We start from the raw sequence: 54,294 nt of genomic DNA on the forward strand, positions 1-54,294 counted from the left end.
CCTCGGCCTTGGCCCGCGCGTCGAAGTGGATCGACACGAAATCCCCCGTGGCCGTCAGCCGCTCGGCCTGACGAATGATCGACGGGGCGTCCTTGTGGCAAAGCAAAATGAAGGCGATTTTTGCCATTTCGGAAACGGTTAGCCTCAAACTTTCCTTATTGTTGTGCCATTACTAGCCGACGAAGATTGATAAAACACGACTTCTTTGCTTTTTTCAGGCACGCATCCCTGGCGGGATAACGACCCCGCCCAAAAGCGACAAGACACGAGGCACACAGAATGGGTTTTCCGGGCACCTGGATGACAACGAGCGAGAGCGTCGTCTATCGCGTCGTTCCCAAATGCGCCTGCTCGACCATCGGGCAAATCATGTATTTCACGGACAACGGCGCATTCTTCGACGGGGACATCCACGATGCCACCGAGGGGATGCACAAATGGGCCTTCGACGACAGCCAGCCGATCATCACACGGAACGTGAAGGCGCATGAGTCCTTTGCCTTCACCTGCGTGCGCAATCCCTACACGCGCATCCTGTCGTCCTTTTTCGACAAGATCTGCGGCATCCAGCGCAATGGCCGCCGCTACCGTGGCAACCTCGTGCCGCTCCTGATCCAGAAATACGGGATCGAGGTGGGCGGCGACGACGGCAAGGGCGAGTTCGACCAGATCGCAAGCTTCCGCCGCTTCCTTCTGTTCGCCCGCGACACGATCCGCTGGCGCAAGCCGATGGACCCGGACATCCACTGGTCGGCCATGTCGGGGCATGTGGGCACCTTCGTGGCCAATGGCGGCAGGTACGACCACATTTTCTGGACGGAGAAGTTCAACGACGGCATGCAGACCGTGCTCGACAATATCGAGATGGCGCATCCGGTGGATCTCAAGGACGTGCCGCGCTTCAACGAAAGCGAAGGCCACGGGCCGAAACGCGCCCACCCGGTCGAGGAGTATTTCGACGATCTGTCGATGCACCTCGTCTACGAGATCTACAAACGCGATTTCGAGCTTTTCAAATACGACTTCGAGAATCCCGCGAACAAGATGCCCGTGGCCGAGATCGACCTCGACGAGGTGCACGCCAAGCTCGGCGATTGAGCCGCGCGCCCGCGCTGCCCCCTCTACCGTTGCGTCAATGCCGCATTGCCGCGCCAAGCTGCCCCGGCGGACCAGCCCGGCGTTGCAATGCGCAGCGGCGCGGGCCTAGCTTGCCGGAATTGATTTAATCTCGTTATTGGTAAGGGGCTCGGAATGTCCAATCCCACCAAGGCCGCCGCGCTCAGGGGAACTGTCGCCGCACTGGCCTGCGCCGCTGCCATCGCGCTGACGTCTGCACCGGCCACGGCCCAGACCACCAGCCTCGCCGCGCAACGCGACGCTGTCTTCGCACAAATGCTGGCCGATCCGGCGAACCGCGACCTGATGCGGGACTATGCGCGCCTTTCCGTCGAGATGCGCGAGTTCGAGGCCGCGGTCGCCACGCTGGAGCGCTTGGTCGATCTCGAACCAACCAACTCCGCGGCGCGCATGGAACTGGGCATCGCGTATTTCTCGCTCGGCAATTACGACCTTGCCGAATATCACCTTGCCGCGGCGCAGGCTGGCGGGGCGCTGACGCCCGCGCAAAGCGCGCAGGTCGCGCGCTACCGCGCGGAAAGCGTCGCCCGGGATGAGCCGAGCACATGGTCGGGCCATGTCGCGCTTGGCTACGCGTGGAACGACCAGGATTTCGGCGACAACGAAGGGTTCTTCGGCACCGCCAGCCTCGATTGGCGGCTGGACCTCGGCGGCCCCTTCGTGGCGCAATGGGTGACCGAGGCCGAGCTGGCGACCTACGAGCCCGAAGCCGACGATTTCTTCTTCTCCGCCCTGTCACGCCAGGAGTTGCGCATCCGCACCGGACCCGAGTTCCGCCTGACCGGCGACACCTACGGCCCGCGCCTGCAACCCTATTTCGAGCTTGGCGCGATCCGTTTCCCGGACGCATCGTTCCAGGATGAAGACCGCTTCATCGTCGGTGTCGCGTACCAGAACCCGCACAACGAGGTATGGACCACCTTTGCCGACCTGTCCTACGGCGAAGCGGAACTGATCGAGAGCGGCGACGAATACACGTTCCACGACCTCGAATTCGGCGTCGTCTACCGCCCGTCTCGCGACACGCGCGTTCGCATGACACTGTCAGCCGGTGGCGAGGACTGGGATTTCGTCGATATTTCGACGACCGGCGCCCGGCTGGAGGCGCAGCACGAGTTCGACGCGCCGTTCGATCTTTCCAGACGCTGGGTGGTCGGAAGTTTCCTGGACGCCGACTGGATCGACTCCGAGTTCAGCTTTGACGATGCCACCCGTATCATGACGGGTCTGATGGTGCGGACATTCTTCACCGATGCGCTCTACCTTGAAACCAGCGCCACGCATGGGATCACGGTCTTTGACACACCGTTCCGCGACGATGCCGAAGAAGCCGTGGTTTCGATGATGATCGGGTGGGAGTTCTGAGATGAGCATCTTCACACGCATCACCCGCCCCGCCCTGACCGCCGCAGTCCTCGCCGGTCTGGCGCTTCCCGCAGCGGCGCAACAGATCGGCACGGTTGCCTCCTCCGAACCGACGCTGCGCGGTACGCCGCCGGGCGCCGCGACCCGCACCCTGGCCCTCGGCAGCGGCCTTGTCGCCGACGAGACGGTCCAGAGTTCCGCCACCGGGCGTGGCCAGCTTCTGTTCGCGGATCAATCCACCCTGTCGCTGGCCCCCAACACGACCATCGTGCTGGACCGGTTCGTGTTCGACCCGAACCAGGGCGCGGGCGAGATGGGGCTGCAACTGACCGAAGGCGCGCTGCGTTTCATCGGCGGCGCGCTCAGCCGCGAGGAGCCCGCCACCATCGTCACGCCCTCGGCCACCATCGGCGTGCGCGGATCGTCGGTTCTCGTCTTCGCATCGGGGGGGGCGACCTATGCCGTGTTCATCGCCGGCGAGCGCCTGTGCCTTGCCACCGCCTCGGGCGGGACGAGTTGCACCAGCCGTCAAGGCGGCGTGCTCGGGACCGAGGGATATCTTGGCGAGGTCGCGCCCGAGTTCCTGGCCTTCCTCCTGCAACTGATCGACGGCGCGCCGCGTGGCGGCAGCGGATCCCCGTTGGGAAGCGGCGTGAACGATCCCAACCCGTCCGACCGTGGCCCCGTTTCCACGGGCGGCGAAGAGTTCGACTTCGAGATCTTCGACGATGATTTCGACATCGACGTGATCATGGAATTCTTCGAAGAGCTTTACAACGAATACTGAAGACCGTCGCAGCGTTGCGACCAAGATCATCGACGCCCGCCACCCGGCGGGCGTTCGTCGTTTCAGCGTTTCACCGTGGCCACCGCCTCGCCCGCCCAGCCGGGCGGCGGAGCTGCGCGGTAGAATCCCTCGATCCGGTCAAGGTAGAGCCGCGCCAGCAGGGTCGTGTCGCAGAACGCGACCTGCATTTCGGCCAGCGCGGCAAAGCTTTCCTCGGCCCGCGCCCAGTTCCGGGCAAGGTAATCGCCGCGCGCCTCCTGCAGCGTGCGGGCAAAGGCCTCCACCTCTGCCGACCCCTCAGGCAGGATGGTCGAGACCTCGACCGCATTGGCGAACCCCTTGACCGCGATCAGGTCGAGCGGGATGGCCACCAGCCCCGCGGCCGCCCCCTGCCCTGCCGCCGCCGCCGTATCCGGCCCGACGCAGGCGGCCACCCCGTATTGCCGGGTCAACCCCTCCAGCCGCGCGGCAAGGGTCACGCTGTCCCCGATGCAGGTATAGGAAAGCCGGTCGCGCGAGCCCATCAGCCCGACCGAGGCGGGACCGGTATTCACCCCGATCCCCACCGACACGGGCGGCAAGCCTTCGGATCGCAGGGCCGCGTTGGCCTTGGCGGCGGCCTCCTCCACGGCGAAGATCGCGCCAAGCGCCGCCTCGGCGTGATCCTCGCGCGCGATGGGGGCGTTCCAGAAGGCCATGACCGCGTCGCCCATGAACTTGTCGATGGTCGCGCCGCGATCGACCAGCGCCTCGGCCACGGCTGACAGGTAGGTGTTGACCAGCGTCACGACGCGGGCGGGGTCCATGCCCTCGGTCACGGTGGAAAAGCCGCGCATGTCCACGAACATCACCGACAGGTCGCGCTCGGCGCCTTCCGGGGTCAGGGCCGCCTCGGGGTTGGCCTCGATCCGGCCGATCAGTTCGGGCGGCAGGAAATAGGCAAAGCGGCTGCGGATCGTGCGCCGCGCCCGCTCCTTCGCCATGAAGCCCAGGGTCGTGCCCGGCACGTAGACCGCCGCCGCCGTCAGGACCGGCAAGACCGGGTTGAACAGGTAGCCCGCCGAGAAAGACCAAAGCCCCCCAAGGATCGCCGCCGCCGCCAGCCCCATCGCCGCGAACAGCCCCGCCACCGCGTGTTCGCGCAATTGCAGCAGCGTCAGCGCCGCGCCGATCAGCACGATCACCACGATCTCAAGGCCGAACATCCAGTCGGGCCGCGTGAGGAACCTGCCCGACACGATCTGTTCGATGATCTCGGCATGGAGCGTGACGCCCGCGATCTGCCCGTCCAGCGGCGTCGTACGGATGTCGAACAACCCCTGCGCCGAGGAGCCGACCAGCACGATCCGCCCAGCCAGCCGCGCCTGCAAATCCGGGTCCAGCCCCTCCGCCTCCAACAGCTCGGCGGCGGGGGTCACGCGTTCGGCCTGACGCCCGGCGAAATGGATGCGGAACCGGCCATCGGCCTCGACCGGGTAGATCAAGGCCCCGGTCCGCATCTCGGTCGCGGCCACCGTGCCACCGGACACCTCGCCCGAAGCCTCGGTCGTGCGCAGGATATGACCGCCCGCGCCCTGGGCGACGCGCAGGAGTTCCGCCGAAAGCGAGGGGATCAGCGCCTCGCCCACCCGCGTAACCATCGGCACGCTGCGGGTGATCCCGTCTTCGTTGCGCCCAAGGCTGACCATGCCGAGCCCGGTCGCGGCCTCGGTCAACGCGGGCAGGTTCTCGACCGCCGCCGGATAGCTGGCCAACCCCGGCGGCACCTCGCCCGTCACGGCGACCCCGGCCTTGGCGGCGGGCAGCCCCCCGTCCACCGCGCCCGCGATGGAGAGGACGACCGGGCGCCCCGCGATGGCCGCGGCAAAGCGGTCGTCATGCGGCGCAAGGCCGAGGTCGGGCAGGATCGGCGGGATGCCCTCGGCAAACCGGCCCCAGCTTTCGGCGATCCGCTCGGGCGAGGTGCGGTCCGGCTCGGGGAACAGCACGTCGAACCCGACCGCCGCCGCGCCATGCTCGAACAGCCGGTCGGTCAGCGCGGCCATGTAGCTGCGCGGCCAGGGCCATTGCCCGTAGAGGTCGAGGGCGGCCTCGTCGATATCCACGATATGAACCGGGGCCTGCGGATCATAGGCGCGCGGGCTGGCACGCTGGTAGCCGTCGAACACAGCATCACGCGCGCGGTCGAGGATCAGGGGCGATACGGCGGCCAGAAGCAGCATCAACGCCGTCAGGCCAAGCCCGAGAAGAAGGGTCGCGCGCCTCATGGCAGGGACGCGCCCATGGCAAGGACTTCCTCGGATCGCGGCACGCGCGGGCCCTCTCGACTACCTGTACTGGTCTGGATCGTCGTCGATTTTCGGAACGCGCGCAATTGCTGCGCGCCCCGCAGGCTTGCGCCGATCAACTCGTGCCGGGTTGGCTTTCGGGATCGATCGCCGGGATGGTGTCGTGCGTAGGGCCCTGTCCGACCACCGAGCGGGTCTGCGCCGCGCGATCCATCGGCACGCTGTCGGCGACCTTGCGCGCCAGTTCCTGCCCGAACAGCGCCACCATCGCGTTGTTGAGCGCGGGTTTGCGCGCCATCATCGCCGTCAGCGGCTCGATCGGCAGGCGAATGACGGTTCCGCCCTCGGGCAAACGCACATCGGCCGAGGACGGGTTGCCCGTCAGGAACGCGATCTCGCCCACGAAGGCCGGGCCGCCGATGGGAAAGCTCCGGCCCTGTTTGGAGATCTCGATCCGGTCGGAGAAGACCAGCATCAGGTTCTCGACCGGCTTGCCCTCCAGCGCCAGCGGCGTGTCACGCCCCACGGTCTCGCGCTCCATGATCCTGGCGATGCGGCGGAACTGCCCCGGTGTCAGCGTCGGGAAATGCCGCAACAGCGCGCGGTCTTCGGCGCTCATGCGCCAAGTCGTGCGCTCGATCAGGATCAGCAGGATGAGGATCACGTTGACGGTGACAAGCGACAGGTTGGCCAGCACCGATTGCAGGATCGGCTCGGGACGCAGCGCGTAGAACAGCGCGTCGCACGAGATGCCGACTGCAACGAGGACGCGCAGAACAAGCTCGTCGCGCACGGCGAAACCCGCGATCTTGAGCATGAGTCCGAGGCCGAGAATGGCGGAGAGGTAAAGCGGATCGGTCATGAAATGGCGAAAGGCGCTCGACAAAATGCAAAACGGGGTGGCGGCCCTGCGACCGCCTGCACCTTGTTAGCGAAGCGCGTCCCGTCCGGAAAGGGTTGGGTTGTGCGCCCCCGTTTGACCGAGGCCCATGAAGCTTTCGTGACAGGTCCTGCACCAGGCCCCGGACCGAGGCCAGACCACCCCGGCAATCCGGGGCGCGGCCCGCGGAAACCGGACCGCGGAGCGACGCTGCCTCAGATCAGGCCTTGCGCCGCGAACACCTCGCTCAGCGGGCGCTTGGGGCGCGGGCCGACATGGCGGATCACCTCGGAGGCGGCAGCGACGCCCATCCGGCCCGCCATCTCCAACTCCTGCCCTGTGGCCATGCCGTAAAGGAACCCGGCAGCGAACTGGTCGCCCGCGCCGGTGGCGTCGACCGGGGTGATCGTCTCGACCGGGATCTCGACGTGCGCCGCCCCGCGCAGGATCTTCACCGGTTCGCCGGAATGGGTGCAGACGATAATGTCACAGATCGTGGCGGCCTGCGCCAGCGCGGCGTCCAGATCGTCGGTTTCGTAGAGTGCCAGCCATTCCTCGTGATTGCCGATCACGTAATCCATCTGCCCCTCGATCAGGCGCAGGAAATCGGCGCGGTGGCGGTCGACGCAGAACGGATCGCTGAGCGTGATGCCGACCTTGCCCCCGCCCTTGCGGCAATGATCGGCGGCGGCGGTGAAGGCGGTTTTCCCCTCGGGCTTGTCGTAGAGATAGCCCTCCAGGAACAGCCAGCGGGCATTCGCGGCCACGCTTGCATCCACGTCCCCCTCGTCGAAATCCGCGCCCGCGCCGAGATAGGTGTTCATCGACCGCTCGCCATCAGGAGAGACGAAAATCATCGAGCGCGAGGTGGGCGCGTCGGCCTCGGGGGCCGGCGGGTTCGGGAACGCGGTGCCGCCCTCTTCCATCCCTGTCGCGTAGAAACGGCCAAGCGCGTCGTCCTTCACCTTGCCAAGAAAGGCGGTCTTCAGCCCCAGCGTGCCCGCGCCCGCGACGGTGTTGGCGACCGACCCGCCCGGGGCCTGCACCCGGTCATTCATCGACGCGTACAGCAGTTCCGCCCGCTCGCGGTCGACCAGCTGCATGATCCCCTTCTGGATGCCCATGTTCTCGAGGAAACTGTCATCGCCATGGGAAATCACGTCGACAATGGCGTTTCCGATGCCGACGAGGTCGTAGTCTTGGGTCATGTCAGGTCTTGTCCTTTTTTCGCACGCGGGCGTTTCGGGGCGGGTTCGACCGTCTTGTCCTCGAAGGGGCAGAGGTCGCGGATCAGGCAGGCGGGGCATTTCGGCTTGCGCGCGACGCAGGTGTAGCGCCCGTGCAGGATCAGCCAGTGATGGGCGTGAAGCTGGAACTCGGCCGGGACGTTATCCTCGATGGCGCGCTCGACGGCATCCACGTCCTTGCCCGGCGCGATGCCGGTGCGGTTGCCGACGCGGAAGATATGCGTATCGACGGCCTGCGCGGGGTAGTGCCACCACATGTTCAGCACCACGTTGGCGGTCTTGCGCCCCACCCCCGGCAGCGATTGCAGCGCCGCGCGGCTCGACGGCACCTCGCCGCCGTAGTCCTCGACCAGGATACGGCTCAGCTTGATGACGTTCTTGGCCTTGTTGCGGAACAGGCCGATCGTCTTGATATGCTCGATCAGCCCCTCTTCGCCCAATTCCAGCATCTTTTCCGGTGTGTCGGCGATCTGGAACAGCTTTGCGGTGGCCTTGTTCACGCCCGCATCCGTGGCCTGCGCGCTGAGTGCCACGGCCACGACCAGCGTGTAGGCGTTGACGTGGTTGAGCTCTCCCTTCGGTTCCGGCTCGGCGGCGTGGAACCGGGTGAAGATCTCGTGCATCGTGCGGTAGGGCAGTTGCTTGGCCATGCCCCCTAATGCCGCCTGCCGGGACGGGCTACAAGAGACGCTTTGGCGCAAGAAGCGGGTCGCGGGCGGGACGGGCCGCGCCTAGATTGGGACAAGACAGGAGAGACGCGATGACCGAGCTTGCCCCCGACGCCCCCGAACTGGCCTATCACTTTCACATCGTGCGCCGCGCGCTGGACGCCATCGACGCCGCCCCGCCCCCCGGCCCTTCGCTGGAGGATCTGGCGCGCGAGATCGGCCTCAGCCCCGCGCATCTGCAGCGGGTCTTCTCGCGCTTTGCCGGGGTCAGTCCCAAGCGTTACCAGCAATACCTGACGCTGGACCATGCCAAGCGCCTGCTGGCCGAGCGCCACACGGTGCTGGACACGGTCGCGGAAACGGGCCTTTCGGGCGGCGGGCGGCTGCATGACCTGTTCCTGACATGGGAGGCGATGAGCCCCGGCACCTATGCCGCCAAGGGCGCGGGCCTGACGATCCGCTGGGGCCTGTTCGACAGCCCCTTCGGCCCGGCCATCGTCATGGGCACCGAGCGCGGGATCTGCGGCATCGGCTTCACCGCCGAGACGGGCGAGACCGCCGCTTTGGCCGACCTGATGTCGCGCTGGCCCGAGGCGACCTATCTCGAGGACCCTGCCGTCCTCGCGCCCTGGGCCGAGGCCGCCTTCGGCGCCACGGGGGGCGACGTGAAGCTGGCCCTGATCGGCGCGCCCTTCCAGATCAAGGTGTGGGAGGCGCTGCTGTCGGTCCCCTCGGGCCATGTCACCACCTATTCCGAGATCGCCCGCGCCATCGGGCGGCCCAAGGCGGTGCGTGCCGTGGGCACAGCGGTGGGGCGCAACCCGATCAGCTGGCTGATCCCCTGCCACCGCGCGCTGCGGAAGTCGGGCGGTCTGGGCGGCTATCACTGGGGCCTGCCGGTCAAACGCGCCATGCTGGCATGGGAGACGGCGAGCGCGGAAGCGGGCGGCGCACCGGACTGATCCCGCGCCCGGACCGCTTGCGCGAGTTTTCGCCAAACGCGTTTTTCCCCCTGCGCAGCCGTCCGAGCGGTGTTATATCTGAGGCCAATCCGGCCGCGCCACACCGCTGCGGCCCCAAAACAACGTGCCAGAGCAGGATTTTCGCATGACCCTTCTGTCCAAGACCCCGATTGCCGTCTTCACCGCCGCGACGCTGGTGCTGACCGGCTGCGTGTCCAACACCGTGCAGGACCCCAATGCCAACCGCACCCGCGACGGGGCGGTGATCGGCGGCATGCTGGGCGCCTTCTTCGGTGCGACCGCCGATGACGACAACCGTGGCCGCAATGCCGTCATCGGCGCCGCCGCCGGTGCGCTGGCGGGCGGAGCCATCGGCGCGGCCCTCGACCGTCAGGCGCGCGACCTGCGCGCGGCCATGGCCAATGACCGCATCGCCATCGAGAATACCGGCGAAGAACTGATCGTGACGATGCCCGAGGGCATCCTTTTCGACATCGACTCGGCGGCAATCCGGGCCGGGCTTCAGGCCGATCTGCGCGCGCTGGCGCGCAACCTGCAGCAATACCCCGACACCACCGTGGATGTGGTCGGCCATACCGACAACACCGGGTCGGCCGAATACAACCAGGACCTTTCGGCCCGGCGTGCCGGCGCGGTGGCCGGCGTCCTGCTGGAAGAAGGCGTCGCGCCTGCTCGGGTCCGCAGCTATGGCCGTGGCGAAAGCGAGCCTGTCGCGTCGAACCTGACCCCCGAGGGCCGGCAGCAGAACCGCCGGGTCGAGGTCATCATCCGCCCGCGCGGCTGAGGGGCGCAGGTCGGAATTCCAACCGCGCAGGCCCGGTGAACGCTGGACTTGCGCGGCAATGCGGTCATAATCCCTGACCAATACGAGGGAGGGAGGGGCCGTGTCATGCCGTTTCAGCGCATCGAGGCCGAGAAACTGTCGCACAGTGTCGTGCGCCAGATCGAGCAACTGATCCTGCGCGGCATCCTGCGCCCGGGTGAACGCCTGCCATCCGAGCGGGAACTGTCGGAACGCCTCGGCGTATCGCGCCCGTCCCTGCGCGAGGCCATCGCGGAGTTGCAGGATCGCGGGCTTCTGTCGACGCGCGCGGGCGCGGGCATCTACGTGGCCGATGTGCTCGGCTCGGCCTTCTCCCCCGCCCTGATCCGGCTGTTCGCGCAGCACGAAGAGGCGGTGTTCGACTACATCGCCTTTCGCCGCGACCTCGAATCCATCGCCGCCGAACGTGCCGCGATCCATGGCTCGGACACCGACCTCAAGGTGATCGACACGATCTTTCGCAAGATGGAAGCCGCCCATTCCAAGCGGAACCCGTCGGACGAGGCGGAGCTCGATGCCGAGTTCCACCTCGCCATCCTCGAGGCCTCGCATAACGTGATCCTGCTGCACATGATGCGCTCGATCTTCGACCTTCTGCGCGAGGGCGTGTTCTTCAACCGTCAGGTCATGTTCAAGAACCGCACCACGCGCGACCTGCTGCTGGAACATCACCGCGCGATCAACGCCGCGCTTCAGGCCCGCGATCCACAGGCCGCCCGCGCCGCCGTGGTGGAACATCTCAGCTTCGTCGAAGAGGCGCTGCAGGCACAGCGCAAGTCCGAGAAGAACGAGGAGATCGCCCGCCTGCGCTACGAGCACGAGAAGACGCGCGGGTAAGGCGCCGTTTTCCTCGAGGAAAACGGACCGGATTTCTCGAGAAATCCGCCCGCCCCCGGCTCAGTCGGCGGCGCCCCCGGCGAAGGCATTGCCATTCTGCCAGTCGCAGGGTGCGTCGCGCATTTCCAGGTGCAGCCGGTCGGTCGTGACCGGGTGGGCGCGGGCCAGATCCTCGTTCAACGCGATCCCCAGCCCCGGCGCGTCCGGGGCCGCGACGAAGCCGTTTTCCACCCGCGGCCGCCCCGTGACCAGCGCGTCATGGAACGGGCTTTCGATGGCTTCGACCATCAGGAGGTTCGGGCAGGTCACGCCCAGATGCACATTCGCCGCCCATTCCACCGGACCGGCATAGAGATGCGGGGCCAGTTGCGCCCCCGCCGCCTCGGCCAGCGTGGCGATCTTCTTGCCTTCCCACAGGCCCCCCGCGCGGCCAAGCGCCGGTTGCAGGATCCTTGCGCCATGGGCCAGCGCGGCGGCGAATTCCGCCTTGGTGGTCAGGCGCTCTCCGGTCGCGACCGGGATCGTCGTGGCGCGGGCCACCGCCGCGAGGGCGGGAAAATCGTCGGGCGGCACGGGTTCCTCGAACCACAGGGGATCATGCGGGGCGATGGCCTGCGCCAGCCGGATCGCGCCCGCGGGCGTGAACTGCCCATGCGTGCCGAAAAGCAGGTCCGCCCGGTCACCCACCGCCGCCCGGATCGCGGCGCAGAACGCGGCGGAGCGGGTGATGTCGGACATGGCCGGCATATGCCCGCCGCGCATCGTATAGGGGCCGGCCGGGTCGAATTTCACCGCCGTCCAGCCCTCGGCCACGCGGGCACTGGCGGCCTCGGCGGCCATGTCGGCGTCGATCCAGAACCGGTCGGGGTCGTGGTGCGGCTCGGGGTAGAGGTAGGTATAGGCGCGCAGCCGGTCGTTCATCCGCCCGCCCATGAGCGCCCAGACGGGCCGGTCGCGCATCTTGCCCAGGATATCCCAGCAGGCCATTTCCAGCCCCGAGAACGCGCCCATGACGGTGGGGTCAGGCCGCTGCGTGAAGCCCGAGGAATAGGCGCGGCGGAACATCGTCTCGATGTTTTCGGGCGCGTTCCCCTCCATGTGGCGGGCGAAGACATCCTCGATCACCGCCGCCATGGCCTTGGGGCCGACGGCGCTGGCATAGACCTCGCCCAGGCCGGTGATCCCGTCTGCCGTGGTCAGACGCAGGATCAGCCAATAGCGCCCGCCCCAGCCGGGGGGCGGCGGGGCGACGGGGAAGATCTCCAGGTCGGTCAGGCGCATGATCGGCGGTCCTCGCTGTGGCAGGTGGCGGGCCGGTGGGGGGCTGTCTGCCCCCCACACCCCCCGAGAGTTTTTTGGCCAAGATGAAAGGGCGGCCTAGTCGAAGAGGATGACGTTGCGCCGGGCCTGCCCCGTGTTGGTGTCGGCGATGGCCTCGTTGATCTGGTCGAGGCGCCAGCGGTTCGAGATCAATTCGTCCAGTTTCAGGCGGCCTTGCCGGTAGAGCTCGACCATCCACGGAATATCACGCCCGAGGACCACCTCGCCCATCAGCGAACCGCGCATCCCCTGCCCCGTGGCGGCCAGGATCACCGGCTCGTAGGAGGAGGTGCCGCCGGAATGGGGCATGCCGACCGCGTAGACCGTGCCACCCGGCGCGAGGAAGCGGTTGGCCATGTCATAGGCCGGGATCGCGCCGACAGAGACGAAGACATGGTCGGCCGCGCGCCCGCCGGCGGCGGATTTGGCCGCGCGCCAGGGCGTCTCGCCCGAGGCGAGAAGCGCCGCCGTCGCGCCGAAGTCCAGCGCAATGTCGAGCTTGGTCTCTTCGAGGTCGAGCGCGATGATATGCGCCGCGCCCGCGATGCGCGCGCCCTGGATCGCGTTCAGCCCCACGCCGCCCGCGCCGATCACAACGACCACGTCGCCCGGGCGCACGCCCGCCGTGTTGACCGCCGCGCCGACCCCCGTGGGCACGCCGCAGGCCAGCAGGCAGGCGACCTCTCCGGGGATGTCCTCGCCGATGGGAGCGGTCTGGCTGACATGGACGGTCACCTTCTGGGCGAAGGCGCCGCAATTCATCGCCTTGTTCACCTCGGTGCCATCGGACAGCGTCAGTTCCGGCGGCAGCGGCTGGTTCCCGGTGCAGTAGACCGGTTTGGCCGTGGTGCAGGAGGGGCAATGTCCGCAGGACCGGATCAGCGTGACGAGGACGCGCTCCCCCTCGGCCAGTGCCGTCACGCCGGGGCCGAGGGCCGTGACCCGGCCCGCCGCTTCGTGCCCGTAGACTGCGGGCAAGGCGCCGCCCCAGGCCCCTTCCATGTAGGAGATGTCGGAATGGCAGATGGCCACGGCTTCCAGCGTGACCTGCACCTCGCCCGGCCCGGGATCGCGAAGCTGCAGCGTTTCGATCTTGAGCGGCGAATTGAACGCGTGGCACACGGCGGCGCGGATTTCACTCGGCACTGGACCCCTCCCTCGTTTGTCGTTGGGGCCAGCCTGCGCGGCCATCCCAGGGCGTGCAAGGCAAAACACGGCGGCCGATGGCCCATGCGCGACCTGCTTGCACGCGCGCGCCGTCTGGCCGACAAGCAAGGCAAGCCGACAGGAGGATCCGCCGATGGACTGCATCACGCTCGACGATGTGACTTTGCATGTGAAACTGGAGGGGCCCGAGGACGGGCCGCCGGTTCTGTTCGCCAACTCGCTTGGCACGGACCTGCGCCTCTGGGACGACGTGGTGGCGCGCCTGCCCGAGGGGCTGCGCCTGATCCGCTATGACAAGCGCGGCCATGGCCTGTCGACCTGCCCGCAGGCGCCCTACACGATGGGCGCGCTGGTGCGCGATGCCGAGGGGCTGCTCGATGCGCTGGAGGTCAAGGAGGCCGTGGTCGTCGGCCTGTCCATCGGGGGGATGATCGCGCAGGGGCTGGCGGCCAAGCGCCTGGACCTGGTGCGCGCGGTGGTGCTGTCGAACACCGCCCCCAAGATCGGCACGCGCCAGATGTGGGCCGATCGCATCGCGCAGATCCATTCCGGGGGGCTGACCTCCATGTCGGACGCGATCATGGAGCGGTGGTTTTCAAAACCCTTCCGCGACAGCCCCGCCGTCACCCCGTGGAAGCGCATGGTCGAGGTCACGCCCGAGGCCGGATACGCGGGCTGTTCGGCGGCCATCGCGGGGACCGATTTCTACACGACCACGGCAGCACTGCGCCTGCCCGCGCTGGTCATCGCGGGGGACCAGGACGGATCGACCCCGCCCGACCTCGTGCGCGAGATGGCCGACCTGATCCCCGGCGCGCGCTACGAACTGATCCGCGGCGCGGGCCACCTGCCCTGCGTTGAGGACCCCGACACCTACGCCGCGCATCTGACGGCGTTCCTGGCCGGGATCGGCCACCTGCCCGGAGGGGCCGGATGAGCGTCACGCCCTTCGACAGCGCGCTCTATCGCGACCTCTTCGGCGATGCCGAGATCGCGCGACTGTTCTCGGACACGGCCGAAGTACGGGCGATGATGCTGGTGATGGGCACGCTCGCCAAGGTGCAGGGACAGGCCGGTGACATCCCCGAGATCAGCGGTGCCTTCCTGCACCGCGCCGCGATGGAGGTGCAGGTCGACCCCGCCGCGCTGTCGCGCCCCGGATGGGAGGCGGGCACACCCGTCCTCGCCCTGGTCGAGGCCGTCCGCGCCGCGCTGAACGCGCCGGAGCATGCGCCCTACCTGTTCCGCGGGGCCACCGACCACGACATCCGCGACACGGCCCGCGCCCTGCGCCTGCGCCAGGCGCTCATGCTGATCGAAGCGCGGCTTGGCACGGCCCTCGGGGGGCTGGCGCCTGTGTGCGGCCGGGAAGAGACGGGCCCCTCGCCACACCTGCGCGTCCCGGCGCAGGCGGTCTTGGACTGGGGCAAAGCCCTGCTGCGTTTGCACGATCAGTTGGAGGCGCTGCGCCCCGCCTGCCTTTGCGTGCGCCTGGGTGCGGGCGAGGAGACGCCCGCCAGACGCAGCGCCCTTGCAACGGCCCTCGGGCTTGGCGACCCGGGCGATGCCGCTCCGCGGGATCTCAGCCCCCTTGCAAACTGGCTGTCCGAGCTTGCAGCGAGCGGTGGCAAGATCGCCAGCGCGCTTCAGGCGCATAGCCCCGCCGAAACCGCCATCGCCATTCTCGGCCCGCCCCCCCTTCCGGCGCTGATGGCCCTGTCCGGCCATGCCAAGGCGCTTGCCTCCGCGATTGCCGGCACGCAGCCCCCCCAATCGGAGGCCCAGAGGCTGGCCGAGCACCTCGCCCTGCCGCAACTCGTCGCCACCGCGGCCCGCTCGGCGACGCTGATCTCGGCCATCGCCAGCGCCCCACTCACCCTCACCCCCGATCCGGCCCTCGACGAGGATCTGGCCGGTTTGGCCCAGGCCGCACGGGACAGGGCAAGGCGCATCGCCGAGACGCACGCGCCAGGCTGACCCCATCTTTATCCTTCAAATATGCAGGCGCGGAACGCGCCGGCGCGGCAAGGGGCTCGATGCCCCTTGCCGCGCCCGCCCGGGCGACGCGCACGGGCGCGGCGCAATTGATTGGACAGGACGTAGCTGTCAATCTACCTTGACACCCGTCCGACACCGAGCCTCTTCATGCGTCTGCCCGTCCTGTTCATTCTCGTAACCGTCATGCTTGACGCGATGGGCATCGGCTTGATCCTTCCGGTCATGCCCGACCTGATCGCCGAAGTGCGGGGCACGGGGCTGAACGATGCGGCCCTTTGGGGCGGCATCCTGTCGGCGGCCTACGCGATCATGCAATTCGGCTTTGCCCCCACGATCGGCAACCTGTCGGACCGGTTCGGACGGCGGCCGGTCCTGTTGGTCTCGATGAGTGTCATGGCGCTTGATTACGTGGTGATGGCGCTCGCCGGGTCGATCTGGCTGCTGCTGGCCGGCCGGATCGTGGCAGGCATCACGGCGGCGACCCATTCCACCGCCTTCGCCTTCATGGCCGATATCACCGAGCCCGAGACCCGCGCGAAAAGCTTCGGGCTGATCTCGGCCGGCTTCGGCATGGGCTTCATCTTCGGCCCGCTTCTGGGGGGGCTTCTGGGCGATCTCGACCCGCGCGCGCCTTTCGTGGCAGCGGCCCTCCTCGCCGCGCTGAACGTCGTGTTCGGCCTGTTCGTTCTGCCCGAAAGCCTGCCCAGGGCGCGGCGGCGCCGCTTCGACTGGCGTCGCGCCAACCCGGCGGGCGGGTTGATGCAGATGGGGCAACTGCCCGGTGTGCGCCCGCTTCTGGCGGTGATGCTTGCCTACCAGGTGTCGAATTTCGTCTATCCCGCGATCTGGGCCTACTGGACGCAAGGCGCTTTCGGCTGGGACGCGGCGATGGTCGGAACCTCGCTGGCCGCCTACGGGGTCGCCATGGCGATCGTGCAGGGCGGGCTGGTGCAGCCGGTCCTGCGGCGATTGGGCGAGGTGCGGGCCGTCACCTGGGGCCTGATCCTGAACACCGGCTGCCTCGTGGCCTATGCGCTGATCGGACAGGGCTGGATGATCTGGGCGATGATCCCAATCTCGGCGCTTGGCGCGATGGTTGCCCCGGCCCTGCAAGGGGTGCTCAGCCGCGCGGCGGGGGCGGACCAGCAGGGCGAGTTGCAAGGCGTTCTGGCCTCGCTCTCGGCGCTGTCGATGATCCTGTCGCCCCTGATGATGACGCAGGCCTTTTTCTGGGCCACGCGCGAGGGCGGCGCGATCTGGTGGCCCGGCGCGCCCTTTGCCCTTGCGGCCCTGTTGATGGCGCTGTCGCTGCTGCTGTTTCTCGGCATCCAGGCGCGGGCGGCGACGGCCACACCGGCCGAGTAATTCCCACAAAGGGTTGCGCCGGCCTTGCCGTCGCCCGATGTCGCGCGACAGGGGGCATCGAGCCCCCTGTCCCGCGGCGCGCGATCCGCGCGCTGCATATTTGAAGGATAAAGATGCAGGTCCGGGAACGCGGGCTGTCGGGGACGGGGCCTAGGGTTTCGGGGCTGTGGACAAGGCCTCGGTGAACGTGTCCGCATCGACATTGCCGCCAGAGGCCGTGGCGATCACCGGCCCGTCGGCAAGCGCAGCCCCATGGAAGAGCGCCGCGGCCAGCGCCACCGCGCCGCCCGGTTCGATCACCAGCTTCAGCCGCTCGAAGGCGGCGCGCATCGCGGCGCGTACCTCGTGCTCGGTCACGACGAGGCCGGGGCCGCACAGTCGGTGCAGGACGGGGAAGGTCAGATCGCCCGGCGCCGGGGTCAGGATGGCATCGCAATAGCCCGCTTCGGGACCGGTGTTGCGCTGGATCTGGCCGCTGGCCAGCGAGCGCGCGGTGTCGTCGAACCCCACAGGCTCGACCGGGCGCACCTGCATGCCCGGCGCCCGTGCCTCGAGGGCCAGCGCGATCCCCGCCGTCAGGCCCCCGCCCCCGCAACAGGTGAGCACGGTGGCCTCCGTCACGCCCTCTGCCGCGGCCTGCGCGGCGATTTCCAGCCCGCAAGTGCCCTGCCCCGCGATCACCTGCGGCTCGTCGAAGGGTTTGATGAGGGTGAGGCCCCGCGCGTCGCGCAACTCCGCCCCCAGCACGTTGCGATCCTCGCCCCCGGCGCGGTCATAGAGCACCACCTCGGCCTCGTAGGCGCGGGTGTTCTCGATCTTGAGCCGCGGCGCATCGGCGGGCATCAGGATCGTGGCCGGGATGCCATGCAGCTGCGCCGCCCGCGCCACGCCCTGCGCGTGGTTGCCCGAGGAATAGGCCAGCACGCCCCGCGCGCGCAGCTCCGGGTCCAGCGCCGAGATGGCCGACCACGCGCCGCGGAACTTGAAGCTGCCGGTGTGCTGCAACACCTCGGCCTTCACCCAGACGGGACGGCCCGCGACCTCGTCCAGGAAGGGCGAATTCAATAGCGGCGTCTCGCGCACCACCCCCTTGGCGCGCGCGGCGGCGGCCTCGATCATCGCGATATCGGTCATGCGACTTGCTCCAGCACGGTTTCGATGACGCGGACCGCGCCGGGTTCGTCGAGGAAGGGCACATGCCCCCGGTCGCCCAGCTCGACAAAGGCCATGTCGGGGCGGCGGCGGCGCATCTCGGCCGCTGTGTCCGCCGACAGGATGTTGGAATGGGCCCCGCGGACCAGGCCGAGGGGCAGCCCCTCGAACGCGTCGAAGAGCGGCCAGAGATCGACCGCGGGCGCCTCCGGATCGAAGGAGGCCGCCACCGCATCGCGCAGGCGGGGGTCGTAGCGCAGGTCAAGCTTCCCGTCGCCTTGCGTGTAAAGGCGGCGCGCGAAATCGGCCCATGTGGCGGCGGGGACGTTCTGGAAACTCTCGGCAAAATAGGTCGGGAAGGCCGCCGCGGCCTCTTCCAGTGTGCGGAATCGGGACGGGCGCCCGATATAGTCCATGATCATCGCCAACCCCTCGGGCATGATCTCGGGGCCGATATCGTTGAGGATCACGCCCGACAGCCGCTGTTTCGCGGTCGCCGCCAGCATCATCGCCACCAGCCCGCCGCGCGAGGTGCCGAGGATCGCCACGCGCCCCAGCCCCAGATGGTCGAGCAGGGTCAGAACGTCCTCGGCCTCTTGCGGGATGGCGTAGGTGGCGGGGTCGCCATGGTCGGAGGCCCCGCGCCCGCGGAAATCCATGCGGATGATGCGCGCGTGATCCGCGAAGCGGTCCACCACCGGCTCGAAATCCTCCATGTTGCGGGTCAGCCCCGGCAGGCAGAGAAGCGGTGTGCCCGCGCCCCGGTCGTCATAGGCCAGCTTCACCCCGTCTTTCGCCGTCACGAACTGCATCAAAGGTCCGCCACCAGATGAGGCACGTTGCGCAGGTCGGGCGCGACATGGTGCGGGCGGGCCGGCAGGCGGTCCACCGGCTCTCCGGCGCGGTTTACCCACAGCGTGACGAACCCGTAAGCCGCCGCTGCCGCCGCGTCCCAGCCGTTGGAGGAGACGAACAGCACCTCCTCGCGCGCGCAGGAAAAGCGCTCTCCCACAAGGTCATAGACCCGCGCATCGGGTTTGAAGATGCCCACATCCTCGACCGACAGCACCGCGTCGAGCAGATCGCCCACGCCGGCGCTGTCCACCGCGCCCGCCAGCATGTCGGGTGAGCCGTTGGACAGGATCGCGGTCCGAAGCCCCGCGCCCTTCAACGCGCCCAGCATCTCGGGCACCTCAGGGAAAGCGGCAAGCTGCCAGTAGAGGCCCAGAAGCGCCTCGCGCAGGCTGGCGTCATGGTCCTGGCCCGCGCGCTCCAGCGCCCAGTCGAGCCCGTCCTGCGTCACCTGCCAGAAATCGCAATGATGCCCGGTGATCGCGCGCAGCCACGAGTATTGCAACTGCTTCAGCCGCCAGTCCGTGGCCACCTGCGCCCAGACCTCGGCAAAGCCCTCGCGCCCCGGCTGCCCCGCCAGTTCGCGCGCCGCCGCGGAAACGTCGAACACCGTGCCGTAGGCATCGAATACGCAGACCCTGATCGCCATGCCATCCCCCTTCGCTCTTGTCGGGCCGACACTGGCACAGCAATCGGGCGGCGACAATTGCGGGTGCAGGGGTTTCATTACGCGACCGCAACCCTTACCTTGCTGCGCGAGCCACCGCGGTAGTCCTGCGTCACCGACGCTTTTCCGCGAAATTCACGCCTTTCCCAACCAAAGAGATGCATATGACCCAGGCTAAGCCGGGCACCACCGTGTCCATTCATTACACCGGCACCCTTGCAGACGGGACCACCTTCGACAGTTCCGAAGGGCGCGACCCGCTGACCTTCCAGATGGGCGAAGGCCAGATCATCCCCGGTCTGGAAAACGCGCTGTCGGGCATGTCCGAGGGTGACAAGAAGACGGTCACCATCCCCGCCGCCGAAGCCTATGGCCCGCATCGCGAGGACGCGATGCAGCAGGTGCCGCGCGAGGCGGTGCCCGATCACATCCCGCTCGACCTTGGCACGCAGTTGCAGGTGCAGACGCCCGAGGGCCAGACCCTGCCCGTGACCGTGGCCGAGGTGACGGACGAGACCGTGACGCTGGATGCCAACCATCCGCTGGCGGGCAAGGACCTGACCTTTGCCGTGGAACTGGTCAAGGTCGCCTGAGCCACCCCCTGAGCGACAGCTATCGAGCGGCGCCCTTCGCGGGCGCCGTTTTCGTTTCAAACGCCCCGCTTTCGTTGCGCGCGCGCCCGCCGCGTGCTTGGATCGTGCCATCCACATCCGGCAAGGGAGCCTGCCCATGTCCAGCCGCATCGACAAGCTTCGCGACCAGATCAGCGCCGCCAAAAGCGACCTGCTCGACGAGATCGAGGAACGCCGCGCCCGGTTCAGCTACAGCATCTCGGGCCACCGCATCCGCTTCGAAGACGAGATGCGCGCCCGCCACCGCGCCGCGCGCGAGAACCTTCTCAGCTTCCTGTCGCGCACGCGGCTTCTGGTCCTGCTGACCGCGCCCGTGATCTACGCGCTGATCATCCCCTTCGTGCTGCTCGACCTGTTCGTCACCGTGTACCAGGCGATTTGCTTCCCGGTCTATGGCATCCCCAAGGTGCGCCGCGGCGATCACATCGCCATCGACCGGCACCACCTCGCCTATCTGAACGGGCTGCAGAAACTGAACTGCGTGTATTGCGGCTACTGCAACGGGCTGATCGGCTACGTGCGCGAGATCGCCGGCCGGACCGAGGCCTATTGGTGCCCGATCAAGCACGCCCGCCGCATCGCCGACCCGCATGATCACTATCCCGGCTTTGCCGATTTCGGCGATCCCGTCGATTTCCAGGCCCATGTCGAGGCGCAGCGCGCCGCCCTCGCCGCCGCGCTTGACGACTAGCCCTGCCGCCGCCCGGCCGCGAATTTCATCTTGGGATCACCGAGTTTCTCCGGCGGGCCGGCCCAGGCATAGGCCAGCAGGCACGGCTCATGGTCGCCGGTGGTGATCCGGTGCTCGTCCCCCGGACGGTTCAGGATCAGCGAGCCCGGTGAATAGACCGCGGCGTTGTTTTCCGACCATGCGCCAGAGACGGAGATATAGCTTTCCTCGATCTCGGAATGGCTGTGCTGCGGATAGGTGGTGCGCGGCGCGAACAGCACGAAACCCAGGATCAGCCGATCCCACAGGATCGGACCGCGCGGCCCAAGGATTTCGCAATAGGCGTATTTCCGCGCCAGGGCGGGGGGCACCTTTTCGTAGCCATATTCCCAGGTCAGCCGGTCGCGTTGTTCGCGCAACGCCCGCCCGTGTCCAGCGCGCGGGAAAAATGCGCCGTCACCGGCTTGCCGGTCGGCTCGCGCTCGGCAAGCGGCGGGTTGTCCCCGATGATGCGCGACAACTCTTCGCGCACCTTCTTGCGGTGGCTGCGGATGGCGGGGCTGCCCCCGGCGGACCCATGGCGATAGAGTGTTTCGAATTCTCGAAGCAGGTAGATCCAGTTGGGCTGGTCGATCAGACGTTCCGACATGTCCGGATTTCCCACCATTTGGGCCGACCGTGACGCATGTTGCGCCTAGAGGTTTTCCGGCTGCGCCATACCCAGCACGTGATACCCGCCATCGACCGTGATGATCTCGCCGGTCGTGCAGGCGCCATAGTCCGAGGCCAGGTACACGGCGGTGCCGCCCACGGCTTGAAGCGTCGCGTTGGCGCGCAGGGGCGCGTTCGCCTCGGTCGTCTTGAAGGTCTTGCGCGCGCCCCCGATGGCCGCGCCCGCCAGCGTTTTCATCGGCCCCGGCGAGATCGCGTTCACGCGGATCTGCTGCGGCCCGAGATCGTTGGCGAGGTAGCGCACCGAGCTTTCCAGCGCCGCCTTGGCCACGCCCATCACGTTGTAGAACGGTGTCACCCGGTTCGACCCCTGGTAGGTCAGCGTCAGCAGCGTGCCGCCCTCGGGCATCAACTCGGAGGCGCGCTTGGCCACGTCGATGAAGGAATAACAGCTGATGGTCAGCGAGTTGCGGAAGTTCTCGCGCGTCGTGTCGATGAAGCGCCCGGCCAGTTCCGCCTTGTCGGAATAGGCGATGGCATGGACCACGAAATCGAGGCTGCCCCATTCCTCCTTGATGCGGGCGAAACAGGCATCCATCGAGGCGTCGTCGGTCACGTCCACATCGACCATCAGGCTTGCGCCGACGGACGCGGCCAGGGGCTCCACACGTTTGCCGAACGCCTCGCCCTGGTAGGAAAACGCCAGGTCGGCCCCCTCGTCGGCCAGCGCCTTGGCGATGCCCCACGCGATCGAGCGGTCATTCGCGACCCCCATGACGAGGCCGCGCTTGCCCTTCATCAAATCCGTCATCCTGAAATCACCCGTCAAAACGCGAGAGCAGCATCGATCCGTTGGTGCCCCCGAAGCCAAAGGAATTGGTCATAACAGTATCCAGCCCCGCGCCTTCGACCAGCGTGGTGGCGATCTCGGCGGCGTCCAGATCGGGGTCGAGCGTTTCGACATTGATCGAGGGCGCGATGAAATCATGCTCCAGCATCAGAAGGCAGAACACCGCCTCGAGCGCGCCGGCAGCCCCTTGGGCGTGGCCCGTCATCGACTTGGTCGAGGAAATCGGCGGCGTGCTGCCCTGGCCGAAGACGCGGCGCACGGCCTCGACCTCGCCCACGTCGCCCACCTTGGTGGAGGTGCCGTGCGCGTTGATGTAATCGACCTTGCGCCCCTCGGGCAGCGTTTGCAGGGCCAGCCGCATGGCGCGCTCGCCGCCCTCGCCCGAGGGGGCAACCATGTCATGCCCGTCCGAGGTGGCGGCAAATCCCGTCACCTCGGCATAGATCTTGGCGCCGCGTGCCTTGGCCCGCTCCAGCTCCTCCAGCACGAGGATGGCACCACCGCCGCCGATCACGAACCCGTCGCGATCCGCGTCAAAGGCGCGGCTGGCGCGCTGCGGCGTGTCGTTGAATTTCGACGACATCGCCCCCATCGCGTCGAACAGGCACGACAGCGTCCAGTCGAGCTCTTCCGCACCGCCGGCGAACATCACGTCCTGCTTGCCCATCATGATCTGCTCGGCCGCGTTGCCGATGCAATGCAGGGATGTCGAGCAGGCCGAGGTGATCGAGTAGTTGATCCCCTTGATCTGGTAGGCGGTGGCGAGGTTGGCGGAAATCGTGCTGCTCATGCATTTCGGCACGGCAAAGGGGCCGATCCGCTTGGTCCCGCCTGATTTCAGCACCGTCTGGTGCGCGGCGAACATGGCGCTGGTCGACGGCCCGCCCGAACCCGCGATCAGCCCGGTGCGCGGGTTGACGATGTCGCCCTCCTCCAGCCCCGCATCGGCGATGGCCTGGCCCATGGCGATATGGGCATAGGCCGCGCCCGGCCCCATGAAGCGCAGCGCGCGCTTGTCGATATGCTCGGACGGGTCGATCTTGAGCGTACCGGCGACCTGGCTGCGAAAGCCGTGCTCGGCCATCTCTGCACTGGCCTCGATCCCCGAGCGGCCCGCCTTCAGGCTGTCGACAACCTCGGCTGCGGTGTTTCCGATGGGCGAGACGATCCCAAGCCCTGTGACGACGACGCGGCGCATGTTTGCTGCTCCTCCGTTTGCTTTCGGCTGTGTAGGACAGGCGGGCGTTCAGGGGCAAGCCGTTACCTTGACCCAGGGGACCGATGCGCGCCCCGTCACCCCTTGCCGAAATAAAGGTTGCTGTCCCGCCCAAGGATCCGGCGCGCGGCAAAGGAGATCACGGCGAGGCTGATGATCAGCCACAGCGCGCCCCACATCACCGTGGTGCCCCCGACCTCTTCGGCCAGCATCCGCGCGTCCGAGCGCAGCGCGGATCGGCGCAGCGTGTCGTCGAAAATGTCATAAGGCACGTAAAGCAGAGAGCTGAGCCCGATCACCCGAAGCGCAAGGTCGCAGCCCTGCCGCGGCAGGTAGCGCGCCCCGGCCAGCAGCGCCGCCCCGGTGCCAAGACAGATCAGCGCGGCGGGGAGGTCGCGGACATAAAGGACAAGGACGACCAGCATCAGCGCCCCCAGCCCGCCGAGAACGGCCCGGTCCGCCGTGGATCGCAGCGCCGCCCACAAAAGGCCGACCCCGATCAGGAGCGAGCCGAGATACCCCGCCGTCAGGATGGCAAAGCGCGACCCGCCCCGCGTCCATGCCTCGCCGCCTTGCTGGAAACTGACCGAGATCGTCTCGATCGAGCCGCCGGTCAGGATCGCCGCCAGCCCGTGCGACAGTTCGTGAAAGAACACGACCAGCAGTTTCAGCGGCAGGATGACGGGCGTGGACCACAGCATGAAGACCACCGCGAGGATGGCCAGAAGCTGCCAGTGATGGTGCAAGACCCGCATGCGCGCCGACCCGTTGTCCACGGCGCAGGGTGCCACGACCCCGCGCCTGCGGGAAAGCCCGATCTCGCGTCAGGCGGCGGCGCCGTCAGCTTTCGCTGAGCGCCACTTTCATGTCCTTGACCTGGTAGATCACCTCGCCATCGGCCTCGACCCGGCCATCGGCCACGCCCATGGTCAGGCGGCGGGTCTGCACGGCCTTGGTGAAATCGACATAGTAAGTCAGCATCTTGCGGTCGGGGCGCACCATGCCGGTCAACTTCACTTCGCCGACGCCAAGCGCATAGCCCCGCCCCTGCCAGCCGCGCCAGCCGAGGTTGAAGCCGGTCAACTGCCACAGCCCGTCAAGGCCAAGGCAGCCCGGCATGATCGGGTTGCCGGGAAAGTGGCACGAAAAGAACCAAAGCTCCGGCGTGATGTCGAACTCGGCCACCACGTGCCCCTTGCCATGGGCGCCCCCGTCTTCCGAGATGTCGGTGATCCGGTCCATCATCAGCATGGGCGGTTCGGGCAGTTGGGCGTTGCCGGGGCCGAACAGCTCCCCGCGCGCGCATGCCAGAAGGTCGTCCTTGTCGAAACTCGTGGGGTAGTTGGCCATGGCCTCCGCCTGTGCTGTGATCCTGCCCGGTCGATCGCGGGCGTCAAAGTTTGCCCCGTCTATCATCGCCGCCGAAGAGGTGGCAAGGCCATGCCCCCTGCGGCAGATTCGGTTTTGCGATTGAAACCTTGCGTCAACAGGCCTTATATATATGGATCGGAACGAATTTGCAGGAAAGTGACCGCCGGATGACGCCCGCGATGACCCCCGAAGCGCTTGAGCGCGGACGCACCTGGCTGGTGGATGGCGAGTTGCGCCCGACCCGCCAGCGCCTGACGCTGGCCGCGTTGCTGATCGGGGACGGGCAGGATCGCCACGTCACCGCCGAAAGCCTGCACGACGCCGCGATTGCCTCGGGCGACCGGGTCTCGCTGGCCACGGTCTACAACACGCTGCGCGCCTTCTGCGATGCGGGCCTGATGCAGGAAGTGACCGTGGACGGCACCCGCAGCTATTTCGACACCCGCATGGACGAGCATCCGCATTTCTTCATGGAAGACGCGGGCCACCTGACCGATGCGCCCAAGGCAGGCATCGAGATCAAGACCCTGCCCGAGGTGCCCGAGGGGTACGAAGTGTCCAAGGTCGACGTCGTCATCCGCCTGCGCAAGAAGGCCTGACCCCGGCCACCGGCCGGGGCAGAAAATCTCGAGATTTTCTGACAGGAAAAGCCGGCTTTTCCTGCACAGCACCCGTGGCGACGCTTTTGCCCTAGCCAAGCGCGGCGCAAGCGGCTAACGCCCTGCCAACCCTGACATGACCAAAGGCCCCCCTTCATGGACCTGCGCAATATTGCGATCATCGCCCACGTCGACCACGGCAAGACCACGCTGGTGGACAACCTCCTGAAACAATCCGGCGCCTTCCGCGAGAACCAGGCCGTGGCCGAACGCGCGATGGACAGCAACGACCTCGAACGCGAACGCGGGATCACCATCCTGGCCAAGGCCACCTCGGTGGAATGGCACGGCACGCGCATCAACATCGTCGACACCCCCGGCCACGCCGATTTCGGCGGCGAGGTCGAGCGCATCCTGTCCATGGTCGATGGCGTTGTCCTGCTGGTCGATGCCGCCGAGGGCCCGATGCCCCAGACCAAGTTCGTCACCGCCAAGGCGCTGGCGCTTGGCCTGCGCCCCATCGTGGTCCTGAACAAGGTGGACAAGCCCGACGCCGAACCCGACCGCGCGCTGGACGAGGTGTTCGACCTCTTCGCCGCGCTCGACGCGAACGAGGATCAGCTCGACTTCCCGCATCTCTACGCCTCGGGCCGCGCCGGCTGGTGCGACGCCGATCTCGACGGCCCGCGCAAGGACCTGCACGCGCTTTTCAACCTGATCGTCAACCACGTCGCCCCGCCCAAGCAGCTCAAGCACGTGGACGAGGATTTCCGCATGCTGGCCACCACGCTCGGCTCGGACCCGTTTGTCGGCCGCCTGCTGACCGGTCGCGTTGAATCGGGCCGCCTGAAGGCCGGCGCGACGGTCCACGCCCTCAGCCGCCATGGCGAACAGATCGAACGCTTCCGCGTCTCCAAGATCCAGGCCTTCCGCGGCCTCTCGCTGCAGGAAATCGACGAGGCGCAGGCGGGCGATATCGTCACACTCTCGGGCATGGCCAAGGCGACCGTGTCCGACACCATCTGCGCGCTGGCCGTCGAAGACCCGATCCCGGCCCAGCCCATCGACCCGCCGACCATCTCGGTCACCTTCGGCATCAATGACAGCCCGCTGGCGGGCCGCGACGGCAAGAAGGTGCAATCGCGCGTCATCCGCGAGCGCCTGATGAAAGAGGCGGAATCGAACGTCGCCATCAAGGTCACCGACACGCCCGGCGGCGAGGCCTTCGAGGTCGCGGGCCGCGGCGAATTGCAGATGGGCGTTCTGATCGAGAACATGCGCCGCGAAGGGTTCGAACTGTCGATCTCCCGCCCGCAGGTCATCCTGCGCGAGGAGAACGGCGTCACGGTCGAGCCCATCGAAGAGGTCACGATCGACGTCGATGACGACTACACCGGCGCGGTGATCGAGAAACTGACCGGCCCCCGCAAGGGCGAACTGATCGAGATGAAACCGGCCGGCGCGGGCAAGACCCGCATCGTGGCGCTGGTCCCCTCGCGCGGTCTCATCGGCTATCACGGCGAGTTTCTGACCGACACGCGCGGCTCGGGCGTGCTGAACCGCGTGTTCCATTCCTGGGCGCCGCACAAGGGCGCGATCCCGGGCCGTCGCGCGGGCGTTCTGATCTCGATGGAAAACGGCACCTCGGTGGCCTACGCGCTCTTCAACCTCGAAGATCGCGGGCGCTTCTTCATCGGCGCTCAGGAGGATGTCTACCAGGGCATGATCCTGGGCGAGCATAGCCGCGAGAACGACCTCGAGGTGAACCCGCTCAAGGGCAAGAAGCTGACCAACGTGCGCGCGTCGGGCAAGGATGATGCCGTCACCCTCACCACGCCGGTCCGCATGTCGCTGGAAGAAGCCATCGCCTATATCGACGATGACGAGTTGGTCGAGGTCACCCCCAACGCCATCCGCCTGCGCAAGCGCCACCTCGACCCGCACGAGCGCAAGCGGCAGGCCCGCGCGACGGTCTGATCCGCGACGATTTCGCCAAGGGCCGCTTGACCCAATCCAAGCGGCCCCGCGCTCTGCGTGCATGAGGAAACGCGGCACTCCGGACAGGCAGACGCGGGCCGCGATGGCGGCATGCGCGTTTTTCCTGGCCACGCCGGCGTAGCCGCAGCCCCTCACCTGCCCGGACAGCAATGTGCTGGTCGAAGGCGCGGGGGAGGATACCGGGCGGATCTGCGCCATCGTCGCGGCCACGCAACGGCAGTTCGACCGATGCGGTAGCCTCACGATCCCCGAGGACATCGAGATCGCGATCAACCCCGATCTGGGCCTCAACTGCGTCGGCCTTTGCCATTGTGGCAAGCACCGGACCGAGCTTCTGCCGCCCGACACTTACAATGACGACACGACCATGTCGGCCACGGGCGAGCTTTCCACGATCACCCCGGGCGCCGGGCCTCTTTGCGCGCAAAGCCTGGCTGCATTTCCGCGACCGCCCCGATCCCTGCGGCTTCCCGGGCCTGGTCGCGCGCGGCGAGGTGTTGCTCGCCTACGCGCATTTCTGAGCCCGGAAACGCGAAAAAGCCGCGGGCATCCCCGCGGCTTCTTGTTCTAAATCCGACACTTGCGCGGCGAAACTCACTCACCGCGTCAACCCTCTTTCGCCCCTCCGGCAAAGAGATGATCCATGCTCAGCGACGGCTGATCGCAGCCCGCCTCGCCCACGATCTTGGCTGGAACGCCCGCCACCGTGGTGCAGGGCGGCACCTCGTTGAGCACCACCGACCCGGCGGCCACGCGGCTGCAATGACCCACGTGGATATTGCCCAGAACCTTCGCGCCCGCCCCGATCAGAACGCCATCGCCGATCTTGGGGTGGCGGTCTTCCTCTTCCTTGCCGGTCCCGCCCAGCGTCACGGAATGCAGCATCGAGACATTGTCGCCCACCACGGCCGTTTCACCGATGACGATGGAATGGGCGTGGTCGATCATGATGCCCTTGCCGACCCGCGCGGCCGGGTGGATGTCGACCGAAAAGATCTCGGACATGCGCATCTGGATGAAATAAGCCATGTCCTCGCGCCCCTGCCGCCATAGCCAATTGGCCACGCGGTAGGCCTGCACGGCCTGGAACCCTTTGAAGAACAACAAGGGCTGGATGTAACGGTGGCAGGCCGGGTCGCGCTCGTAGACGGCGGTGATATCGGCCCGCGCCGCCTGCCCAAGGCTGGGGTCGGCCGCGTAGGCGTCGTCCGCGATCTCGCGCAACAGCTGCTCCGACATGTCGCCCGAGGCCAGCTTCTGCGCGAGGCGATAGGCCAGGGCGTCCTCGAGGCTCGCGTGATGCAGGATACAGGCATGCACCAACCCGCCCAGAAGCGGCTCGGACGCGATCGCGGCCTCGGCTTCGTCGGTGATCCGGCGCCAGACCGGGTCGAGTTCCATCGGGTGGCTGCGTGTGCGGGCCATGGTGCCCTCCTGTCCTTTGTCGCGCTCCCCTCCATATAGAGCATGCCCGCCCAAGGCCCAAGGCCGAAAGCCCCGCGTCACGGGCATCCCCCCGGCGTGACCCGCCATATCGGCGCGCCCGCCCCATCTTTATCCTTCAAATATGCACCGTGCGGCACGCACGAAAGCGCGGCAAGGGGCTCGATGCCCCTTGCGGTGCTTCCCCCGGGCGACGCGTGACACGCGGCGCACCCCCTCAAACCGGGTCGGGCAGCGACAGCTCTGCGAAATGGGCCACCAGCCGCAGGGTCCCGCCCGTGAAATCGCCGCCCGTGGCGGTGATCTCCAGTGTCGTGGGCGCCCAATAGACCTGCGGCGCGCCGGGTCCGTTGACCCAGGAGTTCTGCGCCAATCCCAGCCCCGAGCCATAGCGCGCCGGGTCGCCTGCCACGCCCAGGGTCCAACTCGTCGCCGTCCCGGTGATCTCGGCCACGACCCGGCCGGTGACGCCGAAGGCAATGGCGCGGGCCGGGAAGGCGATGGGCGTCGTGACGGACGCCCCGGGCGTCACCGCCACCTCCATCTCCACCGCCCGCATTGCCAGCGCCGCCCCCCCGGGCGAGAGCGTCAGCGCCCCCATCCGCCAGGCCGCGCCGTCGAACATCGCGGGTTCGCCCGCATCCAGCACCATCGCGCGCCAGCCCCGCCGGGCCGGTGCAAAGACCCAGCCGCCGCCCAGCGCGATGGCCACCGTCCCCGCCTGCCCGGCCCAGTCGTTCACCGCACCAACCGGCACGCCGTAGCATGTGCCCTCAGGGGCCGACGCGGGCGGCGTCACCTCGCTGACCGAGGCCAGCACCAGCTGCGTCAGCCCGTCCAGACGGCCCAGCGCCTCGTTCACGGTCACATGTTTCTGCGCCTGCGCGGGCGCCAGCATCGGAAGGCTCAGGTTGGGCGTGTCAGTCATTGATCTCGATCCTTGCAAACGGGCCCGGTCCGAACCGGTCGGAGACCTGGGCAACCTCGATGGAATAGGCGGGCGCGGTGCCATCGGCCCCGCGCATCGCGTCGGTATAGGTGAAAACGGGGCTGCCCAGCGTCGCCTCACGGCGCAGCCCCCCGGCATCCACGATCCGCACCAGGTACATCTCGCTCGCTTCGCCCAGCGGCACGTCCAGCCCCTCCCAGCTGTCGGCGTCGATGCGCGAGCGGCGGATCCACGTGACCTCGCGGCCCGCCCCAACCCGCCGACTGCGCAGATGCGCGGGGCTGTAGGGCCTGAGGCCCACGCCCTCGAAGGCCAGCACCTTCTCGGTGTAGCTGGCATCGTCGAGCGCGCGGCGCGCCGGCCCCACGCGCCAGTAGCGCGCCAGCCCACGGGCCGAGGCGGGCAGATCGACCTGCCCCACCGCCCCGTCGAGCAGGACGAAAAGGCTCCCCTCCGGCCAGATCGGGGGCATGTCGGCATCGGTGCCCTGCTGACCGCGCAGGCGCAGCCCGATCTCCCACACCTCGGGGCCGACCAGCGTCGCGTCGCGGAACTGGATCACCTCCCAGCCTGCGCCATCGCTCGCCCCGATCGCGGCGAGGTTCGCGCCGTTGAGCACCGCCTCCGCCTCGGCGGAGGAGAGCGCGCCGGTGGCGATCCGCACGCGCACCGCGCCCGAGCGGTCCCAGATGCCGGGTTTCGCCGCGAAAAGCGGGGTCTCCAGCGTGCCCGCAACTGCCCCCTGTTCGACCAGCTTGTTCAACTCGAACCCGTCCGGGCCGGGCGCGGAATAGACCGCCGCCGAGCCGGGCCAGGGATCGGCCGCGACCGCGATATGGGGCGCGTGCGCGACCTCGTCGCCGGTCAAGAGCGGCAGGTCGAGGAAGATGGAGGAAACCGGCAGCGGCGGCACGAATAGCGATTGGCTGATCGCCTCTTCGACCTCGTCGGAGGGGTCGGTCGTCGTCGGCTCCACCCGCACGGCCTCGATCTGCCGCAGCGCCCCCGCCTCGACCCGGTCGATGCGCCATGTGCTGCCGTCCTCCAGCGCCACCATGTCGCCCGCGCCGAGCGACCGGCGCGAGGGCGGCAGCGCCAGTTTCACCACGTCGCGCGCCACCCGCGCCTCGGCCAGCCAGCGTTCGGCGATGGCCTGCCCCTCGGGGCCGGTCAGCGCCATGGGCAGGTTGGAGTCGTTGACCACGTCCGCCCCGTCGCCGGGATGCACGGCCTCGGAGACGCGTGCCTCGTAAGCTGCCTCGGCCTCGGTATAGCCGATGCGCAGGCGGCCCACGGTCTCGGCCTCGGGGGCGCGGATGCGGGTCAGCCCGCTTTTTCCGTCCTCGTCGATGGCGGTGCTCTCCCCCTCGATCACCGCGGCGGGGCGCGATGGCAGGGGCAGGAAGACCAGCTTGCCCTCCCGCTCCACCGCGTGGAAGCCATGGGCCAGCATCAGCGATTGCAGCCGCGCGCGGGCCGGTTCGGTTTCCCCCGACAGGTGCCCGCGGACAAGGCCATGCAGGCGCGAGACGTCATAGTCCTCGGCCCCCAGCCCGGCGCTTTCGCAGATCTCGGCCACCACCAGGTCCAGCGGCGCGGCATCGAGCCGCCCGGTCAGCCAATGACCCCGGCGCCAGTTCCCGCCATCCGACCAGCGCGCGCGGTCGTTCGGGAAGGCCGGCCAGGGTCGCGCGTCCCAGGCCCAGGCATGGGCATGGTCCATCTCCAGCATCGGGCCGCCATAGATCTCGGAGACCGGGTTGGTCGCCGGATCGTCCCAGTAGGACAGGACCGCACGCAGGTATTGCGCCTGCATCAGGTCGTCTCGCCGCCCGTTGGAGTGGCGCGGCATCGCGCTTTCGGCGCTTTTGGCGTCGAGAAAGGCGTTGGGCTGGTTCGCACCCTTGTCGATGGCCGCGCAGCCGAACTCGGTGAAACGGATCGGTTTGGAGCGCGGCACCCAGGGGGTCGAGGCCGCATCGCTGATCAGCGCAACATCCGCGATCAACAACGTTTCGGCATCGGTTCCGGGCGCGCGCATGTCGACCGGGTAGAGGTTGACTGTGTCGCGATCCGGCCGAAAGGCAAACCGAACCTCCCGCCACGTGCCGTCGGCGGTAAAGAGCTGCCGGTGATGGGCGCCGTCGTAATAGTTGAGGCTCGCGGTTTCCGGCGCCCCCGAGGCCGACCTGACCAGCAGGCGGAAGGTATAGAGCGCCCCGGGAACGACATCGATATTGGCGTAGCAGTAGGACGCGCCGGTCAAGTCGAAGACGCGCGAGGCAAAGCGCCCGGCATCGTTGACGGCGGCGCGATCCTCGATGCTCATGGCGGTTGCGCGAAAGGTGTCCGACAGGGCGTCGCCCGCGTCGAGGATGTCGCCCTCGACACCGCGACGGCGGTCGTAGTGGCGCTGCTCCCACCAATCGCGCAATGCCTTGACCCGGAACACCCAATCCTTGCCGAAAAGCCCATCGGTGATTGGCACCCGGCGCTGCGCGGCGCGGGCCTCGGCGCTCGGGTAGTACCAGTCGCCGCCCTCGCCGCCCTCGATATTGGCGCGCAGGTAGGCAAGGTCGTGGATCGTATCCCACTGGGCCGCATCGGCATGGTCGTGCCCGTCGCGCCAATCGGCCACGGGCATGTAATTGTCGATCCCGATGAAATCGATGTTCTCGTCCGCCCAGAGCGGGTCGAGATGGAAATACACGTCGCCCGAACCGTCCTGCGGGTGATAGCCGAAATATTCCGACCAATCGGCGGCATAGGTGAGCTTGACCTCGGGCAGGAGCGTGCGCACCTCTGCCGCAAGGTCGCGGAGCCGGTCCACAGCCGGAAAGCCCAGGGCATCGCGCATCTGGGTCAGGCTGCGCATCTCGGACCCGATGCAGAAGGCCTCGACGCCCCCCGCCGCCGCACAGAGCGCGGCGCAGTGCAAGATGAAGCGCGTATAGGACCATTCGTCGGGGCCGTGATAAGCGACCCTACCCTCGGTCACCGTGAAATCGGCAGCCGTGACCGTGCCGAAGAAGAACGCGGTGGCGACGGCGTTGGCGGCGGTGCCATCGGGGCTGCCCGGCTGGCCGGGGGCAAGATCGCCGGTGATGCGCCCGCGCCACGGCAGATGCGCCTGCTCGGCCCCGCCCCAGGGGTCGGACATGCCGTTGCCTTCGAGGATTTCCATCAGCAGGAAGGGGTAGAACATCACCTCCTGCCCGCCGTCGCGAATGGCGATGATGGCCTCGATCACGCTTTCATCGGCGGGCGTGCCGCCGTAGATCGGCCGCCCCTCGGCGTCGCGGGCGATCTCTTCGGCCTGCTTGCGCTCCAGCGCACCGACCGTCCAGGGGTGTTTCTTCGCCTTGCGGTCGCGGTCCTCGACCTTGGGTTTCACCCTGCAGGCCCCCGCGCGCAGGTCGTCGCCGAACCACGAATAGATCAGCGAGACCGATGTGAGGTTGGGCAGCGTATCGCGCAGCGTGGCCAGCGATTGCGAGAAATCCGACAAGCCGCCCTCGGCCGAGACATTGGCCGCCCCGCCCGACCCGAGCGCGCCGTCATAGGCGACGCGGCTGGTGGAGAGCGCGTATTCCCCCGTGCCCGGCATCATCGCCACGGCCCGGACCATCTCGGCAGCTTGCGGGGTATGGGGGGCCTCGACCCGCGGGTTGCGCACCACCTCGAAGGCGAATTGCGGCACGCGGTTGCCATAGGGCGAGAGGTCCAGATCCTCGAACACGACATAGGCGATGCCGCGATAGGCCGGCACCTCGCCCGCGCCTTCGACCGCCTCGATCAGCGGGTCGGGCAGTTGGTCCTCGCCGCCCTTGTGCAGGCGCATGGTGACGGTCTCGCGGTCGATCTCGACCCCGTCGGCCCAGATCCGGCCCACGCGTGCGATCTCGCCCTCGCAGAGCGCGACGGCAAGGCTGACGGAATAGGAATAGCGGACGGTCTTGGGCTGCGGGGCCGCGCCCTTGCTGCCGCCCGATTTCTTGCGGTGCTCGACGAATTGCGTGGCCCAGATCACCTGACCGCCCAGGCGCATCCGCCCGAAAAGCCGCGCGACGGGCGCGCCCTCGCCCGCGCCGGTGATGCGAAAGCGCTCGACGCGGCCCTGTTCGATCGCCTCGGAGCCCGCGCCCATCAGGCGCTGGTCGATCACGCGGCCGATCGTGGCGCCAACGGCGCGGCCCAGAACCGCGCCCGTCAGGCCGAAGACCGAGGCCTGCGTCATGCCGCCAAGGGCCGCGCCCGCCGCCGAGAGGAGGAGTGTCGCCATGTCTCAGATCCTTTCAGGAAAGGCGAAGCGCGCCACGACGCGCCGCGCCCAGGGGCCGGTCAGGCGCGTCTCGACGACGCCATGGCCCGACCAGGCGTGGATGAAGCTGGCCCGGCCCGGTGCGGCCTCGGCCTGCACGCCCATGTGTTTCGCGACGCAGCCCGTCCGCATCCGGAACAGGAGCACGTCGCCGGGTGCGGCCTCGGCCGCGGGTTTCTCGGTCATGTGCCGCCGCGCGGCCTGCCAGAGGCGTTCCTCGCGGCCCGCCTCGGACCAGTCTTGCGTGTAACCGGGCACCGGTTCGGGCAGCGCGCCGAATCGGTCGCGCCAAAGCCCGAGGATCAGGCCCAGGCAATCCGTCCCCGCCCCCCGGCACGAGGCCTGGTGCAGGTAGGGCGTGCCCAGCCAGCCGCGCGCGGCGGTGACGATCTCGGGCGCGCTCATCTGCGAGAGCCGCCGAAACTGTCGGAGCGCCGCGAGGGATGCGCGGCCATCCAATCCTCGCCGGGAATGTCGGGAAAGCCGCGGAAATTCAGCAAGTTCGCGAATTTCAGCTTGCAGGTCTCCATCCGCTTGTCGCAACCGGCGGTCAGGCGCAGGGGCGTGCCCGGCGTCACCTCGGCGCGCAGACTGTCCCAGAGTTCCACCCGGCGGTTCCCGTCTTCGTCCAGCCGATCCCGCTTGATCGCCCCGCTGAGGCCCGCGCCGGGGCCGTCCTGCACCCGCAGAAGGCCCCGTTCGAACCAGCGCGGCTCGAAGGGCAGCGCGCCGTCGAAAGTGAAGACGCGCGCGTTCTCGACGGCGATGGGCGCGGCCTCGGTCCCGTAGCCGGGGGTGGACAGGTCGAAGCGGCAGGCCGCGTCGCCCAGAACGGCGGAACAGGCGCGCTGGTAGACGCGCCCCTGCGGCCGGTTCAGCGCTTCGGACAGGCCCCGCAACTCGGCGGTGAAGGCGCCCTCGCCCCGGCTGATCTCGCCCAGCGTGCCACGAAATGTCAGCGCGCGGTTCTCGGGCGCGGCCCATTGCACCAGCCACGCCTCGATCCGCGCGCCGTCGAAGCGGCCCGCCTTGATATCCTCCTCGGTGACGGCGGCATCCGAGAGCGCGCCGACGCCCTCGGTATTGTCAACCGCAAGGCCCGTGGTCTGGCTCAGCGCCGCCGCCGACAGGCCCGTGCCCGCGCGAAAGGTGACCCCGTCGAAGCTCAGGTCGCGGTCATGGTCGGTGAAGCCGTAGCTGACGCCGTCGGCGCGGGTCAGCTTCCAGCAGCGCGCGACGCCGGTCGTGCCGGTCGCCAGATGCGCGTCGAGCCCCTCGACCCCGCTCATAGCCGGATCTCCACCACGGGCACGCTCAAGGCCTCGCCCGCCTGGAAGGAGGCGACGCTGGCCTGGATCGTGTCGGTGTCGAAGCGCACGGGCACGTCGAATTCGAACCCCGCCGTCACCTCTTCGCCCGCCTCGGGGGCGTCGGCGAAGGTGAGGGTCCCCGCCGCGTGATCGACGGTGTAATGGACGCCCTGCACCAGTTCCTCGGCCGAGACGCCCGCCAGAACGGTGCCTTGCACCGGCTTGGCGATGGGGCGGTCATAATGGATGTCGCCCGAGGCATAGCGTTTCGACAGGCGGAAGGTGGTGCTGACCCCGTCGCCCGTGCCGATCCGCTGGTCGCGGAAGCCCGGCGTTTCCGAGGGCAGGCAGGATTTGAAATCCGACCAATCCTTCCACCGGAACCCGTAAAGCTGCCCGCGCCGCGCCTCGAAAAACGCGATCAGCCGCGCGATATCGTCGAGCGAGCGCATCGCCACGCCCGCGTCATAGCGGCGGCGCGACTGCGCCCAGGGGGTGTTGCGTTCCTCGAACCCGTTGGTCAGCGTCACCACCTCGGTGCGCCGCTCGGGCCCGCCGACCGAGCCGAAGCTCAGGTTGGCGGGAAAGCGAACCTCGTGAAATCCCATGTTTCCTGGCCTTTCTCAGCGGTTGCGCTGGCCACGCGCCAGCGCGCGGCCCATCTCGGCGGCGATCTGGCTCTGGCTCCGGCGGAAGCCCTGCACATCGGGCGTGGTGATGTTCATGGTGACGGAAACGGCCCTGCCGCCACCCGCCGCCTGCACGCCCAGCCGCCCGTCCGGGCCGCGCGTCAGCGGCATGATCGCCTCGGGTCCGGCCTCACCCATCAGGCCGAGGCCGCCGCGCATGGCGAAGGGCGTCGGCCCGCTGACCACGCCGCCGCGCGCAAAGGGCGTCACGCGCCCGCCGGAAAAGGCGCCGCCTTTCTCGAAGGGCAGGATCGAGGACATCAACCCGTTGATCCCGCTGGAAATCACCCCGCCGATCGCGGTCTGAACCGGGCGCATCGCGGCGTTGTAGGCGGCGTCGATCATGCTGGTCGCGACGGTGCGCAGCGCGTCCGACAGGCGCATCCCGTCGAACACCAGCCCATCGAAGGCGCGCCGCAGCCCGCCGCCGATGGCGCGGCTCATGGTCTGCACCTCGCGGTTGGTATAGAGCATCGCGCCCTGCATCCCCTCCAGTTCCGCCTGGAAGGCCGCGGCGATGGAGGTCGCGCCGGACAGCGTCGTCTCCAACTCCGCGATCTGCGCCTCGAACCCGTCGAGGTCGTCACTCATGTCGGCCATCGGCCCTCTCCTTTTCGGTTGGCTGGTCGGGGAAGCGCGCGAGCAGCGCGTCCAGCGTGTCGCGGCGCATCGGCGCGGCGCCGGTCCCCTCGCCCAGCATCAGAAGCAGTTCCGCGGGGGTCAGCGCCCAGAACTCGGCCGGGCGCAGGCCAAGGCCCTGGATGCCCGCCCGCATCAGGGCGGGCCAGTCGAAGCCGGCCCGCGCCCTCATTCCGCCCCCCGGAAGGCCAGCGCCAGAAGGCGCGCGGCGACCCGCGCAGCCTCGATCACACCGCCTTCGATCTCGGCATGGGCGAGGTCGCGCAGATCGCCCTGCCAGCCGCCGCCGCGCAGCCCCGCGCAGATCAGCGCAAGGACATCCGCCGCGCGCGGCCCCTCGCCCTCGAAGCGTTCGACCAGCGCCGGCAAGCTGCCCGCGCCAAGGCGGTCCTCCAACTCGGCCAGCGCGCCGAGGGTCAGGCGCGCAACATGGCGCTGGCCGTCGATGACCAGCGCGACCTCACCGGCATGGGGGTTGGCCATGGTCCCGCCCCTCAGATCGCGGTGAAGGTCAGCGCGCCGGCCGAGGCCATGGCCATCTCGTAGCTGGCCTCGCCGTCATGCGACCCGGCATATTCGATCGAGGTGATCTGGAACGGCCCCTCGATGATGCCGAAATCGGGGATGACGACCTGAAAATCCGGCAACTCGCCCGACCAGAAGATCGCCCGTGCGCGTTCGTCCGTCGTCGCGTCACGAAACACGCCCGAGCCCGAGATCGCCGCCGTGCGGACGCCCGCGCCGGACAGCAGCTCGCGCCAGCCGCCGGTGGATTCCAGGCTGGTCACATCGACCGTTTCGGCGTTGAAGCTGAGCCGCGTCGCGCGCAGCCCGGCGATGGTTTCGAACTGGCCCGAGCCGTCCATATCGACCTTGACCAGCAGATCCTTGCCGCTTTGAGCAGTCATATCTTTCTCCAATTTTGAAAATGCGTTGCAATGCGTTCTTCAAGCATCACGCGAGGTCTATTCTGGCGCGAAACCAGATCTCGATCTCGCGCCGTTCGCCCGAGTGGCGGGCCCGCGCCCGCAGGAAATCGAGGCTGACGAGATGCCCGCGCGAAAGGCTCAACGCGGCCCCGTCCAGCGCGTCGGAAATCGCGACGGCAAGCGTCTTGGCGGTGGCGAAGCCCGCGCCGTCGGTGATGACCGAAACGGGCAGATCGTGGACCGCCCCGGCCCCGGTCTTGTCGGCCCGCGCCCGCGCGCGTTCGGGCCCGAGGCTCACGTAGAGCGAGGGCACGGGACCGGGCGGCAGCGCGTCGTGGATCGCGCCATTCGACAGCGCGACGACGGTCGGATCGCCCGAAAGCGCGGTGAAGATGGCCGTTTGCAGGGCCTCGCTGGCGGCATAGCTCATGCGCCCGTCTCCTCCTTGGCGAAACACAAAAGGTAGCGGCCCGTGGCGTCGGCCTCGGTCACCGCCTCGATGCGGAAGATCCGCGCGCCCTCGCGAAAGCGCATCTCGGCCGTGGGCCGCGACGGCGCGCCGGGCGGGGCCGCGCGAATGGTGATCTTCAGCGCCAGTTCCGAGGCCGCGTCGGCCTCGCGCCCGGCGCCGCGGGGCACGACCTCGGCCCAGAGCTTGCCAAGCGCCGCCCAGCTTTCGGTGAAACCGCCCGCGCCGTCGGGCACCCGGTTGGGCGCCTCCAGCGTCAGGCGGCGCGACAGGTCCGGCGCGCTCATGCCCCCGCCCCCCGCAGCCGGACCGAGCGATGCGGCTCGATCAGGACGGAGACGGCAAAGGGGATGCCCGCGTCGGTGTTGATGTTCTGGCCGTAGAACTCGCCCGCCAGCAGGATCAGCGCCTGCATCAGGTCGGCGGGCATCAGCGGCCAGTCATCGGCGTAACCGGCCATGAACTCGATCTCGGCCGACCCACCCAGCGAGATGGTGGGCAGGCGCGCGGCCGTGGCGGTCAGTTGCGGGCGGTGCGCGTCCTCGACAAGGTGATAGGCGGCGGGGTCGACCACCGTCTCGGACCCGTTGCGCCCGACCAGCCGCACCTCCTCGATCGAGGAGACGGGCGCGATCGGCAGCCGGTGCAGCCCGTCCTCGGACCAATGCGTCACGGTCAGGAGAAAGCGGCGGGAAAACAGCGCCTTGCCGGTGCGCGCCTCGATGGCCGAGGCCGCCGCGCGCAGGCAGCTTTCCAGCCGCGCATCCTGGTCCGCGTCATCGGTGAAGCCGCGTGAAAGGCGCAGGTGATCTGCCAGGGCGGCAATGGGAAGGATGCCACTTTGCACCGTGGTCAGTTCGACCATCATCATGGGAATCATCTCCGGGATATCCTGCTCGGGGCCATAGGGCGCCGGGAATTGTTGTTGTTATGCGGGGACTTGGCCTCGCGATGCGGGGATCGTCTTGGGGTGACGGCGACGGCGTGCGCTGCTCATGCGGGGAGACGCGCAGCTGGATCGCCCCCCGTCGCCGCCGTCCCCGCCCCGGCCGGAAATGGCACGGGGCGGGGAACCTTGGCGCGCGCCCGAGGGGTTACGACGCGCCGAACTTCATCAGCTTGATCGCGGCAAAGTCGGTCACGTCGCCGCCGACGCGCTTTGTGGCGTAGAACAGGACATGCGGCTTGGCCGAGAACGGGTCGCGCAGCACGCGCAGGTCGGGGCGTTCGGCGATGGTGTAGCCCGCGCCGAAATCGCCAAAGGCGATGGCGGTGGCGTCGGACGCGATGTCGGGCATGTCCTCGGCGATCAGCACCGGGTAGCCCATCAACCGGGCCGGTTCGCCCTGCGCCAGGCCGTCGGACCACAGGAAGCGGCCGTCGGCATCCTTCATCTTGCGCACGGCCCCGGCGGTTTTCGAGTTCATCACGAAGCTCGCATTGGCGCGGTAGCGTGCCCCGAGCGCATAGACCAGGTCGACGATCGCGTCCGCGGGGTTGGTGGCGTCGAAATCGCCGTCCGTGCCGGTCGCGACATAGCCGAGGCTGCCCCAGGCCCAGCTGGCATTCGCGACCATCGGATGGGTCAGAAGGCCGGTGGGCTTGCCCGAGCCGTTGCCGTTGATGAAGGCGTCGGCCTCGGCGCGGGCGAACTTGTCGGCGATGCGGGCGGCGAGCCAGCCCTCGATGTCGAAGGCCGCATCGTCCAGCAGGCGCTGGCTGGCCTTGGGAAGCGCCGACAATTCATGCAGCGGGATCGAGATGCGCTCGATCTGCGGCGTGTCGGTCTCGCCCGTCGCGGTGGTCTCGTCGGCCCAGCCGGCCCCGGCCTCGGTGGTGTCGATCAGCACGTCGAAGCTGCTGGCCTCGACGGCCACGACATTGGCGATGGCCCGCAGGCTGGAGGCCGAGCGCAGGACCGACTGGATCGTCTCAGCCGTCTGCGGATCGACGAGGTAGCCGCCCTCGGCATTGACGGCGGTGTTCATCGCCTTGCCCTCAAGCTCGAGGCCGCGCAGCGCGTCATCTTCGCCGCAGCGCAGGTAGGTCGACAGCGCCTTCTTGTGCGGCGCGCCGGTGTCGATCTCGGTGGCCAACGCGGGGCGGGCATGGGTCATGGTCTTGGTGGTCAGCATGGAAATCCGCTCTTCCTGTTTTTGAAGCTTCACTTGCATGTCATCTTGAAACTGGCTGATTTCATTCATGAAACCGGCAATTGCCGATTTCACCTCAGCCAGCGGGGCCGAAGGTTCCGTCTCGGTCATCACGAACACCTCTCTTACGGTGGGATCAGCGGGCCGTACGCGCCGCCAGTTTGCGGCGGGCGTCCTCGAACACCGTCGCCAGGTCACGCAGGTCGCTGGCCTTGACGGCGGGCGCCGTGGCCGCGGCGACCCGCGCCTCGGGGAGCATGGGGAAGGTCACAAGCGACACCTCCCACAGCTCCACTTCCGACAGGAGACGCTGCCCCTTGTCGTTCTTGTGGGCGCGCACCGTGCGATAGCCGATGCTCAGCCCGTCAATCGCGCCTGCCTCGATCAGGGCCGCAGCCTCGCGGGCGCGGGCGACGTCATCCAGCAGGCGGCCCGTCACGAACAGGCCCTTGGCGTCCTCGGCGACCGTGTCCCAGATGCCGATGGGTTCGCGCGGGTCATGCTGCCAGAGCATCTTGACCCGGCGATCGGCGCTCAGGCTGCGGGCGTAGGCGCCGGGCTCCACCACGTCGCCGCCCTGGTCCGCCGCCCCGAAAAGCGAGGCGTAGCCTTCGATCCGCACGCCGTCCTTCAGGGTCAGATCCGCGTCGAAGCGGCAGAACTTGGTCTCAAGCCCTGTTTCGAAAAGTCCATTCATTTCCGTCTCCTATCCACCGACATTGAGGTTCAGCAGGTGGTTGATGCCCTGGGCGAGGATCACGCTGACGACGCCGAACACCGCCAGCCAGAGCCGCTTTTCCAGCCGCTCCAGCGCGGTTTCGATGCCCTGGAGGCGAAAGCTCAGCGCCTGCCAGCGTTCTTCCAGAACCCGTTCATTCGCCTCGATCCGGGCGTTGGCGGCGTCGAAAGGCGCGTAGAGATAGCGCGAGCCGCCCGTCGCCTCGCGGCCACTCATGCCTCCTCCGGGCGCTCGGGCAGGCCGAGCATGCGGCGCTTCTCTCCCTCCGTGAGGAAATCGGCCTCGGCCACGCGGCGCCATTGCGCCTCGCGCTCGACCGAGAGCGCCGGGACCTGGTCGAGGTCGGGCTTGAGGTCGATCGGCTCGCCCCCCAGCCCCGAGAGCCAGAAGGACAGCGTCGCCAGCACCTTCTGCGCCAAGGGCAACACCGTCAGGCGGTAGAAGGCGCGGTTGGCCTCGGCGTAATTGGCGTAGGTCGCATCGCCGGGGATGCCGAGCAGCATGGGCGGCACGCCAAAGGCCAGCGCGATGTCGCGGGCGGCGGCCTCTTTCGTTTTCTGGAACTCCATGTCCGAGGGGCTGAACCCCATCGGCTTCCAATCGAGGCCGCCTTCCAGCAGCATCGGACGGCCCGCGTTGCGCGCGCCCTGGTGGTGGCTTTCCAACTCCATCTGCAGGCGGTCGAACTGGTCCTGCGTCATCGACCCGGCCCCGTCCACGCCGCGATAGACGATGGCGCCCGAGGGGCGGGCAGCGTTGTCGAGCAGCGCCTTGGACCAGCGCGCGGCGGCGTTGTGGACGTCGATGGCGGTGGCGGCGGCCTGGATCGGGGCCAGGCCGTAATGGTCGTCTTGCGGGTGGAAGCCCTTGATATGACAGATCACCTCGGGCGCGTAGCGGTGGTTGCGGCTGCCGACGGTGTAGTCATAGGCCATGGGCCAGCCATCGGCGCCGGGGACCAGCGCCATGCGGTCCGAGCGCAGGACATGCAACTCGACCGGCCAGCCGGGTTCGGGCGTGACGGCCTCAAGGTAGGCGTTGCCCGACAGCATCAGTTGGGCGAAGGCGGCCTCGAGCAACTCGGCCCGGCCCTGGCCCGCATTGGGCCGCGCGATGAGGCTCAGCGCGGGGTGGGCGTCGTAGCGGCGCGTGCTGTCCTGCGCCACGATGGGCAGGGCGGCGGCGGCCTCGGCGATCAGGCGGACGGCGCGGTAGCCGACGGGGTTGCCCAGAAAGCCGTTCTTCGTCAGCGAAACCGTGTCGCGCGGGGACCAGGCGACGCGGCCCGCGCTGCCCCAGACGGCGACGCGCGCGCTGGCCGAGGCCTTGCGCTCGGGCGTCTGGGGTTCGTTTTTCCTCAGGAAATCCAAAACCATGCGCTTACTCTCCTCAAACCATGCGAATAGGCGCGGCGACCGGGTGGTGCCGCGTGACGGGCGCCGGGGCGCCGTCGGGTCAAATGTGGGTCAGAGCCCGCGGATCGCGGGGGTCAACTGGCGGGCGGCGGGCGCGATCAACCCGTCGGTCAGCGCCCAGACGAGCGCATCGAGCCGGTCAGGGCTGCGCCCGCCCTGGTAGCCGGTCAGCGTCATGCGGCACATCTCGTCTTCCAACTCGGGCAGGCTGCCCAGATGCGCGACGCGCCCCTGTTCGTAGAGCGCGGCGACGGGCTCGGCGCGGGCGGCCTTGCCACGGGCGGCACGCACGGCGCGGTAGTTCACCAGCGGGTCCACCTGACGCATCAGCGTTTCGACAAGGTCGCCGCCCTGGTTCACCTCGGCCACCATGCGGGCGGCGTCGTGGCGGTGATAGGCGGCGCTGGCGGCCTCGGCCCATTCGGTGGGGCTGACGGAACGCAGGCTGCAGTCCTCCAGCACCACGGCGCGCCAGTCCCGCACCGGCCCCTGTTCGACGATGCCGACGACGACGATCCCGCAAGCGTCCGAAGCATCGTGGCCCGTGACCGGCGGGTCGACGGCGACGATCACGCGCATGCCCTCGGGGTAGACCCCGGTGCGGCTGCGGTCGATTTGCGCCCGTTGCCAGAGCGCGCCCTCGACATCGTCCAGAAGCTCGCCCGCCAGTTCCTGCCGCCCCAGCCGGGTGCCGGCATAGCGCGCTTGCACCTCTTCGAGGAACGAGGGGGCGAGGAAGGCGCGGTTGGCCTCGGTCGGCGCGTGGGTCATCACCGTCGAGGGCCGCGCCAGCAGGTCCTTCAGCGCGAGCACGTTGCGCGGCGTGGTGGTGACCACGGCCTGCGGGTGCTGGCCGAGGCGAAGGCCGAATTGCAGCATGTCCCAAGTCTCCTGCGCGTTGGGCCACTTGGCCAGTTCATCGGCCCAGGCGGCGTCGAATTGCGGGCCGCGAAGGGCCTCGGGGTCGTGGGCCGAAAAGAGCCGCGCCTCGGCCCCGTTCGGCCAGAGCAGCATCCGTTCGGACGCCACCCAGCGCGGTTTGCGGTCGGGGGGAGAGCAGGCGAGGATCCCGCTCTCCCCCTTCACCATCACCGCGAGCGCCTGGTCGTAGGTTTCGCCAAGCAGCGCCACGCGGCGGGCGCGGCCCGGGTCGCGCGGGCCCGAGCCCTCGACCATGGACCGCACCCATTCGGAGCCGGCGCGGGTCTTGCCCGCGCCGCGCCCGCCCATGACAACCCAGCTTCGCCAGTCCCCGTCCGGCGGCAGCTGGTGCGGCAGCGCCCAGAACTCGAAGAGCCAGGGCAGCGCCGCCAGCGCGTTGTCACTCAGGCTGTCCAGAAACGCCGCCTGCGCCTCCTGCGTCGCGGAGGCAAGCGAGCCGAAAGTCGATCTCGGCGCGCGCCCCGTCGAGGTCGAGCATGCATCCGTTCCGGTCGGTGCCGAATCTCTTGCTTCCTGCAGCACGGGCTTTCTCCTGCATCTCCATGGTGAACATCAGGGCGTTGTTCATCGCCTTGACGTCCTTCATGACTTCCTTTTCCCCGGTCTCCGGCATGCTTTTCAGCACGCGGACGGTGTCCCTGAGCGCTTCGATCGTGGTCTCGAACGCCTCCATGGCGTAGGCGACGACCTTCTCCGCCTGGTCCAGGGTGAGTTCGAGTTGAATGTTTTCGGTCATTGAAATGTCCCCGTGGGTTGAAACCGCCTCCCGGGAACGAACAGGACATGAAAAAACGGCCCCAAGGGTTTCCCCCGGGCCGTTCACCCACGTCATCCAGCGTGCCTAAAGAGGTGCCATGGACCGTGCGCAGGGTCAAGAGTTTTTGTGTTTTCAAATGGTTAACACACGCACCGCACGGTAACGACCTGTTAACCCGGCCCCTGCTTCATCTTGGCAAGAAAACTCGAAAAGCGGCCACAGGCCGCCGCGCGCGGGCGGGGGTCAAGACCCCGCCCGCGCGCGACCCGTCCAGGGCCAAGCCCTTGATTTCACTGGTTGGCGCGCTCGGCCTCGATCTGCCGCCAGCGGGCGACATTCTCGTTATGCTCGGCCAATGTCTCGGCAAAGGCATGCCCGCCCGTGCCATCGGCGACGAAGAACACGTAGGGCGTTTCGTCGGGGTCCAGCGCCGCCTCGATCGCCGCGCGGCCCGGGTTGGCGATGGGCGTGGGCGGCAGACCGTCGATGACATAGGTGTTGTAGGGCGTCTCGGCCCGCAGTTCCGAGGCGCGAATCCCCCGTCCCAGCACGCCCTGCCCGTTCGTGATTCCATAGATCACCGTCGGGTCGGTCTGCAGGCGCATGCCGCGGTTCAGGCGGTTGACGAAAACCGAGGCCACCTGCCGCCGTTCCTCGGGCACGCCGGTTTCCTTCTCGATGATCGAGGCGAGGATCAGCGCCTCTTCCGGGCTGGCCAGCGGCAGGCCGTCGACGCGGTTCTCCCATGCCTCGGCCAGGATCGCCGCCTGCGCCTCCTGCATCTGGGCCAGCAACTCGTTGCGGTCTGCCCCGCGGCGCATCTCGTAGGTGTCGGGGGCCAGCATCCCCTCGGGCGGGATCTCGGTCACCTCGCCGGTCAGGAAATCGGCGCGGTTCAACCCCTCGACGATCTGCCAGCTGGTCAGGCCCTCGGGGATCGCCACGCGGTAGAAATTGATCGAGTCGCTCTCGACCAGTTCGCGGTAGATCGCGGGGATCTCGTCGTCATAGGAGAAATCGGCCAGTTCGCGCAGCGCCTCTTCCCCCGGCACGCGTTCGCGCAGGCGCAGCTCGCCCGTGCCGTCGATGCGCAGGACGTAGGTGGCGAGGTAGCGGAAGGTCGAGGGACCGCCGGTGGTCACGATATCGAGGATCTCGGCCATGGAGGCGCCGGCCGGGATCTCGTAATTGCCGAAGCGCAGGTCGCCCGCGCGGTCGGCATACTCGGTGCCGAGGCGGAAGATCATGGCATTGGTGATGGCGCCCGCCTCTTCCAGCCCGGCCGAGACCTCGGACAGCGAGGCGCCGCGCGGCACCTCGTAGAAGACCGGCTGATCGAGCGGGCCCTCGGCCTCGAACTGGTGCTGTCCCCAGCCGATGACGCCCGCCAGCGCGATCAGCGCCACGATCAGAAAGCTTATCCCGTTCGCGGCAACGGATTTCCACATGGCCGGTTACACCTTGCCCATGATGAGGCAGGCATTGGTGCCGCCGAAGCCGAAGCTGTTGGATTGCACCGTGTTGATCTCGGCCTTGACCGCCGCATTGGCGCAGAGGTTGATCGGCGTCTCGGCGGCGGGGTTGTCGAGGTTGATGGTGGGCGGGGCCACCTGGTCGCGCAGGGCGAGGATGCAAAAGATCGCCTCGATCGCGCCGGCAGCCCCCAGAAGGTGTCCGGTCATCGACTTGGTCGAGGACATCAGCACCTTGGAGGCGTGATCGCCCATCACACGCTCGACGGCGGCCAGTTCGATCGTGTCGGCCATGGTCGAGGTGCCATGCGCGTTGACATAGTCGATATCGGAGGCCTGTAGCCCCGCGCGTTTCAGCGCCGCGCGCATGGCGCGCTCGGCGCCTTCGTGATCGGGCGGCGGGGCGGTGATGTGATAGGCGTCGCCCGACAGGCCGTAGCCCAGGATCTCGCCGTAGATCCTGGCGCCGCGCGCCTTGGCGTGTTCGTATTCCTCCAGCACGACGATGCCCGCGCCCTCGCCCATGACGAAGCCGTCGCTGTCGGCATCCCAGGGGCGCGAGGCCTTGGTCGGATCGTCGGCGCGTTTGGTCGAGAGCGCCTTGCAGGCGTTGAACCCCGCGATGCCGATGCCGCAGATCGGCGACTCCGCGCCGCCCGCGACCATCACGTCGGCATCGCCCCACTGGATCAGGCGGGCCGCGTCGCCGATGGCATGCGCCCCGGTCGAGCAGGCGGTGACGACGGCATGGTTCGGCCCCTTGAAGCCGTAGCGGATCGAGACCTGCCCGGAGACGAGGTTGATCAGCGCGCCCGGCACGAAGAAAGGCGACACGCGGCGCGGCCCCTTCTCGTTCAGGGTGATCGAGGTGTCGGCGATGGAGCTCAACCCCCCGATGCCCGAGCCGATCAGAACGCCGGTGCGCTCCAGCGCGTCGGTGTCTTCGGGCGACCAGCCCGCATCCCTGATCGCCTGGTCGGCGGCGGCGAGGCCGTAGAGGATGAACTCATCGACCTTGCGCTGTTCCTTGGGCTCCATCCAGTCGTCGGGATTGAAGGTGCCGTTCGACCCGTCCCCGCGCGGCAATTCGCAGGCATAGGTGGTGCCATAGCCCGTCGTGTCGAACCGCGTGATCGGGCCTGCGCCCGACTCTCCGGCCAACAGACGCGACCAGGTTTCCTCGACCCCGCAGGCCAGCGGCGTCACCAGCCCCAGCCCCGTCACAACCACTCGACGCATGTTTCTCGCCCCTTCGTTCGAAACTCCGCGCCCTGATACCGCCAGAGGGGGACCGGGGGCAATCCCCTGCCCGACCTGACCTCGGCAAGGATGCGCTTGCCCTGCAAACGAAATCCGGTCGGAAACGAAAAACGGCGCCCCGAATGGGACGCCGTTTTCCGAACTTCGATCAGGACAGGCGCCTACTGCGCTTCCTTGATGAACTTGACCGCGTCGCCGAAGGTCTGGATCGTCTCGGCGGCGTCATCGGGGATCTCGATGCCGAACTCTTCCTCGAAGGCCATGACCAGCTCGACCGTGTCCAGCGAGTCGGCACCCAGGTCGTCGATGAACGAGGCGTTCTCGGTCACCTTGTCCTCTTCCACGCTCAGGTGCTCGACAACGATTTTCTTCACGCGATCTGCGACGTCGCTCATCTTGATGTCCTCATTCCTTGGTCGCGCCCCTCGTCTCTTCGGGCGCTCTAGGTTTGCGTTCTGCCTCTCCGGCCGCTCACTCGCCCCCGAGGGGGCCGACCGGGAAACAATATGCCCCCGGCAAATCTGCGCCGCTCATATCACAGATTTTTTCGAAGGCAATGGGGAGAGCCGGGCAAATTGACGCCGCGTCAGACCCCCATCCCCCGGCTCAGATCATTGCCATGCCGCCGTTGACATGCAGCGTGGCGCCCGTGACGTAGCCCGCCTCGGCGCTGGCGAGGTAGAGCACGGCCGACGCGATCTCGGCGGGGCTGCCCATGCGGCCCGCGGGGATCTGCGACAGGATCTTGCCCTTCTGGTCGTCGTTGAGCTTGTCCGTCATCGCCGTTTCGATGAAGCCCGGCGCGACGCAGTTCACGGTGATGCCGCGGCTGGCGACCTCGTAGGCGAGCGATTTGGACATGCCGACCATGCCGGCCTTGGCGGCGGCGTAGTTGCCCTGCCCCGGGTTGCCGGTGGTGCCCACGACCGAGGTGATGTTCACGATGCGGCCCCAGCGGGCCTTCATCATGCCGCGCAACGCGCCGCGGCACAGGCGCATGGCGGCGGTCAGGTTCACGTCGAGCACCTGCGCCCATTCCTCGTCGGACATGCGCATGAACAGGTTATCGCGGGTGATCCCGGCATTGTTCACGAGGATATCGAGCGATCCCATCGCCTCGACGGCCTGTTTCGGGAGCGCCTCGACCGCCTGCGCGTCCGAGAGGTTGCAGGGCAGGACATGGGCGCGCTCGGCCAGATCGGCGGCCAGCGCCTCCAGCGGTTCGACCCGCGTGCCCGACAGGCCCACCGTTGCGCCCGCCGCATGCAGCGCGCGCGCCACCTCGGCCCCGATGCCGCCCGATGCGCCGGTGACCAGCGCCGTTTTCCCATTCAGCTCGAACATACCCGTGCCTCCGCTCCGTGGATTTGCGGCTTTCCCTAGCAGGTCGCGGCGCGGCGTTCCATAGCCCGGGCCGCCGCGCCTAGTCAGCCGCCAGAAGCGGGCGGATCAGGGCGCTGTCCGGCTCCAGCAGGTGAAGACCGCCCTCGGCCCGCAGCGCCTCGATGGCGAGGGCGACCCCCTCGTCGCCGAGGATCGCGGTGGAAAAGCGCCGCCGTTCAGCCGCCGCGACCGGGGTGCGGTCGAATGGAAGGCCAAGCTCACGCGCGCTTTCGGCATCGGTGACGCGCAAGGTGCCGCCGTCGATCCGCCGTTCAACCCCCGCCAGCCACAGCAGGATCGCGTCATTGTCCAGCGTGCCGACCGCCCGCGTCGTCAGCCCGGCATTGCGGAAATGGTAGCCGATGGCCAGCAGCCAGTTGGCGTCATCGGTGCCGATGATGTCGCCCAGAACCACCTCGGTCAGGCCGGGGTGCTGCTCCAGCAGGTTGGTGACACGTTCGGTGCTGGCGCCGGTGATCTTGCCCTCGACATGGAGCCGCGTGCCATCCTCGACGCGGAATGTCGTCGCCCCCGCCATGGCAAGCACCAGCAACGCGGCGGTGCCGCCCACGGCCACGACAAGGCCGAGCGCCCAGAAAAGGAGCCTTTTACGCATCGAGCGCGGCGGCGGCGGCCTTCACCTCGTCGGGGGTGCTGACGGCGCGGGTCGCCACGGCGCGGTCGATGCGCTTGACCATGCCCGACAGGGCCTTGCCCGCGCCGATCTCCCACATCTCGGTCACGCCATGGGCGGCCATCCACATCACGCTTTCGCGCCAGCGGACGCGGCCCGTCACCTGCGCGACGAGGTTGGTGCGGATCACGGTGGGCGAGCTTTCGGCCTGCGCGGTGACATTGCCGACCAGCGGCACGACGGGGGCGTTCATGTCGACCTCGGCCAGCGCCTTGGCCATGGCGTCGGCGGCGGGCTGCATCAGGGCGCAGTGGAACGGGGCGGAGACGGGCAGCATCACCGCGCGCTTGGCGCCGCGCTCCTTGGCGATCTCGGTCGCGCGGGCAACGGCCTCGCGGTGGCCCGAGATCACGACCTGCGCCGGGTCGTTGTCATTGGCGGCTTCGCAGATCTCGCCTTGCGCGGCCTCGGCGGCGACCGCGGTCGCGGTGTCGAAATCGAGGCCCAGAAGCGCGGCCATCGCGCCCTCGCCCGCCGGAACGGCCTGTTGCATCGCCTCGCCCCGGACGCGCAGAAGCCGCGCGGCATCGCCGATGCTGAGCGCGCCTGCGGCGGCCAGCGCGGAATATTCGCCCAGCGAGTGACCTGCGACATAGGCCGCGCGGCCGACCTCGATCCCTTCGGCCCGCAGTGCTGCCATCGCGGCCATCGAGGTCGCCATCAGCGCGGGCTGGGCGTTGCGGGTGAGCGTCAGGTCGTCCTGCTCGCCCTCCCAGATCAGGGTCGAGAGTTTTTCGCCCAGCGCGGCGTCCACCTCGTCGAAAACGGCGCGGGCCTCGGGATAGGCCTCGGCCAGGTCGCGTCCCATACCGATGGTCTGGGCCCCCTGGCCGGGGAAGATGAAAGCGCGGGTCATGGTATGCTCTCCCTCGGGCGGTCAATCACTTGACCGAGGGGGCTATCGCAAAGCCTGCGCCGGGGCAATCGGCAAGCGGGGCGGCAGGCTCAGTCCTTGAGGCGGATGCGGATATCCACGTCGTCGCAGGTGCCCCCGCCGTAAGTGCCGATATAGATATCGACCTGCCCGTTCAGCGCCGACATATCGTACAGGCGCAGGCGTGAATTGAGGCCAGAACCGCTGTCGTCGTCGAAATAGTAGGTGCCGTTGGTATCGCGGATCAGCAGGGTCGTGTCGCAATCGCTGTAGAGGCTCACTTCGAGGCGGCGGAAATCATCCATGTCGGACAGGGTCAGCGAGATGGTGGGATCGGCGTAGAAATAGCCGGTTCCGTCGATCCCGGAGCATTGGTTGAGATGGGTGGCGCCGCCAGCACTGACATTTGTGATCCACATCTGGTCGTCTTCGAGATCGGGACCGTTATTGGCATAGGGATCGCCGAGGTAATCGGTGCTCGGGCAGCCGACGACGGGGGTCGCCGGGTTGTAGGGGTCGGGGTCCGTCACCGGGTCGGGGTCGGTGGTGCCGCCGCCATCGCCCGGGTCGGTGCCGGGGTCGGTGGTCGGATCGGGATCCGTGGTCGGGTCGGGATCCGTCCCCGGGTCGGGGTCGGGGTCCGTCACGGGATCGACAACCCCGACATCGGTATCGCCGCCGTCCTGTCCCGCGGGAGCCCCGTCATCATCCGTGAAATCGCCCCAGCACCAATGCGCGTTGCCGGGGTTGGACGCATCGCAATGGTCATAGTCGTTGCCATGACCGTTGTTGCCACTGCCCGACTGGGACCCGTCATCCACCGGATCGGCGGCAACGGGAATATACTCATCCCAGTCCGAGACGAATTCCTCGCCCTGGATCTCGTCGCGCACATTGCCGGTGTGATCGGTCATCGTGCCGATACCCATGTCGAACACGATCAGGCCCGAGGTGGTCAAGGCGCCCAGCAGCACCAGCCAGTCGATGGTGGCGACGCCCCCATCTTCGGCTTCGATGAAACGGGTCATGGTGCTGAGCCGGCGTGTCACGGGCAATACCTCCAGAATCGCGCCCGACGATCATCGGTCGGGGGCGCACATAGTCATGGAGGCGAAAATCTCCGGGAAATCGGGCTGAATTGCGGCAGGGGTGCGGAGACGTCATGGTTTTCGCCCCGAACGGCTCCGGGACGGCGCGATACGGGCAGGAAACCGGTCCGGAGGCCGGCCTTGTCGCCGTGGCGTCAGTCGGGCTCGACCGGCAAGGTCCAGGTCGTGTTGAAATGCGGATCCTGCAATTCACTGGCGACGGTGGTCGAGTGATCGCCGAGCGAACCCGTCATCATGCTGAGCACCAACAACCCGGCCACCGTGAGCGCGCCCAGAAGAACGACCCAATCGACCGTGACGACGCCATCCTGGCGCCAGATGAACCGCGCAACGCGCATGGGGCATCTCCTTTCCCAGGTAACGCAGCACGGCGGCTGCAGACTCGAGACGCGAAACGGTCGGGTTGGCAGACCCGATTTGGGCAATATAGGGGCAGATCGCGGCACGATTTGGGCCGGCTTGCGGCAAAAGAATGGCATCTATGGGGAAGGCGCCGGTTCGACCCCAAGATGTGGCCCGCGCGCGCCGGGCCGGCCGACCAGGGCCAAGGGCGACACAGCGGTGCCGCGCGGGACTTGCCATCCTGCCTGCACGGGCGTATACGCGGCGCAATCTCCGCCAAGTCAATCTGAACGGCGTGCTCCCTCGTGGCCGGGGGGCGGAGATGGAAGCATCCGGCCTTTGAAAGACGCCCGAAACAGCACTGGAGATGACATGGCTCTCTATGAGCATGTGTTCATTGCGCGTCAGGACCTGTCGAACGCGCAAGCCGAAGGCCTGATCGAGCATTTCGGCACCGTCCTCAAGGACAATGGCGGCGAAGTGGTCGGCACCGAGTACTGGGGTGTCAAGACCATGGCCTACAAGATCAACAAGAACCGCAAGGGCCACTATGCCTACATGCGCACCGACGCCCCGGCGACGGCCGTGCAGGAGATGGAGCGCCTGATGCGCCTGCATGACGACGTGATGCGCGTCATGACCATCAAGGTCGACGAGCATGACGAGGGCCCCTCGGTTCAGATGCAGAAACGCGACGAGCGCGAAACGCGCCGCGAACGCCGCTAAGGAGAGGACAGGACAATGGCAGCCAAACCGTTTTTCCGTCGCCGCAAGACCGATCCGTTCGAGGGCGAGAACGCCCCCAAGATCGACTACAAGGACACCCGCCTCCTGCAGCGCTACATTTCCGAGCGCGGCAAGATCGTGCCTGCCCGCATCACCGCCGTGGGCGCCAAGAACCAGCGCAAGCTCGCCAAGGCGATCAAGCGTGCCCGGTTCCTGGCGCTCCTGCCCTACAGCGTGAAATAAGGAGCCCAAGTCATGGACGTTATCCTTCTGGAACGCGTGGCCAAGCTGGGCCAGATGGGCGAGGTCGTCTCGGTCAAGGACGGCTACGCCCGCAACTACCTGCTGCCGCAGAAGAAGGCCCTGCGCGCGAACGAGATGAACCTCGCCGCGTTCGAGCAGCAGAAAGCCCAGCTCGAGGCCCGCAACCTCGAAAGCAAGAAAGAGGCCGAAAGCCTCGCCGAAAAGCTGGACGGTCAGCAGTTCGTCATCATCCGCTCGGCATCGGACGCCGGTGCGCTCTACGGGTCGGTCTCGACCCGTGACGCCGCCGAGGCCGCAACCGAGGCCGGCTTCAGCGTCGACCGCAAGCAGGTCGTCCTGTCGCGTCCGATCAAGGAACTGGGCCTGCACAGCGTGCATGTCGTCCTGCACCCCGAGGTCGAGGCGAATATCGAACTGAACGTCGCCCGCTCGCCCGAAGAGGCCGAGCTGCAGGCGTCGGGCAAGTCGATCCAGGAACTGGCCGCCGAGGAAGAAGCCGCCGCGGAGTTCGAGATCGCGGAACTCTTCGACGATATCGGCGCCGCGCAGCTGGACGAGGACGACGAGGGCGCCCAAGCCCCGGCCGCCGAGGCGACCGAAGCCGAGGGCGACGAGGACTGATCCTCAGCCCCTCCGCGCGACACGATCAGGCCGCTCCTTCGGGGGCGGCCTTTTTCGTTGCGCAAGGCGTCCGGGTCCTCGCGCCGATCCAACGATTGCGTGAGCGGCGGGAACTGGCCCATGCTGGGCCATGTTGGGTGTGAACGAATACGATCCCTCGCAGAAAGGACATACCGATCATGCGCATGCGCACGACCCTCTTTCGCCCGATCTTCTCGCTCTCCATGGCGGGGCTGATAGCCCTGCCCGCCCTCGCCCAGGCCCCCGTCGTGGAGGGCGGCGAGAACCTGCCCTCGGCCGAGCCGGCCTTTGCGGGACAGACCGACGCACCGGAACAGATCAGCGACCTGACGCTGGCACGGCAGGATGTGGCGACGGGGCTGGAGCACCCCTGGGCGGTCGAAGTGCTGCCGAACGGAGCGGGCTATCTCGTGACCGAGCGCCCGGGCCGGTTGCGCCATATCACCCGCGACGGCGAGATCTCGGACCCGATCAGCGGCGTGCCCGAGGTGGACGCCCGCAGGCAGGGCGGCTTGCTCGACGTGGCCATCGCGCCGGATTTCGAAGACAGCCGGGTGATCTACCTGACCTATGCGCGCCCGATGGGCGACGGCATGACGGCCATCGCCGCCGCCCGCGCCCGCTTGTCCGAGGACATGACGGTCTTGGGCGAAGTCGAAGACATCTTCGTGCAATCGCCCGCCTCCCCCTCGCCCATGCATTTCGGCAGCCGCGTCGTGCCAACCGGGGACGGCCATGTCTTCATCACCACGGGCGAGCATTCCACCCGCGCCGAGCGGGACCTCGCGCAGGCGGTTTCGACCACATATGGCAAGGTGGTGCGCGTGACGCCCGAGGGCGACGTGCCCGGTGACAACCCCTTCGTCGAGGCGGATGCGGCCCTGGGCGAGATCTGGACGCTGGGCCATCGCAACGTGCAGGGCGCGGCGTTGCACCCCGAGACGGGCGCGTTGTGGACCATCGAGCATGGCCCGGCGGGCGGGGACGAGCTGAACCTGATCGAGGCGGGGGCGAATTACGGCTGGCCCATCGTGACCTATGGCGTGAACTACGACGGCACGCCCATCGGCACCGGGCAGACCGCCCACGCGCCGGCCTTCGTCGAGCCGCGCCATTACTGGGACCCGGTGATCGCGCCCGGTGGCATGGTGTTCTACGAGGGCGAGATGTTCCCCGAATGGCAGGGCGATATTCTCGCCTCGGGGTTGGTCGCGGCCTCTGTCGTGCGG

Annotated in this window: 59 protein-coding genes and 1 pseudogene (2 of these 60 cut by a window edge); 18 read left to right on the top strand and 42 right to left on the bottom strand. The window is 68.1% G+C overall.

Annotation, left to right across the window (positions count from 1 at the left end; translation table 11 throughout):
* Positions 1-127, bottom strand: partial view of a beta-1,6-N-acetylglucosaminyltransferase gene (locus ABD923_RS15660; protein WP_259552429.1) — the beginning only. The gene continues 1,448 nt to the left of window position 1, outside the view; only the first 127 of its 1,575 coding nucleotides appear in the window; it begins with the start codon at positions 125-127; the stop codon falls past the left edge of the window.
* 152 nt (positions 128-279) lie between these two features.
* Here ABD923_RS15660 and ABD923_RS15665 point away from each other — a divergent pair, with 152 nt between their 5' ends.
* The 3 genes from ABD923_RS15665 to ABD923_RS15675 all read left to right on the top strand — a co-directional run bounded on the left by ABD923_RS15665 (position 280) and on the right by ABD923_RS15675 (position 3,289).
* Positions 280-1,098, top strand: coding sequence for a sulfotransferase family protein (locus ABD923_RS15665; protein WP_259552421.1), 819 nt, complete (start codon positions 280-282; stop codon positions 1,096-1,098).
* Between the two features lie 153 nt (positions 1,099-1,251).
* Entirely contained in the window at positions 1,252-2,502 is a 1,251-nt protein-coding gene (locus ABD923_RS15670; RefSeq protein ID WP_259552419.1) for a tetratricopeptide repeat protein, read from the top strand.
* Position 2,503: 1 nt separating this feature from the next.
* Complete coding sequence (locus ABD923_RS15675; protein WP_259552417.1) at positions 2,504-3,289, top strand: FecR family protein; 786 nt, start codon at positions 2,504-2,506, stop codon at positions 3,287-3,289.
* 62 nt (positions 3,290-3,351) lie between these two features.
* Here ABD923_RS15675 and ABD923_RS15680 read toward each other — a convergent pair whose 3' ends face one another.
* The 4 genes from ABD923_RS15680 to nth form a co-directional block, all read right to left on the bottom strand.
* The gene (locus ABD923_RS15680; RefSeq protein WP_259552415.1) at positions 3,352-5,556 is read right to left on the bottom strand and encodes a CHASE2 domain-containing protein; all 2,205 of its coding nucleotides are present in this window, start codon (positions 5,554-5,556) and stop codon (positions 3,352-3,354) included.
* Positions 5,557-5,692: 136 nt separating this feature from the next.
* Positions 5,693-6,439, bottom strand: coding sequence for a Crp/Fnr family transcriptional regulator (locus ABD923_RS15685; protein ID WP_259552408.1), 747 nt, complete (start codon positions 6,437-6,439; stop codon positions 5,693-5,695).
* A gap of 233 nt (positions 6,440-6,672) precedes the next feature.
* Positions 6,673-7,665 carry an adenosine kinase gene (locus ABD923_RS15690; RefSeq protein ID WP_259552406.1) on the bottom strand — a complete coding sequence of 331 codons (993 nt, stop codon included), beginning with the start codon at positions 7,663-7,665 and terminating at the stop codon, positions 6,673-6,675.
* Complete coding sequence (nth, locus tag ABD923_RS15695) at positions 7,662-8,354, bottom strand: endonuclease III (RefSeq protein WP_259552400.1); 693 nt, start codon at positions 8,352-8,354, stop codon at positions 7,662-7,664. The genes ABD923_RS15690 and nth overlap by 4 nt, the downstream gene beginning before the upstream one ends.
* Positions 8,355-8,464: 110 nt before the next feature.
* Between nth and ABD923_RS15700 the strand changes: the two genes are divergently transcribed.
* The 3 genes from ABD923_RS15700 to ABD923_RS15710 all read left to right on the top strand — a co-directional run bounded on the left by ABD923_RS15700 (position 8,465) and on the right by ABD923_RS15710 (position 11,015).
* Complete coding sequence (locus ABD923_RS15700) at positions 8,465-9,334, top strand: methylated-DNA--[protein]-cysteine S-methyltransferase (RefSeq protein ID WP_259552398.1); 870 nt, start codon at positions 8,465-8,467, stop codon at positions 9,332-9,334.
* 145 nt (positions 9,335-9,479) lie between these two features.
* A complete protein-coding gene (locus tag ABD923_RS15705) occupies positions 9,480-10,139 on the top strand; it encodes a YiaD family glycine zipper/OmpA-like lipoprotein (RefSeq protein WP_259552396.1) in 660 nt (219 codons plus the stop codon).
* Between the two features lie 105 nt (positions 10,140-10,244).
* The gene (locus ABD923_RS15710) at positions 10,245-11,015 is read left to right on the top strand and encodes a FadR/GntR family transcriptional regulator (RefSeq protein WP_259552394.1); all 771 of its coding nucleotides are present in this window, start codon (positions 10,245-10,247) and stop codon (positions 11,013-11,015) included.
* Positions 11,016-11,075: 60 nt separating this feature from the next.
* Here the strand turns inward: ABD923_RS15710 and ABD923_RS15715 are convergent, their stop codons facing one another.
* A complete protein-coding gene (locus ABD923_RS15715; RefSeq protein WP_259552393.1) occupies positions 11,076-12,296 on the bottom strand; it encodes a mandelate racemase/muconate lactonizing enzyme family protein in 1,221 nt (406 codons plus the stop codon).
* Positions 12,297-12,392: 96 nt separating this feature from the next.
* The gene (locus ABD923_RS15720; protein ID WP_259552391.1) at positions 12,393-13,526 is read right to left on the bottom strand and encodes an alcohol dehydrogenase catalytic domain-containing protein; all 1,134 of its coding nucleotides are present in this window, start codon (positions 13,524-13,526) and stop codon (positions 12,393-12,395) included.
* A 109-nt stretch (positions 13,527-13,635) separates the two neighbouring features.
* Here ABD923_RS15720 and pcaD point away from each other — a divergent pair, with 109 nt between their 5' ends.
* The 3 genes from pcaD (at position 13,636) to ABD923_RS15735 (ending at position 16,865) form a co-directional block, all read left to right on the top strand.
* Positions 13,636-14,439, top strand: coding sequence for a 3-oxoadipate enol-lactonase (gene pcaD / locus ABD923_RS15725; RefSeq protein WP_259552390.1), 804 nt, complete (start codon positions 13,636-13,638; stop codon positions 14,437-14,439).
* Positions 14,436-15,479, top strand: a complete 1,044-nt coding sequence (locus ABD923_RS15730; protein WP_259552385.1) for a lyase family protein — start codon at positions 14,436-14,438, stop codon at positions 15,477-15,479. The genes pcaD and ABD923_RS15730 overlap by 4 nt, the downstream gene beginning before the upstream one ends.
* Positions 15,480-15,647: 168 nt before the next feature.
* On the top strand, positions 15,648-16,865 hold the full coding sequence (locus ABD923_RS15735) for an MFS transporter (RefSeq protein ID WP_259552383.1): 1,218 nt from the start codon (positions 15,648-15,650) through the stop codon (positions 16,863-16,865).
* 150 nt (positions 16,866-17,015) lie between these two features.
* Here ABD923_RS15735 and ABD923_RS15740 read toward each other — a convergent pair whose 3' ends face one another.
* The 3 genes from ABD923_RS15740 to ABD923_RS15750 are packed head-to-tail and all read right to left on the bottom strand — an operon-like array spanning position 17,016 to position 19,518.
* Complete coding sequence (locus tag ABD923_RS15740; RefSeq protein WP_259552381.1) at positions 17,016-17,999, bottom strand: threonine ammonia-lyase; 984 nt, start codon at positions 17,997-17,999, stop codon at positions 17,016-17,018.
* A complete protein-coding gene (locus ABD923_RS15745; RefSeq protein ID WP_259552379.1) occupies positions 17,996-18,832 on the bottom strand; it encodes an alpha/beta fold hydrolase in 837 nt (278 codons plus the stop codon). The genes ABD923_RS15740 and ABD923_RS15745 overlap by 4 nt, the downstream gene beginning before the upstream one ends.
* A complete protein-coding gene (locus ABD923_RS15750; RefSeq protein WP_259552377.1) occupies positions 18,829-19,518 on the bottom strand; it encodes a haloacid dehalogenase type II in 690 nt (229 codons plus the stop codon). The genes ABD923_RS15745 and ABD923_RS15750 overlap by 4 nt, the downstream gene beginning before the upstream one ends.
* Positions 19,519-19,700: 182 nt before the next feature.
* Between ABD923_RS15750 and ABD923_RS15755 the strand changes: the two genes are divergently transcribed.
* Both ABD923_RS15755 and ABD923_RS15760 read left to right on the top strand, forming a co-directional pair.
* Positions 19,701-20,129 carry an FKBP-type peptidyl-prolyl cis-trans isomerase gene (locus ABD923_RS15755; protein ID WP_222189521.1) on the top strand — a complete coding sequence of 143 codons (429 nt, stop codon included), beginning with the start codon at positions 19,701-19,703 and terminating at the stop codon, positions 20,127-20,129.
* Between the two features lie 136 nt (positions 20,130-20,265).
* Positions 20,266-20,859, top strand: a complete 594-nt coding sequence (locus ABD923_RS15760; protein WP_259552354.1) for a hypothetical protein — start codon at positions 20,266-20,268, stop codon at positions 20,857-20,859.
* Here ABD923_RS15760 and ABD923_RS19170 read toward each other — a convergent pair.
* From ABD923_RS19170 to fabA, 5 genes and pseudogenes are all read right to left on the bottom strand, one after another.
* Positions 20,856-21,505: pseudogene (locus ABD923_RS19170) on the bottom strand (dimethylsulfonioproprionate lyase family protein). The gene ABD923_RS15760 and the pseudogene ABD923_RS19170 overlap by 4 nt on opposite strands.
* A gap of 27 nt (positions 21,506-21,532) precedes the next feature.
* Entirely contained in the window at positions 21,533-22,321 is a 789-nt protein-coding gene (locus ABD923_RS15775) for an enoyl-ACP reductase FabI (RefSeq protein WP_259552343.1), read from the bottom strand.
* A 7-nt stretch (positions 22,322-22,328) separates the two neighbouring features.
* Positions 22,329-23,558: a beta-ketoacyl-ACP synthase I gene (gene fabB, locus ABD923_RS15780; protein WP_259552339.1), complete on the bottom strand. Its 1,230-nt coding sequence runs from the start codon at positions 23,556-23,558 to the stop codon at positions 22,329-22,331.
* Positions 23,559-23,653: 95 nt separating this feature from the next.
* Positions 23,654-24,352, bottom strand: a complete 699-nt coding sequence (locus ABD923_RS15785) for a M50 family metallopeptidase (RefSeq protein WP_345229525.1) — start codon at positions 24,350-24,352, stop codon at positions 23,654-23,656.
* A gap of 64 nt (positions 24,353-24,416) precedes the next feature.
* Positions 24,417-24,926, bottom strand: coding sequence for a bifunctional 3-hydroxydecanoyl-ACP dehydratase/trans-2-decenoyl-ACP isomerase (gene fabA, locus ABD923_RS15790; RefSeq protein ID WP_259552337.1), 510 nt, complete (start codon positions 24,924-24,926; stop codon positions 24,417-24,419).
* A 200-nt stretch (positions 24,927-25,126) separates the two neighbouring features.
* Between fabA and irrA the strand changes: the two genes are divergently transcribed.
* The 3 genes from irrA to ABD923_RS15805 all read left to right on the top strand — a co-directional run bounded on the left by irrA (position 25,127) and on the right by ABD923_RS15805 (position 28,115).
* A complete protein-coding gene (gene irrA / locus ABD923_RS15795; RefSeq protein WP_259552334.1) occupies positions 25,127-25,546 on the top strand; it encodes an iron response transcriptional regulator IrrA in 420 nt (139 codons plus the stop codon).
* A 156-nt stretch (positions 25,547-25,702) separates the two neighbouring features.
* The gene (gene typA, locus ABD923_RS15800; RefSeq protein WP_259552333.1) at positions 25,703-27,523 is read left to right on the top strand and encodes a translational GTPase TypA; all 1,821 of its coding nucleotides are present in this window, start codon (positions 25,703-25,705) and stop codon (positions 27,521-27,523) included.
* A gap of 172 nt (positions 27,524-27,695) precedes the next feature.
* Positions 27,696-28,115, top strand: a complete 420-nt coding sequence (locus ABD923_RS15805; RefSeq protein ID WP_259552332.1) for a hypothetical protein — start codon at positions 27,696-27,698, stop codon at positions 28,113-28,115.
* Between the two features lie 35 nt (positions 28,116-28,150).
* On the opposite strand, the gene cysE is transcribed toward ABD923_RS15805, so the two are convergent.
* The 27 genes from cysE to ABD923_RS15940 form a co-directional block, all read right to left on the bottom strand.
* Positions 28,151-28,969 (bottom strand): serine O-acetyltransferase, encoded by an 819-nt coding sequence (cysE, locus tag ABD923_RS15810; protein ID WP_259552331.1) that lies wholly within the window; start codon positions 28,967-28,969, stop codon positions 28,151-28,153.
* Between the two features lie 235 nt (positions 28,970-29,204).
* The gene (locus ABD923_RS15815) at positions 29,205-29,915 is read right to left on the bottom strand and encodes a DUF2793 domain-containing protein (RefSeq protein WP_259552328.1); all 711 of its coding nucleotides are present in this window, start codon (positions 29,913-29,915) and stop codon (positions 29,205-29,207) included.
* Complete coding sequence (locus ABD923_RS15820) at positions 29,908-34,218, bottom strand: baseplate multidomain protein megatron (protein ID WP_259552326.1); 4,311 nt, start codon at positions 34,216-34,218, stop codon at positions 29,908-29,910. Before ABD923_RS15820 ends, ABD923_RS15815 begins: the two co-directional genes overlap by 8 nt.
* A gap of 3 nt (positions 34,219-34,221) precedes the next feature.
* Positions 34,222-34,662 (bottom strand): NlpC/P60 family protein, encoded by a 441-nt coding sequence (locus ABD923_RS15825; protein ID WP_259552325.1) that lies wholly within the window; start codon positions 34,660-34,662, stop codon positions 34,222-34,224.
* Complete coding sequence (locus ABD923_RS15830) at positions 34,659-35,546, bottom strand: DUF2163 domain-containing protein (protein WP_259552324.1); 888 nt, start codon at positions 35,544-35,546, stop codon at positions 34,659-34,661. The genes ABD923_RS15825 and ABD923_RS15830 overlap by 4 nt, the downstream gene beginning before the upstream one ends.
* Positions 35,543-36,175 carry a DUF2460 domain-containing protein gene (locus ABD923_RS15835; RefSeq protein ID WP_259552322.1) on the bottom strand — a complete coding sequence of 211 codons (633 nt, stop codon included), beginning with the start codon at positions 36,173-36,175 and terminating at the stop codon, positions 35,543-35,545. Before ABD923_RS15835 ends, ABD923_RS15830 begins: the two co-directional genes overlap by 4 nt.
* 15 nt (positions 36,176-36,190) lie before the next feature.
* Positions 36,191-36,856, bottom strand: a complete 666-nt coding sequence (locus ABD923_RS15840) for a phage tail tape measure protein (RefSeq protein ID WP_259552319.1) — start codon at positions 36,854-36,856, stop codon at positions 36,191-36,193.
* Positions 36,840-37,067, bottom strand: coding sequence for a rcc01693 family protein (locus ABD923_RS15845; protein ID WP_222186918.1), 228 nt, complete (start codon positions 37,065-37,067; stop codon positions 36,840-36,842). The genes ABD923_RS15840 and ABD923_RS15845 overlap by 17 nt, the downstream gene beginning before the upstream one ends.
* Positions 37,064-37,378, bottom strand: a complete 315-nt coding sequence (locus ABD923_RS15850) for a gene transfer agent family protein (protein ID WP_259552317.1) — start codon at positions 37,376-37,378, stop codon at positions 37,064-37,066. The genes ABD923_RS15845 and ABD923_RS15850 overlap by 4 nt, the downstream gene beginning before the upstream one ends.
* 11 nt (positions 37,379-37,389) lie before the next feature.
* On the bottom strand, positions 37,390-37,803 hold the full coding sequence (locus ABD923_RS15855) for a phage major tail protein, TP901-1 family (protein ID WP_222186916.1): 414 nt from the start codon (positions 37,801-37,803) through the stop codon (positions 37,390-37,392).
* Between the two features lie 46 nt (positions 37,804-37,849).
* The gene (locus tag ABD923_RS15860; protein ID WP_222186915.1) at positions 37,850-38,254 is read right to left on the bottom strand and encodes a DUF3168 domain-containing protein; all 405 of its coding nucleotides are present in this window, start codon (positions 38,252-38,254) and stop codon (positions 37,850-37,852) included.
* A complete protein-coding gene (locus tag ABD923_RS15865) occupies positions 38,251-38,580 on the bottom strand; it encodes a phage head closure protein (protein ID WP_259552314.1) in 330 nt (109 codons plus the stop codon). Before ABD923_RS15865 ends, ABD923_RS15860 begins: the two co-directional genes overlap by 4 nt.
* A complete protein-coding gene (locus ABD923_RS15870; RefSeq protein WP_345229528.1) occupies positions 38,577-39,173 on the bottom strand; it encodes a head-tail connector protein in 597 nt (198 codons plus the stop codon). Before ABD923_RS15870 ends, ABD923_RS15865 begins: the two co-directional genes overlap by 4 nt.
* A 214-nt stretch (positions 39,174-39,387) precedes the next feature.
* Positions 39,388-40,557, bottom strand: coding sequence for a phage major capsid protein (locus ABD923_RS15875; protein WP_259552310.1), 1,170 nt, complete (start codon positions 40,555-40,557; stop codon positions 39,388-39,390).
* A gap of 25 nt (positions 40,558-40,582) precedes the next feature.
* The gene (locus ABD923_RS15880; protein ID WP_259552308.1) at positions 40,583-41,143 is read right to left on the bottom strand and encodes an HK97 family phage prohead protease; all 561 of its coding nucleotides are present in this window, start codon (positions 41,141-41,143) and stop codon (positions 40,583-40,585) included.
* A gap of 9 nt (positions 41,144-41,152) precedes the next feature.
* Entirely contained in the window at positions 41,153-41,401 is a 249-nt protein-coding gene (locus ABD923_RS15885; protein ID WP_025312495.1) for a GTA head formation protein, RCAP_rcc01685 family, read from the bottom strand.
* The gene (locus tag ABD923_RS15890) at positions 41,398-42,561 is read right to left on the bottom strand and encodes a phage portal protein (protein WP_259552306.1); all 1,164 of its coding nucleotides are present in this window, start codon (positions 42,559-42,561) and stop codon (positions 41,398-41,400) included. The genes ABD923_RS15885 and ABD923_RS15890 overlap by 4 nt, the downstream gene beginning before the upstream one ends.
* 90 nt (positions 42,562-42,651) lie before the next feature.
* Positions 42,652-43,938: a DNA-packaging protein gene (locus ABD923_RS15895; RefSeq protein ID WP_259553101.1), complete on the bottom strand. Its 1,287-nt coding sequence runs from the start codon at positions 43,936-43,938 to the stop codon at positions 42,652-42,654.
* Positions 43,922-44,278, bottom strand: coding sequence for a hypothetical protein (locus tag ABD923_RS15900; RefSeq protein ID WP_259552304.1), 357 nt, complete (start codon positions 44,276-44,278; stop codon positions 43,922-43,924). The genes ABD923_RS15895 and ABD923_RS15900 overlap by 17 nt, the downstream gene beginning before the upstream one ends.
* Positions 44,279-44,589: 311 nt before the next feature.
* On the bottom strand, positions 44,590-45,747 hold the full coding sequence (gene mltG, locus ABD923_RS15905; RefSeq protein WP_259552300.1) for an endolytic transglycosylase MltG: 1,158 nt from the start codon (positions 45,745-45,747) through the stop codon (positions 44,590-44,592).
* A gap of 6 nt (positions 45,748-45,753) precedes the next feature.
* Positions 45,754-47,010: a beta-ketoacyl-ACP synthase II gene (gene fabF, locus ABD923_RS15910; RefSeq protein WP_259552299.1), complete on the bottom strand. Its 1,257-nt coding sequence runs from the start codon at positions 47,008-47,010 to the stop codon at positions 45,754-45,756.
* Positions 47,011-47,192: 182 nt separating this feature from the next.
* On the bottom strand, positions 47,193-47,426 hold the full coding sequence (locus tag ABD923_RS15915) for an acyl carrier protein (RefSeq protein WP_222186905.1): 234 nt from the start codon (positions 47,424-47,426) through the stop codon (positions 47,193-47,195).
* Positions 47,427-47,637: 211 nt separating this feature from the next.
* On the bottom strand, positions 47,638-48,375 hold the full coding sequence (fabG, locus tag ABD923_RS15920; RefSeq protein ID WP_259552297.1) for a 3-oxoacyl-ACP reductase FabG: 738 nt from the start codon (positions 48,373-48,375) through the stop codon (positions 47,638-47,640).
* Between the two features lie 79 nt (positions 48,376-48,454).
* Positions 48,455-49,030 (bottom strand): hypothetical protein, encoded by a 576-nt coding sequence (locus ABD923_RS15925; RefSeq protein ID WP_259552295.1) that lies wholly within the window; start codon positions 49,028-49,030, stop codon positions 48,455-48,457.
* The gene (gene fabD, locus ABD923_RS15930; protein ID WP_259552293.1) at positions 49,023-49,964 is read right to left on the bottom strand and encodes an ACP S-malonyltransferase; all 942 of its coding nucleotides are present in this window, start codon (positions 49,962-49,964) and stop codon (positions 49,023-49,025) included. The genes ABD923_RS15925 and fabD overlap by 8 nt, the downstream gene beginning before the upstream one ends.
* Before the next feature lie 89 nt (positions 49,965-50,053).
* A complete protein-coding gene (locus ABD923_RS15935) occupies positions 50,054-51,010 on the bottom strand; it encodes a hypothetical protein (protein WP_259552292.1) in 957 nt (318 codons plus the stop codon).
* A 215-nt stretch (positions 51,011-51,225) separates the two neighbouring features.
* Positions 51,226-51,429, bottom strand: a complete 204-nt coding sequence (locus ABD923_RS15940; protein WP_259552290.1) for a hypothetical protein — start codon at positions 51,427-51,429, stop codon at positions 51,226-51,228.
* A 376-nt stretch (positions 51,430-51,805) separates the two neighbouring features.
* Between ABD923_RS15940 and rpsF the strand changes: the two genes are divergently transcribed.
* The 4 genes from rpsF to ABD923_RS15960 form a co-directional block, all read left to right on the top strand.
* Positions 51,806-52,159, top strand: a complete 354-nt coding sequence (rpsF, locus tag ABD923_RS15945) for a 30S ribosomal protein S6 (RefSeq protein ID WP_222186897.1) — start codon at positions 51,806-51,808, stop codon at positions 52,157-52,159.
* Positions 52,160-52,174: 15 nt separating this feature from the next.
* Positions 52,175-52,402, top strand: a complete 228-nt coding sequence (gene rpsR / locus ABD923_RS15950) for a 30S ribosomal protein S18 (protein WP_222186896.1) — start codon at positions 52,175-52,177, stop codon at positions 52,400-52,402.
* Positions 52,403-52,414: 12 nt separating this feature from the next.
* The gene (gene rplI / locus ABD923_RS15955; RefSeq protein ID WP_259552287.1) at positions 52,415-53,044 is read left to right on the top strand and encodes a 50S ribosomal protein L9; all 630 of its coding nucleotides are present in this window, start codon (positions 52,415-52,417) and stop codon (positions 53,042-53,044) included.
* 179 nt (positions 53,045-53,223) lie between these two features.
* Positions 53,224-54,294, top strand: partial view of a PQQ-dependent sugar dehydrogenase gene (locus ABD923_RS15960; RefSeq protein WP_405048328.1) — the 5' portion only. Its footprint extends 153 nt past the window's final position; only the first 1,071 of its 1,224 coding nucleotides appear in the window; its start codon is at positions 53,224-53,226; its stop codon lies beyond the right edge, outside the window.

Source organism: [Roseibacterium] beibuensis, assembly GCF_039542305.1.
Taxonomy (GTDB): Bacteria; Pseudomonadota; Alphaproteobacteria; order Rhodobacterales; family Rhodobacteraceae; genus Roseibacterium; species Roseibacterium beibuensis.

Bases quoted from the DNA above. Each gene is read 5' to 3' on its own strand.
- ABD923_RS15865 (WP_259552314.1), bottom strand. From the start codon at position 38,580: ATGAGCGCGCCGGACCTGTCGCGCCGCCTGACGCTGGAGGCGCCCAAC.
- ABD923_RS15825 (WP_259552325.1), bottom strand. From the start codon at position 34,662: ATGAGCGCGCCCGAGATCGTCACCGCCGCGCGCGGCTGGCTGGGCACG.
- ABD923_RS15665 (WP_259552421.1), top strand. From the start codon at position 280: ATGGGTTTTCCGGGCACCTGGATGACAACGAGCGAGAGCGTCGTCTAT.
- ABD923_RS15675 (WP_259552417.1), top strand. From the start codon at position 2,504: ATGAGCATCTTCACACGCATCACCCGCCCCGCCCTGACCGCCGCAGTC.
- ABD923_RS15680 (WP_259552415.1), bottom strand. From the start codon at position 5,556: ATGAGGCGCGCGACCCTTCTTCTCGGGCTTGGCCTGACGGCGTTGATG.
- ABD923_RS15900 (WP_259552304.1), bottom strand. From the start codon at position 44,278: ATGACCGAAAACATTCAACTCGAACTCACCCTGGACCAGGCGGAGAAG.
- irrA (WP_259552334.1), top strand. From the start codon at position 25,127: ATGACCCCCGAAGCGCTTGAGCGCGGACGCACCTGGCTGGTGGATGGC.
- ABD923_RS15700 (WP_259552398.1), top strand. From the start codon at position 8,465: ATGACCGAGCTTGCCCCCGACGCCCCCGAACTGGCCTATCACTTTCAC.
- fabD (WP_259552293.1), bottom strand. From the start codon at position 49,964: ATGACCCGCGCTTTCATCTTCCCCGGCCAGGGGGCCCAGACCATCGGT.
- rpsR (WP_222186896.1), top strand. From the start codon at position 52,175: ATGGCAGCCAAACCGTTTTTCCGTCGCCGCAAGACCGATCCGTTCGAG.
- ABD923_RS15740 (WP_259552381.1), bottom strand. From the start codon at position 17,999: ATGACCGATATCGCGATGATCGAGGCCGCCGCCGCGCGCGCCAAGGGG.
- ABD923_RS15750 (WP_259552377.1), bottom strand. From the start codon at position 19,518: ATGGCGATCAGGGTCTGCGTATTCGATGCCTACGGCACGGTGTTCGAC.
- ABD923_RS15850 (WP_259552317.1), bottom strand. From the start codon at position 37,378: ATGGCCAACCCCCATGCCGGTGAGGTCGCGCTGGTCATCGACGGCCAG.
- ABD923_RS15890 (WP_259552306.1), bottom strand. From the start codon at position 42,561: ATGGTTTTGGATTTCCTGAGGAAAAACGAACCCCAGACGCCCGAGCGC.
- ABD923_RS15935 (WP_259552292.1), bottom strand. From the start codon at position 51,010: ATGACCCGTTTCATCGAAGCCGAAGATGGGGGCGTCGCCACCATCGAC.
- ABD923_RS15860 (WP_222186915.1), bottom strand. From the start codon at position 38,254: ATGAGCTATGCCGCCAGCGAGGCCCTGCAAACGGCCATCTTCACCGCG.
- ABD923_RS15670 (WP_259552419.1), top strand. From the start codon at position 1,252: ATGTCCAATCCCACCAAGGCCGCCGCGCTCAGGGGAACTGTCGCCGCA.
- ABD923_RS15710 (WP_259552394.1), top strand. From the start codon at position 10,245: ATGCCGTTTCAGCGCATCGAGGCCGAGAAACTGTCGCACAGTGTCGTG.
- ABD923_RS15775 (WP_259552343.1), bottom strand. From the start codon at position 22,321: ATGACGGATTTGATGAAGGGCAAGCGCGGCCTCGTCATGGGGGTCGCG.
- ABD923_RS15815 (WP_259552328.1), bottom strand. From the start codon at position 29,915: ATGACTGACACGCCCAACCTGAGCCTTCCGATGCTGGCGCCCGCGCAG.
- ABD923_RS15830 (WP_259552324.1), bottom strand. From the start codon at position 35,546: ATGAGCGGGGTCGAGGGGCTCGACGCGCATCTGGCGACCGGCACGACC.
- ABD923_RS15925 (WP_259552295.1), bottom strand. From the start codon at position 49,030: ATGCGTAAAAGGCTCCTTTTCTGGGCGCTCGGCCTTGTCGTGGCCGTG.
- ABD923_RS15870 (WP_345229528.1), bottom strand. From the start codon at position 39,173: ATGATTCCCATGATGATGGTCGAACTGACCACGGTGCAAAGTGGCATC.
- ABD923_RS15840 (WP_259552319.1), bottom strand. From the start codon at position 36,856: ATGGCCGACATGAGTGACGACCTCGACGGGTTCGAGGCGCAGATCGCG.
- ABD923_RS15820 (WP_259552326.1), bottom strand. From the start codon at position 34,218: ATGGCGACACTCCTCCTCTCGGCGGCGGGCGCGGCCCTTGGCGGCATG.
- ABD923_RS15735 (WP_259552383.1), top strand. From the start codon at position 15,648: ATGCGTCTGCCCGTCCTGTTCATTCTCGTAACCGTCATGCTTGACGCG.
- ABD923_RS15760 (WP_259552354.1), top strand. From the start codon at position 20,266: ATGTCCAGCCGCATCGACAAGCTTCGCGACCAGATCAGCGCCGCCAAA.
- rpsF (WP_222186897.1), top strand. From the start codon at position 51,806: ATGGCTCTCTATGAGCATGTGTTCATTGCGCGTCAGGACCTGTCGAAC.
- ABD923_RS15685 (WP_259552408.1), bottom strand. From the start codon at position 6,439: ATGACCGATCCGCTTTACCTCTCCGCCATTCTCGGCCTCGGACTCATG.
- ABD923_RS15845 (WP_222186918.1), bottom strand. From the start codon at position 37,067: ATGAGGGCGCGGGCCGGCTTCGACTGGCCCGCCCTGATGCGGGCGGGC.
- fabG (WP_259552297.1), bottom strand. From the start codon at position 48,375: ATGTTCGAGCTGAATGGGAAAACGGCGCTGGTCACCGGCGCATCGGGC.
- cysE (WP_259552331.1), bottom strand. From the start codon at position 28,969: ATGGCCCGCACACGCAGCCACCCGATGGAACTCGACCCGGTCTGGCGC.
- ABD923_RS15755 (WP_222189521.1), top strand. From the start codon at position 19,701: ATGACCCAGGCTAAGCCGGGCACCACCGTGTCCATTCATTACACCGGC.
- ABD923_RS15690 (WP_259552406.1), bottom strand. From the start codon at position 7,665: ATGACCCAAGACTACGACCTCGTCGGCATCGGAAACGCCATTGTCGAC.
- ABD923_RS15885 (WP_025312495.1), bottom strand. From the start codon at position 41,401: ATGAGTGGCCGCGAGGCGACGGGCGGCTCGCGCTATCTCTACGCGCCT.
- mltG (WP_259552300.1), bottom strand. From the start codon at position 45,747: ATGTGGAAATCCGTTGCCGCGAACGGGATAAGCTTTCTGATCGTGGCG.
- ABD923_RS15940 (WP_259552290.1), bottom strand. From the start codon at position 51,429: ATGCGCGTTGCGCGGTTCATCTGGCGCCAGGATGGCGTCGTCACGGTC.
- ABD923_RS15835 (WP_259552322.1), bottom strand. From the start codon at position 36,175: ATGGGATTTCACGAGGTTCGCTTTCCCGCCAACCTGAGCTTCGGCTCG.
- rplI (WP_259552287.1), top strand. From the start codon at position 52,415: ATGGACGTTATCCTTCTGGAACGCGTGGCCAAGCTGGGCCAGATGGGC.
- fabA (WP_259552337.1), bottom strand. From the start codon at position 24,926: ATGGCCAACTACCCCACGAGTTTCGACAAGGACGACCTTCTGGCATGC.
- typA (WP_259552333.1), top strand. From the start codon at position 25,703: ATGGACCTGCGCAATATTGCGATCATCGCCCACGTCGACCACGGCAAG.
- ABD923_RS15705 (WP_259552396.1), top strand. From the start codon at position 9,480: ATGACCCTTCTGTCCAAGACCCCGATTGCCGTCTTCACCGCCGCGACG.
- ABD923_RS15715 (WP_259552393.1), bottom strand. From the start codon at position 12,296: ATGCGCCTGACCGACCTGGAGATCTTCCCCGTCGCCCCGCCGCCCCCC.
- ABD923_RS15915 (WP_222186905.1), bottom strand. From the start codon at position 47,426: ATGAGCGACGTCGCAGATCGCGTGAAGAAAATCGTTGTCGAGCACCTG.
- ABD923_RS15855 (WP_222186916.1), bottom strand. From the start codon at position 37,803: ATGACTGCTCAAAGCGGCAAGGATCTGCTGGTCAAGGTCGATATGGAC.
- fabB (WP_259552339.1), bottom strand. From the start codon at position 23,558: ATGCGCCGCGTCGTCGTCACAGGGCTTGGGATCGTCTCGCCCATCGGA.
- pcaD (WP_259552390.1), top strand. From the start codon at position 13,636: ATGGACTGCATCACGCTCGACGATGTGACTTTGCATGTGAAACTGGAG.
- nth (WP_259552400.1), bottom strand. From the start codon at position 8,354: ATGGCCAAGCAACTGCCCTACCGCACGATGCACGAGATCTTCACCCGG.
- ABD923_RS15720 (WP_259552391.1), bottom strand. From the start codon at position 13,526: ATGGCCGCGCAGGCTGGCCCCAACGACAAACGAGGGAGGGGTCCAGTG.
- fabF (WP_259552299.1), bottom strand. From the start codon at position 47,010: ATGCGTCGAGTGGTTGTGACGGGGCTGGGGCTGGTGACGCCGCTGGCC.
- ABD923_RS15875 (WP_259552310.1), bottom strand. From the start codon at position 40,557: ATGACCGAGACGGAACCTTCGGCCCCGCTGGCTGAGGTGAAATCGGCA.
- ABD923_RS15880 (WP_259552308.1), bottom strand. From the start codon at position 41,143: ATGAATGGACTTTTCGAAACAGGGCTTGAGACCAAGTTCTGCCGCTTC.
- ABD923_RS15730 (WP_259552385.1), top strand. From the start codon at position 14,436: ATGAGCGTCACGCCCTTCGACAGCGCGCTCTATCGCGACCTCTTCGGC.